50 protein-coding genes and 2 pseudogenes (2 of these 52 running past the window's edge) are annotated in these 57,122 nt (G+C 73.8%); 29 read left to right on the forward strand and 23 right to left on the reverse strand.

What is annotated here, in order from left to right:
- Positions 1-131: the end of an SDR family oxidoreductase gene (locus tag AC6I72_RS06615; RefSeq protein WP_497999929.1), read on the forward strand. Its footprint begins 820 nt before the window's first position; the window shows 131 of its 951 coding nt (coding positions 821-951); its start codon lies beyond the left edge, outside the window; it ends in the stop codon at positions 129-131.
- Positions 132-166: 35 nt separating this feature from the next.
- On the opposite strand, the gene AC6I72_RS06620 is transcribed toward AC6I72_RS06615, so the two are convergent.
- Complete coding sequence (locus AC6I72_RS06620) at positions 167-1,375, reverse strand: YihY/virulence factor BrkB family protein (RefSeq protein WP_497999930.1); 1,209 nt, start codon at positions 1,373-1,375, stop codon at positions 167-169.
- A 232-nt stretch (positions 1,376-1,607) separates the two neighbouring features.
- On the opposite strand from AC6I72_RS06620, the gene AC6I72_RS06625 reads away from it, so the two are divergent.
- The 14 genes and pseudogenes from AC6I72_RS06625 (at position 1,608) to AC6I72_RS06690 (ending at position 16,392) form a co-directional block, all read left to right on the forward strand.
- On the forward strand, positions 1,608-3,248 hold the full coding sequence (locus AC6I72_RS06625) for an acyl-CoA dehydrogenase family protein (protein ID WP_497999931.1): 1,641 nt from the start codon (positions 1,608-1,610) through the stop codon (positions 3,246-3,248).
- Positions 3,249-3,325: 77 nt separating this feature from the next.
- Positions 3,326-4,177: pseudogene (locus AC6I72_RS06630) on the forward strand (transcriptional regulator); the annotation flags it as partial.
- Between the two features lie 204 nt (positions 4,178-4,381).
- Positions 4,382-5,830 (forward strand): hypothetical protein, encoded by a 1,449-nt coding sequence (locus tag AC6I72_RS06635; RefSeq protein ID WP_498004613.1) that lies wholly within the window; start codon positions 4,382-4,384, stop codon positions 5,828-5,830.
- Positions 5,831-6,133: 303 nt separating this feature from the next.
- Positions 6,134-6,706 carry a GNAT family N-acetyltransferase gene (locus AC6I72_RS06640; protein WP_497999932.1) on the forward strand — a complete coding sequence of 191 codons (573 nt, stop codon included), beginning with the start codon at positions 6,134-6,136 and terminating at the stop codon, positions 6,704-6,706.
- 440 nt (positions 6,707-7,146) lie between these two features.
- On the forward strand, positions 7,147-8,841 hold the full coding sequence (locus AC6I72_RS06645) for a nitrite/sulfite reductase (protein ID WP_497999933.1): 1,695 nt from the start codon (positions 7,147-7,149) through the stop codon (positions 8,839-8,841).
- Complete coding sequence (locus AC6I72_RS06650; RefSeq protein WP_497999934.1) at positions 8,838-9,023, forward strand: hypothetical protein; 186 nt, start codon at positions 8,838-8,840, stop codon at positions 9,021-9,023. The genes AC6I72_RS06645 and AC6I72_RS06650 overlap by 4 nt, the downstream gene beginning before the upstream one ends.
- Positions 9,020-9,730, forward strand: a complete 711-nt coding sequence (locus tag AC6I72_RS06655; RefSeq protein WP_497999935.1) for a phosphoadenylyl-sulfate reductase — start codon at positions 9,020-9,022, stop codon at positions 9,728-9,730. The genes AC6I72_RS06650 and AC6I72_RS06655 overlap by 4 nt, the downstream gene beginning before the upstream one ends.
- A gap of 26 nt (positions 9,731-9,756) precedes the next feature.
- The gene (gene cysC, locus AC6I72_RS06660) at positions 9,757-10,293 is read left to right on the forward strand and encodes an adenylyl-sulfate kinase (RefSeq protein ID WP_497999936.1); all 537 of its coding nucleotides are present in this window, start codon (positions 9,757-9,759) and stop codon (positions 10,291-10,293) included.
- Positions 10,290-11,228, forward strand: a complete 939-nt coding sequence (cysD, locus tag AC6I72_RS06665; protein ID WP_497999937.1) for a sulfate adenylyltransferase subunit CysD — start codon at positions 10,290-10,292, stop codon at positions 11,226-11,228. The genes cysC and cysD overlap by 4 nt, the downstream gene beginning before the upstream one ends.
- 2 nt (positions 11,229-11,230) lie before the next feature.
- The gene (locus AC6I72_RS06670; protein ID WP_497999938.1) at positions 11,231-12,586 is read left to right on the forward strand and encodes a sulfate adenylyltransferase subunit 1; all 1,356 of its coding nucleotides are present in this window, start codon (positions 11,231-11,233) and stop codon (positions 12,584-12,586) included.
- 226 nt (positions 12,587-12,812) lie between these two features.
- On the forward strand, positions 12,813-13,925 hold the full coding sequence (locus tag AC6I72_RS06675; RefSeq protein WP_497999939.1) for an aliphatic sulfonate ABC transporter substrate-binding protein: 1,113 nt from the start codon (positions 12,813-12,815) through the stop codon (positions 13,923-13,925).
- A 36-nt stretch (positions 13,926-13,961) separates the two neighbouring features.
- A complete protein-coding gene (locus AC6I72_RS06680; RefSeq protein ID WP_497999940.1) occupies positions 13,962-14,744 on the forward strand; it encodes an ABC transporter ATP-binding protein in 783 nt (260 codons plus the stop codon).
- Entirely contained in the window at positions 14,731-15,645 is a 915-nt protein-coding gene (locus AC6I72_RS06685) for an ABC transporter permease (protein WP_497999941.1), read from the forward strand. Before AC6I72_RS06680 ends, AC6I72_RS06685 begins: the two co-directional genes overlap by 14 nt.
- A 6-nt stretch (positions 15,646-15,651) precedes the next feature.
- Complete coding sequence (locus AC6I72_RS06690; RefSeq protein ID WP_497999942.1) at positions 15,652-16,392, forward strand: sirohydrochlorin chelatase; 741 nt, start codon at positions 15,652-15,654, stop codon at positions 16,390-16,392.
- A 48-nt stretch (positions 16,393-16,440) separates the two neighbouring features.
- Here the strand turns inward: AC6I72_RS06690 and AC6I72_RS06695 are convergent, their stop codons facing one another.
- Positions 16,441-17,079 carry a mycothiol-dependent nitroreductase Rv2466c family protein gene (locus AC6I72_RS06695; RefSeq protein WP_497999943.1) on the reverse strand — a complete coding sequence of 213 codons (639 nt, stop codon included), beginning with the start codon at positions 17,077-17,079 and terminating at the stop codon, positions 16,441-16,443.
- A 267-nt stretch (positions 17,080-17,346) separates the two neighbouring features.
- Between AC6I72_RS06695 and AC6I72_RS06700 the strand changes: the two genes are divergently transcribed.
- Both AC6I72_RS06700 and AC6I72_RS06705 read left to right on the forward strand, forming a co-directional pair.
- The gene (locus tag AC6I72_RS06700) at positions 17,347-18,210 is read left to right on the forward strand and encodes an aldo/keto reductase (protein ID WP_497999944.1); all 864 of its coding nucleotides are present in this window, start codon (positions 17,347-17,349) and stop codon (positions 18,208-18,210) included.
- 34 nt (positions 18,211-18,244) lie between these two features.
- Positions 18,245-19,114: a transglutaminase-like domain-containing protein gene (locus AC6I72_RS06705; protein WP_497999945.1), complete on the forward strand. Its 870-nt coding sequence runs from the start codon at positions 18,245-18,247 to the stop codon at positions 19,112-19,114.
- On the opposite strand, the gene AC6I72_RS06710 is transcribed toward AC6I72_RS06705, so the two are convergent.
- The 5 genes and pseudogenes from AC6I72_RS06710 to AC6I72_RS06730 form a co-directional block, all read right to left on the reverse strand.
- Positions 19,086-19,634, reverse strand: coding sequence for a DUF1697 domain-containing protein (locus AC6I72_RS06710; RefSeq protein WP_497999946.1), 549 nt, complete (start codon positions 19,632-19,634; stop codon positions 19,086-19,088). The two genes, AC6I72_RS06705 and AC6I72_RS06710, sit on opposite strands and share 29 nt — an antisense overlap.
- 139 nt (positions 19,635-19,773) lie before the next feature.
- Positions 19,774-21,025 (reverse strand): annotated as a pseudogene (gene mgt / locus AC6I72_RS06715) (macrolide-inactivating glycosyltransferase).
- Positions 21,026-21,032: 7 nt separating this feature from the next.
- Positions 21,033-22,322: an ABC transporter substrate-binding protein gene (locus AC6I72_RS06720; RefSeq protein WP_497999947.1), complete on the reverse strand. Its 1,290-nt coding sequence runs from the start codon at positions 22,320-22,322 to the stop codon at positions 21,033-21,035.
- Positions 22,322-23,155 carry a carbohydrate ABC transporter permease gene (locus AC6I72_RS06725; protein ID WP_497999948.1) on the reverse strand — a complete coding sequence of 278 codons (834 nt, stop codon included), beginning with the start codon at positions 23,153-23,155 and terminating at the stop codon, positions 22,322-22,324. The genes AC6I72_RS06720 and AC6I72_RS06725 overlap by 1 nt, the downstream gene beginning before the upstream one ends.
- Positions 23,152-24,087 (reverse strand): carbohydrate ABC transporter permease, encoded by a 936-nt coding sequence (locus AC6I72_RS06730; RefSeq protein ID WP_497999949.1) that lies wholly within the window; start codon positions 24,085-24,087, stop codon positions 23,152-23,154. Before AC6I72_RS06730 ends, AC6I72_RS06725 begins: the two co-directional genes overlap by 4 nt.
- 147 nt (positions 24,088-24,234) lie before the next feature.
- Here AC6I72_RS06730 and AC6I72_RS06735 point away from each other — a divergent pair, with 147 nt between their 5' ends.
- Positions 24,235-25,101, forward strand: coding sequence for a phosphotransferase enzyme family protein (locus AC6I72_RS06735; RefSeq protein WP_497999950.1), 867 nt, complete (start codon positions 24,235-24,237; stop codon positions 25,099-25,101).
- 67 nt (positions 25,102-25,168) lie between these two features.
- Here AC6I72_RS06735 and AC6I72_RS06740 read toward each other — a convergent pair whose 3' ends face one another.
- Positions 25,169-25,891 (reverse strand): 3'-5' exonuclease, encoded by a 723-nt coding sequence (locus tag AC6I72_RS06740; RefSeq protein ID WP_497999951.1) that lies wholly within the window; start codon positions 25,889-25,891, stop codon positions 25,169-25,171.
- A 98-nt stretch (positions 25,892-25,989) separates the two neighbouring features.
- Entirely contained in the window at positions 25,990-27,258 is a 1,269-nt protein-coding gene (locus AC6I72_RS06745; RefSeq protein ID WP_497999952.1) for a DUF5919 domain-containing protein, read from the reverse strand.
- Positions 27,259-27,560: 302 nt separating this feature from the next.
- Between AC6I72_RS06745 and glgX the strand changes: the two genes are divergently transcribed.
- Entirely contained in the window at positions 27,561-29,678 is a 2,118-nt protein-coding gene (gene glgX, locus AC6I72_RS06750; protein WP_497999953.1) for a glycogen debranching protein GlgX, read from the forward strand.
- 224 nt (positions 29,679-29,902) lie between these two features.
- Here the strand turns inward: glgX and AC6I72_RS06755 are convergent, their stop codons facing one another.
- Complete coding sequence (locus AC6I72_RS06755; RefSeq protein WP_497999954.1) at positions 29,903-31,279, reverse strand: MFS transporter; 1,377 nt, start codon at positions 31,277-31,279, stop codon at positions 29,903-29,905.
- A gap of 80 nt (positions 31,280-31,359) precedes the next feature.
- On the opposite strand from AC6I72_RS06755, the gene treY reads away from it, so the two are divergent.
- Complete coding sequence (gene treY / locus AC6I72_RS06760; protein ID WP_497999955.1) at positions 31,360-33,726, forward strand: malto-oligosyltrehalose synthase; 2,367 nt, start codon at positions 31,360-31,362, stop codon at positions 33,724-33,726.
- A 279-nt stretch (positions 33,727-34,005) separates the two neighbouring features.
- Entirely contained in the window at positions 34,006-35,247 is a 1,242-nt protein-coding gene (locus tag AC6I72_RS06765; RefSeq protein ID WP_497999956.1) for a M14 family zinc carboxypeptidase, read from the forward strand.
- A 45-nt stretch (positions 35,248-35,292) separates the two neighbouring features.
- On the opposite strand, the gene AC6I72_RS06770 is transcribed toward AC6I72_RS06765, so the two are convergent.
- Both AC6I72_RS06770 and AC6I72_RS06775 read right to left on the reverse strand, forming a co-directional pair.
- On the reverse strand, positions 35,293-35,733 hold the full coding sequence (locus AC6I72_RS06770) for an SSI family serine proteinase inhibitor (protein ID WP_497999957.1): 441 nt from the start codon (positions 35,731-35,733) through the stop codon (positions 35,293-35,295).
- A 106-nt stretch (positions 35,734-35,839) separates the two neighbouring features.
- On the reverse strand, positions 35,840-36,391 hold the full coding sequence (locus AC6I72_RS06775) for an FHA domain-containing protein (RefSeq protein WP_497999958.1): 552 nt from the start codon (positions 36,389-36,391) through the stop codon (positions 35,840-35,842).
- 172 nt (positions 36,392-36,563) lie between these two features.
- Here AC6I72_RS06775 and treZ point away from each other — a divergent pair, with 172 nt between their 5' ends.
- A complete protein-coding gene (treZ, locus tag AC6I72_RS06780) occupies positions 36,564-38,318 on the forward strand; it encodes a malto-oligosyltrehalose trehalohydrolase (protein WP_497999959.1) in 1,755 nt (584 codons plus the stop codon).
- A gap of 160 nt (positions 38,319-38,478) precedes the next feature.
- On the opposite strand, the gene AC6I72_RS06785 is transcribed toward treZ, so the two are convergent.
- Positions 38,479-39,462: a phosphotransferase family protein gene (locus tag AC6I72_RS06785; protein WP_497999960.1), complete on the reverse strand. Its 984-nt coding sequence runs from the start codon at positions 39,460-39,462 to the stop codon at positions 38,479-38,481.
- Between the two features lie 45 nt (positions 39,463-39,507).
- Positions 39,508-40,635 (reverse strand): aminopeptidase P family protein, encoded by a 1,128-nt coding sequence (locus AC6I72_RS06790; RefSeq protein WP_497999961.1) that lies wholly within the window; start codon positions 40,633-40,635, stop codon positions 39,508-39,510.
- A gap of 255 nt (positions 40,636-40,890) precedes the next feature.
- Between AC6I72_RS06790 and AC6I72_RS06795 the strand changes: the two genes are divergently transcribed.
- Positions 40,891-41,646 carry a metallophosphoesterase gene (locus AC6I72_RS06795; RefSeq protein WP_497999962.1) on the forward strand — a complete coding sequence of 252 codons (756 nt, stop codon included), beginning with the start codon at positions 40,891-40,893 and terminating at the stop codon, positions 41,644-41,646.
- 203 nt (positions 41,647-41,849) lie between these two features.
- Here the strand turns inward: AC6I72_RS06795 and AC6I72_RS06800 are convergent, their stop codons facing one another.
- Positions 41,850-42,443: a PDZ domain-containing protein gene (locus tag AC6I72_RS06800; protein ID WP_497999963.1), complete on the reverse strand. Its 594-nt coding sequence runs from the start codon at positions 42,441-42,443 to the stop codon at positions 41,850-41,852.
- Positions 42,444-42,744: 301 nt separating this feature from the next.
- Between AC6I72_RS06800 and AC6I72_RS06805 the strand changes: the two genes are divergently transcribed.
- Positions 42,745-43,692 carry a hypothetical protein gene (locus AC6I72_RS06805; protein WP_497999964.1) on the forward strand — a complete coding sequence of 316 codons (948 nt, stop codon included), beginning with the start codon at positions 42,745-42,747 and terminating at the stop codon, positions 43,690-43,692.
- A 12-nt stretch (positions 43,693-43,704) separates the two neighbouring features.
- On the opposite strand, the gene cyc2 is transcribed toward AC6I72_RS06805, so the two are convergent.
- Together cyc2 and AC6I72_RS06815 are read right to left on the reverse strand one after the other, a co-directional pair.
- Entirely contained in the window at positions 43,705-45,867 is a 2,163-nt protein-coding gene (gene cyc2, locus AC6I72_RS06810; protein WP_497999965.1) for a germacradienol/geosmin synthase Cyc2, read from the reverse strand.
- 479 nt (positions 45,868-46,346) lie between these two features.
- The gene (locus AC6I72_RS06815; RefSeq protein WP_497999966.1) at positions 46,347-47,009 is read right to left on the reverse strand and encodes a ScbR family autoregulator-binding transcription factor; all 663 of its coding nucleotides are present in this window, start codon (positions 47,007-47,009) and stop codon (positions 46,347-46,349) included.
- 332 nt (positions 47,010-47,341) lie between these two features.
- Here AC6I72_RS06815 and AC6I72_RS06820 point away from each other — a divergent pair, with 332 nt between their 5' ends.
- Positions 47,342-47,797 (forward strand): tellurite resistance TerB family protein, encoded by a 456-nt coding sequence (locus tag AC6I72_RS06820; RefSeq protein ID WP_037858579.1) that lies wholly within the window; start codon positions 47,342-47,344, stop codon positions 47,795-47,797.
- Between the two features lie 49 nt (positions 47,798-47,846).
- Here AC6I72_RS06820 and AC6I72_RS06825 read toward each other — a convergent pair whose 3' ends face one another.
- From AC6I72_RS06825 to AC6I72_RS06835, 3 genes are all read right to left on the reverse strand, one after another.
- The gene (locus AC6I72_RS06825; protein WP_497999967.1) at positions 47,847-49,643 is read right to left on the reverse strand and encodes an aromatic amino acid lyase; all 1,797 of its coding nucleotides are present in this window, start codon (positions 49,641-49,643) and stop codon (positions 47,847-47,849) included.
- A 10-nt stretch (positions 49,644-49,653) separates the two neighbouring features.
- On the reverse strand, positions 49,654-50,616 hold the full coding sequence (locus tag AC6I72_RS06830; protein ID WP_497999968.1) for an ABC transporter substrate-binding protein: 963 nt from the start codon (positions 50,614-50,616) through the stop codon (positions 49,654-49,656).
- Between the two features lie 101 nt (positions 50,617-50,717).
- Positions 50,718-50,867: a hypothetical protein gene (locus tag AC6I72_RS06835; RefSeq protein WP_497999969.1), complete on the reverse strand. Its 150-nt coding sequence runs from the start codon at positions 50,865-50,867 to the stop codon at positions 50,718-50,720.
- Positions 50,868-50,954: 87 nt separating this feature from the next.
- Between AC6I72_RS06835 and AC6I72_RS06840 the strand changes: the two genes are divergently transcribed.
- The 4 genes from AC6I72_RS06840 to AC6I72_RS06855 are packed head-to-tail and all read left to right on the forward strand — an operon-like array spanning position 50,955 to position 55,390.
- Positions 50,955-53,870 (forward strand): sensor histidine kinase, encoded by a 2,916-nt coding sequence (locus AC6I72_RS06840; protein WP_497999970.1) that lies wholly within the window; start codon positions 50,955-50,957, stop codon positions 53,868-53,870.
- Positions 53,867-54,343: a roadblock/LC7 domain-containing protein gene (locus AC6I72_RS06845; RefSeq protein WP_497999971.1), complete on the forward strand. Its 477-nt coding sequence runs from the start codon at positions 53,867-53,869 to the stop codon at positions 54,341-54,343. Before AC6I72_RS06840 ends, AC6I72_RS06845 begins: the two co-directional genes overlap by 4 nt.
- A gap of 35 nt (positions 54,344-54,378) precedes the next feature.
- A complete protein-coding gene (locus tag AC6I72_RS06850) occupies positions 54,379-54,795 on the forward strand; it encodes a DUF742 domain-containing protein (RefSeq protein ID WP_037858567.1) in 417 nt (138 codons plus the stop codon).
- Entirely contained in the window at positions 54,782-55,390 is a 609-nt protein-coding gene (locus AC6I72_RS06855; RefSeq protein WP_497999972.1) for a GTP-binding protein, read from the forward strand. Before AC6I72_RS06850 ends, AC6I72_RS06855 begins: the two co-directional genes overlap by 14 nt.
- Before the next feature lie 150 nt (positions 55,391-55,540).
- Here the strand turns inward: AC6I72_RS06855 and AC6I72_RS06860 are convergent, their stop codons facing one another.
- The 3 genes in view from AC6I72_RS06860 to AC6I72_RS06870 are tightly spaced (each overlapping or abutting the next) and all read right to left on the reverse strand, a layout consistent with a single transcriptional unit that may run on beyond the window.
- Complete coding sequence (locus AC6I72_RS06860) at positions 55,541-56,209, reverse strand: ABC transporter permease (protein ID WP_497999973.1); 669 nt, start codon at positions 56,207-56,209, stop codon at positions 55,541-55,543.
- Positions 56,206-56,922, reverse strand: a complete 717-nt coding sequence (locus AC6I72_RS06865) for an ABC transporter permease (protein ID WP_497999974.1) — start codon at positions 56,920-56,922, stop codon at positions 56,206-56,208. The genes AC6I72_RS06860 and AC6I72_RS06865 overlap by 4 nt, the downstream gene beginning before the upstream one ends.
- Positions 56,919-57,122 carry the 3' portion of an ABC transporter ATP-binding protein gene (locus AC6I72_RS06870; RefSeq protein WP_497999975.1) on the reverse strand. The gene runs 969 nt beyond the window's last position, so 204 of the gene's 1,173 nt are visible here — the last part of the coding sequence; its start codon lies beyond the right edge, outside the window — the gene reads right to left on this strand; its stop codon occupies positions 56,919-56,921. Before AC6I72_RS06870 ends, AC6I72_RS06865 begins: the two co-directional genes overlap by 4 nt.

Here is a 57,122-nt window from a genome sequence, read left to right on the forward strand (position 1 = left end):
TCGGGACGCTGCTGGACGGCCGGAACTCCTCCCTGTCGCACGGGGTGCGGCAGGTGCTCGGACGCGAGCCGCGGGACTTCGCCGGCTTCGCGCGGGAGGCGGCGGCGGCCGGGGTGTGGGACCGGCCGTGAGCCGGGCGCGGGCGCCCTGATGCGCCCGGGGCCCTCTACTCGTGCGGCGCCGACCCGTTCCGGTCCTCCTTGTGCGGGCCGCGCGCCTGGGTGCTCTTCGCGTGCGCCCGCAGGCGCGCGGTCACGTCCTCCGGGGGCAGGAAGCGCGACCAGCGTTCGGGGAACTCGGAGGGCATGTCGGCGTCGCCCAGGCCGTCCGCGTCGTCGGTGTCGTCGGTGTCGTCGTCGAAGGCGTCCGGGTCCGCCCCGCGGACGGCGGCGGCCCGGGCGACGTACTCGGCGATCTGCGCCTCGCGCACCCGTTCGTTGGCGGCGCGGGCCGCGGCGGTCGCGGCGGCGGGCCAGACCCGGTCGATGGCGGCGTTGACCGCCGCGCCGACGAGCACGGCGAACGCGGACACGCCGATCCACAGCAGCACGGCGACCGGCGCGGCCAGCGAGCCGTAGATCGTGGGCCCCTCGACGGTGCTGGTCAGGTAGATGCGCAGCACGAAACTGCACACCACCCACATGGCCAGGGCGACCAGCGCGCCGGGCACGTCCTCGATCCACGGGGAGCGCACGGGCACGGACACGTGGTAGAGCGTGGTGAGGAAGGCGATGGACAGGACGATGACCACGGGCCAGTACAGAACCTGCACGACCGTCGTCGACCAGGGCACGACCCGTACCACCGCGTCCGGTCCCGCCACCATCAGCGGCAGCGCGACGGAGCCGATCAGCAGCGCGACCACGAAGAGCAGGAAGGCCATCAGGCGGGTCCTGACGATGCCGCGCACGCCGTCGAGGCCGTACATCACGGTGATGGTGTCGATGAAGACGTTCACCGCGCGGGAGCCCGACCACAGGGCGAACACGAACCCGATGGAGATGATGTCCGGCCGGCCGCCCTGCATCACGTCCCGCAGGATCGGCTGGGTGATCTCCTTGACCCCCTGGTCGGACAGGACCGTGCGGGAGGCGTCCATGATGTTGCGCTCCAGGCTGGCGATGGTGTGCGCGCCGGTCCAGGAGTCGACGTAGAAGAGCAGGGCGATCAGGCTGAGCAGCAGCGGGGGCACGGAGAGCAGGGTGAAGAACGCGGCCTCGGCGGCGAGACCGAGGATGCGGTACTCCATGCACGAGTTGACGGTGTCCTTGAGCAGCAGCCAGGCGGTCCTGCGCTTGGAGACGTTCCGGTAGAGGGCGCGGGCCCGGTGGAAGCGGCCGGTCGGCCTGTCGGGGGTTTCACTGGCTGGCTGCACGAGCCAAAGGTATCCCTGTCCCGCCCCGCCGCCCTCATCCACCGGGCACCGCACGGATCACCGCCACCGGACGGCCACCGCCGCACCCGGCGCGTACCGCCGCCCCGGACGCGGACCGCCACGGCCGCCCCCGCCCCCGCCCACGTCCCCGGCCCCGGCCCCGGCCCCGGCCCCGGACGGAGATCCCCGCCGGTGTGGTGGCCGGGGGCGTGGCGCGGGTAGGTTCCGTGCCATGGCAGCCCGCACTCACTCCGTCACCAACCAGGTGCCCCCGCTGACCGGGTACGACGTCTTCACCGCCGACCGGGCGCTGACCGAGGCGGTCGATCGGCATGTCGGGCCGGGCTCCGGTCTGCTCGACGAGGTCCGCGGCGAGCTGTCCGCGCTCGGCCGGGCCGCCGGCTCCGCCCAGCTCCAGGAGTGGGGGGCGCAGGCGAACGAGAACCCGCCCCGGCTGCGCACCCACGACCGCTACGGCCACCGCGTCGACGAGGTGGACTTCCACCCGGCCTGGCACCGGCTGCTCGGCAAGGGCGTCTCGGCCGGCCTGACCGCCGCCTGGACGCGCCCGGCCGGACATGTGCGGCGGGCGGCGGGCTTCCTGGTGTGGACCCAGGTCGAGGCGGGCAACGGCTGCCCGCTGTCGATGACCCACGCGGCGGTCCCGGCGCTGCGCGCCGACCCGGAGCTGGCGGCCGAGTGGGAGCCGCGCCTGACCTCGACGGTCTACGACCGCGAGCTGCGGCCCGCCCGCCTGAAGGCCGGTGCCCTGTTCGGGATGGGCATGACGGAGAAGCAGGGCGGCAGCGACGTACGGGCGAACACGACGTCGGCGCGTCCGCTGGCCGAGGACGGCACGTACGAGCTGACGGGGCACAAGTGGTTCTGCTCGGCCCCCATGTCGGACGGCTTCCTCGTGCTGGCGCAGGCTCCGCGCGGCCTGACCTGCTTCCTCGTCCCGCGCGTGCTCGCCGACGGCACGCGGAACGTGTTCCTGCTCCAGCGGCTGAAGGACAAGCTGGGCAACCGTTCGAACGCCTCGGCGGAGGTCGAGTTCGACGGGACGTGGGCGCGCCGGGTCGGCGAGGAGGGGCGCGGGGTGCGCACCATCATCGAGATGGTGGCGGCGACCCGGCTGGACTGCGCGGTCGGCTCGGCCGGGCTGATGCGGCAGGCGGTGGCGCAGGCGGTGCACCACTGCACCCACCGGGAGGCGTTCGGCGGGCCGCTGGCCGGCAAGCCGCTGATGCGCAACGTCCTGGCCGACCTGGCGCTGGAGTCGGAGGCGGCGACCGCGCTGGTGCTGCGGCTCGCGGCGGCCTGGGACGACGGCGGCGAGCAGGAGCGGGCGCTGCTGCGGATCGCGGTGCCGGCCGCGAAGTACTGGGTGACCAAGCGGTGCGCGCCCGTCGTGGTGGAGGCCGCGGAGTGCCTGGGCGGCAACGGGTACGTCGAGGAGTCCGGGCTGCCCCGGCTGGTGCGGGAGTCGCCGCTCAACTCCGTCTGGGAGGGCGCGGGCAACGTCCAGGCCCTCGATGTGCTGCGGGCGCTGCGCCGCGAGCCGCAGGCGCTGGACGCCTTCCTGCGGGAGGTGGGGGCGGCGCGCGGCGCCGACCACCGGCTGGACGCCGCGATCAAGTCCCTGCTGACCGAATTCGCCGACCTGGAGGGCATCGAGGCCCGCGCCCGCCGTCTGGTGGAGCGGCTGGCGCTGGTCCTGCAGGGTTCGCTGCTGGTGCGGTACGCGCCGCCCGAGGTCGCCGACGTCTTCTGCGCCTCCCGGCTGGGCGGGGACCACGGCGCCGCCTTCGGCACCCTCCCGCACACCCTGGACCTGGCGTCGCTGGTGGAACGCGCCCGTCCGGTGTCCTGACGCGGCGGACCGTGGCCGGGCGCCGTCGTCCGGGGCGGCCGGCCGCCCGGGCTCCGCGACACCGGGCGATGCTTTTCGGACACCCCGCGGAGGTGGTGCCGCGCCGGCCCGTGCAGGTCTTCGCCTCGGAGCACTTCGTGCGCTCGCACACCACCTGGACGTGCACCGGGGCGCCCGTCACCGATCCGCGGGACGGCCGGCTGATCGGGGTGGTGGACGTCAGCGGTCCGGTCAAGACCGTGCACCCGGCGACGCCGGCCTGGCTGGACTCGGTGGCCAAGCCTGCCGAGGCCCGGCTGCGCGAGCTGCACCTGTCCTCGCTGGAGCATCTGCGCGCGGTGGCCGCTCCGGTGCCGGCCCGGCTGGGCGGCCGGGCGGCGGTGGTGGACCGCGACGGCTGGACGGCGGCGGTGACCGGGATGCCGTACACCGCGCGGATCGCGCTGCCCAAGTCGCCCGGCCCCTGCTCCTGTTGGCTGCCGGCGATCGGACCGTGCCCGCTGGAGCCGCCGGCGGACGGCTGACTGCCGCGGGCCGGCAGGGAAGCGGCCCCGCACGGTGAGGCGCACAGCCTGCTCGACCTGTCCCGTCCGCACCGCTGGACGCCCGCCGTCTCGGGCGACGCCGGCACCTGGACGCGCGAACTGAGCCCGCGCCACGCGGAACTGCCCTGCCTGCCGGCCGCGCACCGGACCGGCCGCGGCGCCGCGGAACTGGCCGGGGAGGTGTTCGCAGATCCGGCCCGCACGGTGACCGTCCGGGCGGAGATGTCCCGGGTACGGCGGTACCTGGGCGCGCTGCTCGAACACCGTCCGTACCGCTTCCGTGAGGACGCCGGGGTCCGGCTGCTGCTCCCGGACGGTCCCCGCGATCCGCTGCCGCACTCGACGGCTCCGCCGGTGCGCCGGGGGCGGGCGGCGTCCACGGCGCCCCGACGGGGCCCGCCGCGCCACCGGCCCCCATCTTGCGCGAGTTTGCCGGGTCTTCGGCGTACGGCGCGCCGGACTGCCGTAGCATCACTGTGGGTCGCCCCATCCGCTCCTTGCTCAACGCTGGGAACCCGCGGCGCAGTTGGCCCGCCCGGCCGGCGGGCGTCCCGGAGGCGAACCGAGCCCTGGAACAAGGGGGGTTGGATGAAGCAACGCGGGCGACACCGCCGGCGCAGACGGGGCAGGGCGCTGCGCGCGGTCCTGGCCGGAGCCGGCCTCGCGCTGACCGCCACCGCCACCTTGATCAGCGCCTCGCAGGCCACGGTCACCGACGACCCGGGCGCTCTGCGACCCCTCACCTCGGCCACCGAACTGGCCGGGCTGCGGCTCACCGAGCAGGCCGTGCCCGCCGCGTCCCTCGACCGGCTCGCCGCGGCGATGGGCCGGCCGGTCGACGCCGGTACGGTGCTCGGCGCCGCCGACCGCACCCTGCGCGACGCCGCCGGCTGCACGGACGAGGAGAAGAAGGCCCTGCCCGTCGAACCGGCGGCCACGCGCGCGTACTGCTGGGACACCGCGGACGCGGCCACCCGCGAGTGGCGGCCGCAGTCCGTGGCCGCCGCGGGGGACGCGTCGGGCACCGGCCGGTGGGGCACCCACCGGGTGATCCTCTCCGGCTGGACCCACCGCGGCGACGACACCGGCCGCGGGCGGCTGGCCCGGGTGGCCTTCGTCGACGCCGACGACCCGGCCCGCCTCACCTACACCTGGGCGCTGCTCGCCGTGCCGGTCGACGGCGGGCGCGACTACCGCGCGCTCGCGTCCCGCGTCTCGGGCATGGTCCGATACCAGGACAAACTGCTGGTCACCACCTCCGGTGCCGAGCGGGACGCGCTGTACGTCTACGACCTGCGCCGCATCCAGCGGGCCACCGTCACCGCCGACGCGGTCGGCCGGGTGCCGGGCGGCTGGTCGGCGCACGGTTACCGCTGGGTCCTCCCGGCGGTCGCCTCCTACCGCCCGGCCGCGGGCGGCTGCGACCGCGCGGCGGCCCCGGACGGCACGGGCGGGGCCAGGAGCGGTCCGGGCACGGCGTCCGCTCCAGCACGTACGTCCGCCTCCGGCGGCGGGTACGGGTCCGGCGCACCGGGCCGGGAGGATTCCGTCCCCCCCTGCCCCACGGGCCTCTCCCTGGACGACAGTTCCACACCGGACAGTCTGGTCGCCAGCCAGACGGCGGCGGCGGACGGCGACCGCCACACCCGTCTGTGGCGCTACCCCTTCAGTACGGACCCGGCCCGCACCGGTCTGCTGGCCGCCGACTCCGCCGGGACGGTGAGCGCGGTTGAGGCCTTCGAGACCGACGCGAACGGCGTGCGGGGCGTGTTCGCGCACCGCACGGGCCCCTCGGGCCACACCGACTGGTACCTGGGCCGCACGGCGGGCAAGCGGGGCGGGCACGGCACGCTGTGGCGGCAGGACGAGGACGGCGCCGAGGCGACGGAGTGCGGGGCGTCGGGCGACACGCACCGCTGCTGGGGCGACGGCGCGGGCTCCCTGTCCTACGAGCCCGGGACCGGCGAGCTGTGGTCCGTCTCCGGCCGCACCCTGTTCGCGGTGCCCCTCTCCGCCGTCGAACACGAACTGCACTAGGCCCTGTCGTCACATTCCCGCCTGCCTCGCGACGCCATGCACGCACTCTCGCCGCACCGGGCCCAGACCCGAGTACGTCCAGTACGAGGGTCAGGGCCCGGCACGCCGAGAGCACGCACCTGACGCCGCGAGGCCCGCCCTCCGGGCGGACGACGGGAATGTGACGACAGAACCTAGGCCTCTCGTCCGGCTCCGGCCCGACCCGGACGAGGGCCGCCGGCCCCGCACCGGGCGCCTCCCCCGGCGCCCGGCCCTGCCGCCCTCGATCGACACGGACCCCGGCCGGATGATTCCCTGGCCGGCATGACGAACATCGCCGTGACCACCTGGTCCCTGGAGCAGACCGCCCCGACCGACCTCCTGCCGGCCACCGCGCCCGAGGGGGACGTCCGGGTCGTCCGTTCCGAGGTGCCCTCGCCCGAGTTCAGCCGGTTTCTGTACGCGTCGGTGGGCGGCGACATCCGCTGGACGGACCGGCTCGGCTGGACGCACGCCCGGTGGCGGGCGTACCTGGAGCGTGCGGGCGTCGAGACCTGGGTGGCGTACGACCGGGGCACGCCGGCGGGCTACGTCGAACTGGAGGCGCAGGACGACGGGGTGGTCGAGATCGTCTACTTCGGGCTGATCCCCGCCTTCCGCGGCCGGCGGATCGGCGGCCACCTGCTGTCCCAGGGCGCCGCCCGCGCCTGGGACCTCGCCGACCGCTGGCCGGGGCTCGCGCCGACGAAGCGGGTGTGGCTGCACACGTGCAGCAAGGACGGCGAGCACGCGATGGACAACTACCAGCGCCGCGGTTTCAAGCTGTTCGACACCAAGGTCGAGGAGGAGGCGGAAGTGGCCACTCCGGGTCCTTGGCCCGGCGCCTTCCCGGCCTGACCCGCCGGCGCTTCCCGGCCTGATCCGCCGGCGCCCTCCCGGCCTGACCCGCCCGACGCCCTCCCGGCCCGATCCGGACGCGGGCAATCGCTTTCCCACATGTGACCGACGACACCCTTGTCCCGCATCTCGGGACAAGGGTGTCCGCAGTCTGGACAAAGGTGGACTGTGTCCAGATCTCCGTGCCACTCTGCGGTCATGCCTGGAACTGGAACCGCCTTGGTGAGCCGACGGCACGTCGACCACGGCCGCATGTCCAGCGCCATCTGTCCGGCGAGCTGACTCGCCCGCGGTGGCCTGAGCGGCCGCCGGCCCAGCACCACCGGATCTTTCGCCTCCCCTTCCCGCGCAACGACGCGCCCGCCTGCCTGTCTGCCCGTGCGCCCGCATCCGCGCAGGTCAGAGCCGCATACCCCGCTGTCCCGAAGGACGTATCGACCATGGCCGCCGCCTCTTCGCAGAACTCCGCCGCGCCCCGCCGCAAGGTGAGCCGTCACCGTGGCGAGGGACAGTGGGCCGTGGGGCACCTGACCCCGCTCAACGGCAACGAGCAGCTCAAGAAGGACGACGACGGTCTCAATGTGCGGACACGCATTGAGACGATCTACTCCAAGCGCGGTTTCCACGCGATCGACCCCAATGACCTGCGGGGACGTTTCCGCTGGTGGGGTCTGTACACCCAGCGCCGCCCCGGGATCGACGGCGGGCGCACCGGCCTGCTGGAGCCCGAGGAGCTGGAGGACGAGTACTTCATGATGCGCGTCCGCATCACGGGCGGACGGCTCACCACCGAGCAACTGCGGGCGATCGGCGAGGTCTCCGAGACGTACGCGCGGGGCACCGCGGACATCACCGACCGGCAGAACATCCAGTTCCACTGGGTGCGCATCGAGGACGTGCCCGCCATCTGGGAGCGCCTGGAGTCGGTCGGCCTGTCCACCACCGAGGCGTGCGGCGACTGCCCGCGCGGCATGCTCGGCTCCCCGGTCGCGGGCGTCGCCGAGGACGAGATCATCGACGGCTCGGCCGCGCTGGACGAGATCGCCCGCCGCTACATCGGCGACCCGCGCTTCTCCAACCTGCCGCGCAAGTTCAAGACGGCCGTCTCCGGCTCGCCGCTCCTGGACGTGGCGCACGAGATCAACGACATCTCCTTCGTCGGCGTGGTCCACCCCGAGCACGGCCCCGGCTTCGACCTGTGGGTCGGCGGCGGTCTGTCCACCAACCCCCGGTTCGGTGTGCGGCTGGGCGCCTGGGTGCCGGAGGCCGAGGTGCCCGACGTCTGGGAGGGCGTCACCTCGATCTTCCGGGACTACGGCTACCGGCGGCTGCGCAACCGGGCCCGGCTGAAGTTCCTGGTCGCCGACTGGGGCGCGGAGAAGTTCCGCCAGGTACTGGAGGACGAGTACCTGGGCCGCAAGCTGATCGACGGTCCCGCGCCCGAGATGCCCGCGCAGGCGTGGCGCGACCACATCGGCGTGCACCGGCAGAAGGACGGCCGGTTCTACGTCGGTTTCGCCCCGCGCGTGGGCCGGATGGACGGCTCGCTGCTCACCAAGGTCGCCGCGCTGGCCGAGGAGCACGGCTCGGGCCGCGTCTCCACCACCGTCGAGCAGAAGATGATCGTCCTGGACGTGCCCGGGGACCGGGTCGACTCGCTGGTCGACGGCCTGGAGGCGCTGGACCTGCGGGTCAGCCCCTCCCCGTTCCGGCGCGGCACGATGGCCTGCACGGGCATCGAGTTCTGCAAGCTCGCCATCGTCGAGACCAAGGACCGCGGCAGCGACCTCATCGACGAACTCGAGCGCCGGCTGCCCGACTTCGAGGAGCCGGTCACCATCAACATCAACGGCTGCCCGAACGCCTGCGCCCGCATCCAGACCGCGGACATCGGTCTCAAGGGCCAGCTGGTCACCGACGCCGACGGCAACCAGGTCGGCGGCTACCAGGTCCACCTGGGCGGCGCCCTCGGCCTGGAGCCGTCCTTCGGCCGCAAGGTCCGCGGCCTGAAGGTGACCTCCGCCGAGCTGCCCGACTACATCGAGCGGCTTCTCAAGCGCTTCCAGGCGGAGCGCGAGGACGGCGAGCGCTTCGCCGCCTGGGCGGCCCGGGCCTCCGAAGAGGCGCTGTCGTGAGCGAGCGCGCGGCGCCCTTCTACTGCCCCTACTGCGGCGAGGAGGACCTGCGCCCGGGCGAGCAGACCCACGGGGCCTGGGAATGCGCGGCGTGCAACCGCGGCTTCCAGCTGAAGTTCCTCGGGCTGCTGGCCCGCGGGATCCGGCGGACCGCCGACGACGGAGGGGACGAGCAGACGTGACGGCTACTCAGCAGGAGCGCTCCGCGGAGGAGTTGAAGGCGCTGGCCGAGCGGGCCGGCCGTGACCTGGAGGAGGCCTCCGCGCTGGAGATCCTCCAGTGGGCGGCCGACACCTTCGGCAAGCGGTTCTGCGTGACCTCGTCGATGGAGGACGCGGTGGTCGCCCACCTCGCCTCCCGGGCGATGCCCGGCGTGGACGTGGTGTTCCTCGACACCGGCTACCACTTCCCGGAGACCATCGGCACCCGCGACGCGGTCGAGGCCGTGATGGACGTCAACGTCATCACCCTGACCCCGAGGCAGACGGTCGCCGAGCAGGACGCCGAGTACGGCCCGAGGCTGCACGACCGCGACCCCGACCTGTGCTGCGCGCTGCGCAAGGTGCGCCCGCTCCAGGAGGGCCTCACCGGCTACCAGGCGTGGGCCACCGGGCTGCGCCGCGACGAGTCACCGACCCGGGCCGGCACCCCGGTGGTCGGCTGGGACGAGAAGCGGCAGAAGGTCAAGATCTCCCCCATCGCCCGCTGGAGCCAGGACGACGTGGACGCCTACGTCAGCGAACACGGCGTCCTGACCAACCCGCTGCTGATGGACGGCTACGGCTCCGTGGGCTGCGCGCCCTGCACCCGGCGCCTGCTGGAGGGCGAGGACGCCCGGGCCGGCCGCTGGGCGGGCCGCGCCAAGACCGAGTGCGGGCTGCACGGCTGACCATGACACACATACAGGAGAACCACGTGACGACCGGAGCCACCGTCTGGCTCACGGGTCTGCCGAGCGCCGGCAAGACCACCATCGCGCACGAGCTGGCGGGCCGGCTCCGCGAGGAGGGCCACCGCGTCGAGGTGCTCGACGGCGACGAGATCCGCGAGTTCATCTCCGCGGGCCTCGGCTTCAGCCGCGAGGACCGGCACACCAACGTGCAGCGGATCGGCTTCGTCGCCGAACTGCTCGCCCGCAACGGCGTCCTCGCGCTGGTCCCGGTGATCGCGCCGTACGCGGACAGCCGGGACGCGGTCCGCAAGCGGCACGAGGAGAACGGCACGGCCTACGTCGAGGTGCACGTCGCCACCCCGGTCGAGGTGTGCTCGGTGCGCGACGTGAAGGGCCTGTACGCCAAGCAGGCCGCGGGCGAGCTGACCGGCCTGACGGGCGTCGACGACCCCTACGAGGAGCCCGAGGCGCCCGACCTGCGGATCGAGTCGCAGCACCAGAGCGTGCAGGAGTCCGCGGCGTCGGTGTACGCCCTGCTCAGCGAAAGGGGACTGGCATGACGACGACCGTCACCGAGGTCGAGGAGGGCACGGCGGGGCCGTACGCGCTCTCCCACCTGGACGCGCTGGAGTCCGAGGCGGTGCACATCTTCCGCGAGGTGGCGGGCGAGTTCGAGAACCCGGTGATCCTCTTCTCCGGGGGCAAGGACTCGATCCTGATGCTCCACCTGGCGCTGAAGGCGTTCGCGCCCGCGCCGGTGCCGTTCGCGCTGCTGCACGTGGACACCGGGCACAACTTCCCCGAGGTGCTGGAGTACCGGGACCGGACGGTGGACGAGCACGGGCTGCGCCTGCACGTCGCCTCCGTGCAGGACTACATCGACCGGGGCGTGCTCAAGGAACGCGCGGACGGCACCCGCAACCCGCTGCAGACGCTGCCGCTCACCGAGAAGATCCAGGCGGAGAGGTTCGACGCGGTCTTCGGCGGCGGCCGCCGCGACGAGGAGAAGGCCCGCGCCAAGGAGCGGGTGTTCTCGCTGCGCGACGAGTTCTCCCAGTGGGACCCCCGCCGCCAGCGCCCCGAGCTGTGGAACCTGTACAACGGCCGGCACGCGCCCGGCGAGCACGTCCGCGTCTTCCCGCTGTCCAACTGGACGGAGCTGGACGTGTGGCAGTACATCGCCCGCGAGGGCATCGAGCTGCCGGCGATCTACTTCGCGCACGAGCGGGAGGTCTTCTCCCGGAGCGGCATGTGGCTGACCGCCGGCGAGTGGGGCGGTCCCAAGGACGGCGAGCGGGTGGAGAAGCGGCAGGTCCGCTACCGCACCGTCGGCGACATGTCCTGCACCGGAGCGGTCGACTCCGACGCCGACACCATCGAGAAGGTGATCACGGAGATCGCCGCCTCCCGGCTCACCGAACGCGGTGCCACCCGCGCCGACGACAAGCTCTCCGAGGCCGCGATGGAAGACCGCAAGCGCGAGGGGTACTTCTAACCATGACCAGCACCACCGAACCCACCGAGCCGCTGTCGGTCGAGCAGCTGTCGGAGACGACGCTGCTGCGGTTCGCCACCGCCGGCTCCGTCGACGACGGCAAGTCCACCCTCGTCGGCCGGCTGCTGCACGACTCCAAGTCGGTCCTCACCGACCAGCTGGAGGCCGTGGAGCGCGCCTCGGCAGGCCGCGGCCAGGACGCCCCCGACCTGGCGCTGCTCACCGACGGCCTGCGGGCCGAGCGCGAGCAGGGCATCACCATCGACGTGGCCTACCGCTACTTCGCCACCGCGCGACGGCGGTTCATCCTGGCCGACACGCCCGGCCACGTGCAGTACACGCGGAACATGGTCACCGGAGCCTCCACCGCCGAGCTGACGGTGATCCTGGTCGACGCCCGCAACGGCGTCGTCGAGCAGACCCGCCGGCACGCCGCCATCGCCGCCCTGCTGCGGGTGCCGCACGTCGTCCTCGCCGTCAACAAGATGGACCTGGTCGAGTACCGGGAGCCGGTGTTCGCGGCGATCGCTGAGGAGTTCACGGCGTACGCGACGGAGCTGGGCGTCCCGGAGGTCACCGCGATCCCCATCTCGGCGCTCGCCGGTGACAACGTGGTGGAACCGTCCTCGGTGATGGACTGGTACGGCGGCCCGACCGTCCTGGAGCACCTGGAGACGGTCCCGGTCAGCCACGACCTGGCGCACTGCCACGCCCGGCTGCCCGTGCAGTACGTGATCCGCCCGCGCACCGCCGAGCACCCGGACTACCGGGGCTACGCCGGTCAGATCGCCGCGGGTTCGTTCCGCGTCGGCGAGGAGGTCACCGTGCTGCCCTCCGGCCGCACCTCGCGGATCTCCGGGATCGACCTGCTCGGCGTGCCGGTCGACGCGGCGTGGACGACGCAGTCGGTGACCGTGCTGCTGGAGGACGACATCGACGTCTCGCGCGGCGACCTGATCGTTCCGAGCAAGGACGCGCCGGCGACCACCCAGGACGTCGAGGCGACCGTCTGCCACGTCGCCGACGCCCCGCTGACCGTCGGCCACCGGGTCCTGCTCAAGCACGGCACCCGCACGGTCAAGGCGATCGTCAAGGACATCCCGTCCCGGCTCACCCTGGACGACCTGTCCCTGCACCCGCACCCCGGGCAGCTCGCCGCCAACGACATCGGCCGGGTGAAGATCCGTACCGCGGAGCCGCTGCCGGTCGACTCCTACGCGGACTCGCGCCGCACCGGCTCCTTCATCCTGATCGACCCCGCCGACGGCACTACGCTGACCGCGGGCATGGTCGGCGAGTCGTTCGCCGCGCCGGACCCGGTCACGGACGCCGCCGACGAGGACGGCTGGGACTTCTGACCATGAACTCCTCCGATTTCTACTCGATGTTCGCCAAGGAGGGCGGCCGGGTCGGCAGCGGCGCCCTCGGCAGCGGACAGGGCGGGGTGGCCCGATGTGTGCGCTGACGTACGCGCACCGCATGCGCGCCCTCACCCCCCGCCTCCGCAGTAGACGAAGACCTGCCGACCTCCCGGCCACGACCTGAGAGACCGTGACCGCCGGGCCAACGAGAGGAACACCTCCCGTGCCTGCCATCCGCTCCACCGCCCTGCGCCGCGGCCTCGCCGTGCTCACCGCGCTGCCGCTGCTCACGCTCGCCGCGTGCGGCTACGGCTCGAACGCCAAGGACGAACCCGCCGGCCAGAAGATCGCCGCCGGCGCCCGGAAGACCGACGGACTGGACTCCGTCAAGATCGGCTACTTCGGCAACATCACCCACGCGACCGCCCTGGTCGGCGTGCAGAAGGGCTTCTTCCAGAAGGGCCTGGGGGCGACCAGGGCCAAGTACCAGGTGTTCAACGCCGGCCCGTCGGAGATCGAGGCCCTGAACTCCGGCTCCATCGACATCGGCTGGATCGGCCCGTCCCCCGCGATCAACGGTTACACCAAGTCGGACGGCAAGAACCTGCGGATCATCGGCGGTTCGGCGTCCGGCGGGGTCAAGCTCGTGGTGAACCCGGCGAAGATCAAGTCCTTGAAGGACGTCAAGGGCAAGAAGATCGCCACCCCGCAGCTGGGCAACACGCAGGACGTGGCGTTCCTCAACTGGATCGCCGAGCAGGGCTGGAAGGTCGACGCCCAGAGCGGCAAGGGCGACGTGTCGGTGGTCCGCACCGACAACAAGGTCACCCCGGACGCCTACAAGTCCGGCTCGATCGACGGCGCCTGGGTGCCGGAGCCGACCGCGTCCAAGCTGGTCGCCGAGGGCGCCAAGGTGCTCCTCGACGAGTCCACGCTGTGGCCGGACCAGAAGTTCGTCATCACGAACGTCATCGTGTCGCAGAAGTTCCTCAAGGCGCACCCCAAGGCGGTCGAGGCCGTCCTGAAGGCGTCCGTCGAGACCAACCAGTGGATCAACGCCCACCCGGACCAGGCGAAGGCGGCCGCCAACGCGCAGCTCGCGGCCGACTCCGGCAAGGCCCTGCCGGCCGGCGTCCTCGACCCGGCGTGGAAGTCCATCCGGATCACCGACGACCCGCTGGCCGCCACCCTGAACACCGAGGCCGCGCACGCCGTCAAGGCCGGTCTGCTCCAGCAGCCCAGGCTGGACGGCATCTACGACCTGTCCCTCCTCAACAAGGTCCTGAAGGCGCAGGGTAAGTCCACTGTCAGCGACGCCGGCCTCGGCGCCCGGTAGAGCCCGTAGCCGAAGAGTTCCCAGGAGGTGACGACCATGGCCACGACCACCCTCGCCAAGGCCCCCGAGGCCGTCGAGCACGCGGCACGCCTCGCGAACGTCTCGAAGTCCTTCGCGGCTCCGGGCGGGCAGCAACTCGTCCTGGACGACATCAGTCTCGATGTCGCACCGGGCGAGTTCGTCACCCTCCTGGGGGCCTCGGGGTGCGGCAAGTCCACGCTGCTGAACCTGGTGGCGGGCCTGGACCGGCCGAGCGCCGGTTCCATCACCACGGACGGCCGCCCCGCGCTCATGTTCCAGGAACACGCCCTGTTCCCCTGGCTGACCGCGGGCAAGAACATCGAACTCGCCCTGCGGCTGCGGGGCGTGGCGAAGCAGGACCGGCGCGGCAGGGCCGAGGAACTGCTCGAACTGGTCCGGCTGAAGGGCGCGTACGGCAAGCGCGTGCACGAGCTGTCGGGCGGTATGCGCCAGCGCGTGGCGATGGCCCGCGCGCTCGCCCAGGAGAGCAACCTGCTGCTGATGGACGAGCCGTTCGCCGCGCTCGACGCCATCACCCGTGACGTCCTGCACGACGAGCTGACCCGCATCTGGCAGGAGACGGGTGTCTCCGTGCTGTTCGTGACGCACAACGTGCGCGAGGCGGTCCGGCTCGCGCAGCGCGTGGTCCTGCTGTCCTCGCGGCCGGGCCGGGTGGCCCGCCAGTGGACGGTGGACATCCCGCAGCCGCGCCGCATCGAGGACGCGCCCGTCGCGGAACTGTCCCTGGAGATCACCGAAGTACTGCGTGGGGAGATCCGCCGCCATGGCCAGCACTGAGACGACGACGTCGGCGCAGGACGCCGAACCGACCGGCCAGGACGCGGGCCTGGGTGGTGTGGAGGCGGGGCTCGACGCGCTGGAGGTCACTCAGAGCGGCCGTACGCCGTTCCGCAAGACCTTCGTCGACAAGATCGTCCCGCCGGTCACGGCCGTCGTGGTGGTCCTGCTGCTGTGGCAGGCGCTGATCACCTTCCACGTGGTCGACGACCCGACGAAGCTGCCCTCACCCGCCGACGTGGGCCGCGAGTTCAAGGACGCCTGGCTGCAGGGCACGCTCCTCGGCTTCATCTGGACGTCCGTCTCGCGCGGTCTGCTGGGCTTCCTGTTCGCGCTGGCCATCGGCACGCCGCTGGGCCTGCTGGTGGCCCGGGTGAAGTTCGTGCGGGCGGCCATCGGCCCGGTGCTGTCGGGGCTCCAGTCGCTGCCGTCGGTGGCGTGGGTGCCGCCCGCGGTGATCTGGCTGGGCCTGGACAACTCGATGATGTACGCGGTGATCCTGCTCGGCGCGGTGCCGTCCATCGCCAACGGCCTGGTCTCCGGCGTCGACCAGGTGCCGCCGCTGTTCCTGCGGGCGGGCCGCACGATGGGCGCGACCGGCCTGCGCGGCGCCTGGCACATCGTGCTGCCGGCCGCGCTGCCCGGCTACCTCGCCGGTCTGAAGCAGGGCTGGGCCTTCTCCTGGCGCTCGCTGATGGCCGCGGAGATCATCGCCTCCTCGCCCGACCTCGGCATCGGCCTCGGCGCGCTGCTGGAGAACGGCCGCAACGCCAGCTCGATGTCCATGGTGTTCCAGGCCATCGTCCTCATCCTGTTCGTCGGCATCGCCATCGACCTGCTGATCTTCAGTCCGCTGGAGCGGTGGGTGCTGCGCAGCCGCGGCCTCTTCGTGAAGAGCTGAGCGCCCGTGTCCCGGCACCCCGTCCTCCTGGTCGTCGCCCACGGCAGCCGCGATCCGCGGCACGCCGCGACCGTGCACGCCCTGGTCCGGCGGGTGCGGGCCGCGCGCCCGCAGCTGCGGGTGGAGACCGGCTTCCTGGACTTCAACGTGCCCTCCGTGCCGGGGGTGCTGGAGTCCCTGGCGGCCGACGGGGTCCGGGACGTGGTGGCACTGCCGCTGCTGCTGACCCGCGCCTTCCACGCGAAGGCGGACATCCCGGCGGTGCTGCGTCAGGCACCGCCGGAACTGCGGATCAGGCAGGCCGATGTGCTGGGGCCCTCGCCGCTGCTGACGGCGGCCCTGGAACGCCGGCTGCACGAGGCGGGCCTCGGGCCCGCCGGCAAGTCCTCGACCGGGGTCGTCCTGGCCTCGGCGGGGTCCTCCGACCCGGAGGCGATCGCAGTGATCGCCGACATCGCGCGGGAGTGGTGGCGTACCGGTTGGTGCGCCGTGCGGCCTGCGTTCGCCTCCGCATCCCTTCCCCGCACCGAGGACGCGGTGCGGGAGCTGCGGGAGCTGGGCTGCGCGCGGGTGGCGGTCGCCCCGTACGTCCTGGCGCCCGGGTTCCTGCCGGACCGTATCGTCCGGGGCGCGGCCGGTGCGGACGTGGTCGCCGACGTGCTCGGCGCGGCGCCGGAGGTGGCGCGGGTGCTGCTGGAGCGCTACGACGCCGCGCGGCTGCCGCGGGTCACGGCCCTCGGCGCCTGACCCGGCCGCTGCGCGGCGGCCGGCCGGGCGGGCCCGGCCGGGGGCCGTTCAGTCGAAGCGCAGGGTTCCGGTGCGGGTGCGCTTGAGTTCGAAGAGGTCGGGGTGTGCGGCCAGTACCCGGAAGCTGTCGAACAGCCGGGCCGCATCGGCGCCCCGCGGGACGGCCCGCAGGACCGGCCCGAACCACACCGTCCCGTCCACGTGCAGGGTCGGCGTCCCCACGTAGCCGCCGGACTCCGGTTCGGCACCGGCGTCGTGGCTGCGGCGCACCGCGTCGTCGTACGCCGGGTCGTGGGCCGCGCCGGCCAGCTCGGCGGCCAGGCCGAGTTCGGCGAGGGCGCCCGCGACGACCGCGTCGAAGTCCGTCTCCTTCCGCTCGTGGATGCGGGTGCCGAAGGCGGTGTACAGGTCGCGCAGCACCTTCTCGCCGTACCGCTCGGCGGCGGCCACTGCGACCCGCACCGGGCCGATCGACCTGTCGACCAGGTCGCGGTACCAGTCGGGCAGTTCGTTGCCGGTGTTGTGCAGGAACAGGCTCATCACGCGGAAGTTCAGGTCGAGCGGGCGCTCCCGCTCGACCTCCAGCAGCCAGCGGGAGGTGATCCAGGCGAAGGGGCAGGCGGGGTCGAAGAAGAAGTCGACCCGGGCGGGGGCCGCCGGGTCCGGATCGGTACGTGTACGGGTCATGCCCCTGACGCTAGTGCCCCATTGGGGCAGGATCACGGCCCAATCGGCGGCTGTTTTCCTGATCCACTTCCGCCCTCCCGCCCCCGGCCGCACCACCGGCCGCACCTGCCCCGATGATGAATGGAGCGCACGGGGGGAAGCCTCCCCGCGCCGGCCACCTCCCGTCGGGCGTCCCCTGCCCCAGAGACCCCGGAAACCCCAGAGCCCCGCAGACCCGCGGTCCCCGAAGCCCGGTGGACCGGGGTCACCGCAGACCCAGGAGCGCCCGTGCAGTACCGGCAGACCTTCACGCTCGGCGGCGGCCTGTCCGTCCGCCGTCTCGGCTACGGCACCGCGCAGCTCACCGGTCCCGGCTACTGGGGCCCGCGCGGTGACCCCCGGGAGGCGGTGGCGGTGCTGCGGCGGGCGGTGGAGCGCGGGGTGACCCTGATCGACACGGCCGACAACTACGGTCCGTCGCTCGCCGAGGAGCTGGTGGCCGAGGCGCTGCACCCCTGCCCGGAGGGGGTGGTCGTCGCCACGAAGGGCGGGGTGGTCCGTACCGGCGACGACGCCTGGCACGTGGACGGGCGGCCGGCCTCGCTGCGGGCGATGTGCGAGGCGAGCCTGCGCCGGCTGCGGCGCGAGCGGATCGACCTGTACCAGTTGCACCGGCTGGACCCGGCCGTGCCGATGGCCGAGCAGCTGGGCGCGCTGGAGGAGTTGCGGGCGGAGGGGAAGATCCGGCACATCGGCCTGGACACCGTCACCGCCGGGCAGCTCACCGCCGCGCTGGAACTGGCGGAGGTGGTCTCCGTGCAGAACCGCTACCACCTGCTGGACCGCGCCTGTGAGCCGCTGCTGCGGCTGTGCGAGGAGCGCGGCATCGCGTTCCTGCCGTGGTTCCCGCTGGGCAACGGCGAGCTGACGGGGCATCCGGTGTGCGCGCGGATCGCCGCCGGGCACGGGGCGACGCCGGCGCAGATCGCCCTGGCGTGGCTGCTGCACCACTCCCCCGTGCTCTGCCCGACCCCGGGCACGGGCACCCTCGCCCACCTGGAGGAGAACCTGGACGCGGCCGGTGTGCGGCTGACGGACGCCGAGCTGGCCCGGCTCGACGCCCTGGCCCGGCCCGGCGACGTCCCTGCTTGACCTTTCCCCTGGGGCAAGGCGGAGGGTCACGGGCATGGACGACTTCCACGGGAAACAGACGCCGTACAGCGATCCGGGGGACCTCGACGTCAGCGGGCTGCCGAACGATCCCGGCCTGCTCGCGGGGATCGTGCGCGACCTGGTCATCCACCGGGCCGAGGGCGGACGCTTCGGGTACGCGATCCCCCGGGACCGGCTGCACCAGGACGCCGAGTCGCGGTACGTCCGCGAGATCCTGCGGCTCCTGCGCGAACGCGCCGGCACCCCGCTGACCGTGCCCCGGCCGCCCGAGGCGCGGTTCGTGGGCACCTGCCGCGACTTCGCCCTGCTGCACTGCTCGCTGCTGCGGGCCACGGGCACGCCCGCCCGCGTCCGCTGCGGCTTCGCGACCTACTTCGAGGAGGGCGCCCACGCCGACCACTGGGTCACCGAGTTCCGTACGCCGGGGGGCGACTGGCGGCTCGTCGACCCTCAGCTCCACCACACGTACGACGGTCTGGACTTCGACCCGATGGACGTGCCCCGCGACCGTTTCGTCGTGGCGGCCGACGCCTGGCGGGCCTGCCGGGCGGGGCGGGCGGACCCGCGGCGGTTCGGTGTGGCCGGCCTGGAGGGGGTCGCGGGGCTGTGGTTCGTCGGCGGCGGCGTGCTGCGCGATCTGGCCGCGCTGAACGGGGTCGAGCTGCTGCCCTGGGACTACTGGGGCGACGAGATCTCCGACGACGCCTCACTCACCGGCGACGACCTCGCCCTCCTCGACGAGGTCGCCGCCGCCCGCACCGAGGCGGAGCTGCGGCGGCTGTACGCCGAGGACCCCCGCCTGACCGTCCCGGACGTGATCACCTCGCACACGACCTACACCGGTGTGCGCAAGGTCAGCCTGCGGTCATCTCCACCAGCTTGACGACCGTGTTCCAGTTCCGGGTCGTGGCGATCAGGCCGCTGGTCACGGGACGCCGGGCCAGTCGCTCGGCGAGCCGGGAGCGGCCGAGCCCGTTGGGCGTGTACAGGTAGAGCGCGCGGTCGCCGAGGCGGAACTCCTCGGGCAGGTGGGCGGTCCGGTCGATGTCCGCGTAACGGGACGGGTCGGCGGGGGCCGAGAGGTAGGTGACGTGCAGCTGGCGCGCTTCCAGGGCGGCGGCCGGGAAGGGGCAGGCGTCGGCGACGGCCCGCAGGTAGACGTGGTCGCGCACGATGACGTCCACCGCGAAGCCGAACCGCGCCTCGATCGCGGCGGCGAGTTCCGCCGCGAGGGACTCCTCGTCACCGTGCCCGCAGGTGAAGACGGCCTGGCCGCTCTGGAGGTGGGTGCGGACGTCGTCGTACCCGGTCTCCCGCATCAGCGCGCGCAGTCCGGCCATGGGGAGCTTCCTGTTGCCGCCCACGTTGATCCCGCGCAACAGCGCCGCGTACGTCGTCGTCATCCGCCCACCCTAGGCCCTGTCATGGCCTTCGCCCTCCGGCCGTCACCGGCCGGCCCTCACGCCGCCCGCCGCCGGCCGGCCGTCACGGGACGGCCACCGCCACCGGTCCGCCTCCACAGCCGGCCGGCCGTCGCCTCCGTCAGGCCGTGCGGGCCGCCCGGGCCGCCGCCAGTTCCGCCTCGATCAGGTCGGCCGCGCGGCGCGTGCCGCCCTCCCGGGCCATCCGCGCCTGGACGTCCGCCAGCCGCCGCGCCACCTCGGGGTCGTCGACCAGGGCGAGGGCGGCGGTGCGCAGCGCCCCGGGGGTGGCCTCCTCGGTGTCCAGGCGCCGGGCCACGCCGAGCGACTGGAGCATGTCCGCGTTGCCGAACTGGTCGACGGCCTGCGGGACGGCGATCATCGGAGTCGCGGTCGCCAGTCCCTCCTGGCTGCCGCCGGCCCCCGCGTGGGTGACGAACAGGTCGGCCTGGCGGAGGACCGCCAACTGCGGCACCCACGAGTGGACTTCCACGTTCGCGGGCAGGTCGCCCAGCTCGGCGGCGTCCACGTGCCGGCCGATCTGGAGCACCAGGTGCCAACCGGGCAGCCCGCCGAACGCCTCCACGCAGGCCCGGTAGAACCCGGGCCGCTTGGTGAACGAGGACCCGAGCGAGACGAGGACCACTTTCTCGGCGCCGGCCGGCCGCCGCCAGTCGCCCTCGGCGCCGCGGTCGCCCTGGCAGGCGCCGACGAAGGTGTAGACCGTCTCGTCCACCCGGTCGGCGTTCGGCTGGAGCGCCTCGGGGATCAGCACCAGGGAGCGGGCCGGGTGGCCGGTGAACACGTCGGGGTGCTCGGTGATCCCGTTCTCCTCCAGCCAGGCGCGGAACCGGGCGTAGTAGGCCTGGCCGCGTCCGGTCTTCAGCGGCTCCTCCCACATCGGCTCGGCGATCTCCTGTTCGTACCCCTTCCAGGCGACCAGGTTCGGTGAGAGCGAGACGACGGGCACGCCCCAGCGGTGGCCGAGGACCCGGGCCGGGTAGGAGGTGATGTCGTGCAGCACCAGGTCGGGCTCGTCGCCCTCGTAGGCCTCGACGAGCTGCGGGAGTGCCTGGATGGCGTCGGCGAGGAACGGCTCGACGTTGTCCAGCAGCGTCGTCCCCCAGGCGTCCGGGTCGGCGTCGGGTCCGGGCAGGGTGCTGTTCCACGGCTTGACCTCGGCGCCGGTCTCGGCGACCTTCTCGGCGAACAGCGGCGGGATCGCGTACGTCACCCGGTGTCCGCGTGCGACGAGTTCGCGGATCACCTCCAGGCTGGGGTTGACGTGGCCGTGCAAGGCGGTGGAGAACATGGCGATGTGGGCGGGAGCGGTCATGCACCCAACCCTAGGCGAGACGAGACGTCTCGTACAACGCATTTTCAGCGCTGGTAGCGGGCCAGGACGAGGTTGCCGTCCTTCTCCAGCCGTTCGCTCAGGCCGTCCAGGCCGATCGCGCCGCTGTAGTACTCCTGGAACGCCGGTGTGGCCACCTTGTCCTTCCACTCGGGGTAGCCCCGCACGGACTGCGCGGGGGCGCCGCGCAGGTGGGCGGCGAGGGCCGTGCCCGTGGCCCAGCCGTAGCGGGACGTGTGCAGGGCGGGGTCCGCCAGGGCCCGGGTGCCGGTGGGCAGCATCCAGTCGCCCAGGGCGAGGCGCACCATGTTGTCCGGCTGGAGCAGGAAGTCGAGGAACGCGGCGGCCTCCTTCTTGTGCGGGCTGTCCTCGGCGATCGACAGGGTCTGCGGGCTGACCCCCTGGGCGAGTCCACCGGCTCCGGCCGGGGCGGGCAGCACCTGCCACCGGAACCCCTTCGGCGCCTGCTGCCGGATCTGCTGCCGGTAGGAGAAGCCGAGCGGCACCATGGCGTACCTGCCGGCGAAAAACCCGGGCAGGGTGTCGGAGCCGCCGCTGCCCAGGGTGGAGGGGGAGGCGCTGCGGTCGGTGCCGACCTGGGCGTGGACGGTGCGCGGCACCACCTGGTCGGCTTCCTCGAACCGGACGGTGACCCGGCCGTCGGGGCCGCGGTGGAACAGGCGTCCGCCGGCGGACAGGGACAGGTTGAGCGTGGCGGAGACGGGTTCCTTCAGCGGCCAGGCCACCCCGTACCTGCCCGGACCGCTCAGCCGCTCGCTCACCTGCCGGAACTCCTCCCAGCTCCAGGGGCGCTCCGGTGTCGGGATCCGCACCCCCGATTCCTCCAGCAGCCGCGTGTTGGCGATCAGCACCCGCGGCTCCTGGAGGAACGGCACGCCGTAGACGCCGTCCCCGAACGTCGTCGTCTCCCAACTGCGCCGCGGGATGCCGGACCTGAGCCGCCCGGACAGCAGAGGGGTGAGGTCGGCGAGGTAGCCGCCGTAGGCGAAGTCGGCGAGGTCGTCGGAGGCGTCGTGGATGACGTCCGGTGCCTCGCCTCCCTCGAAGGAGGTCAGCAGCTGGTCGTGGACGCTGTCCCAGCTGCCCTGGACGTACTCGACCCGTACGCCGGGGTGGGCGGCGTTCCACTCCCGCACCAGTGCCCTGGTGGCGGCCACGGACTCCTGCTGCCACGCCAGGGACTGGAAGCGCAGGGTGATCCGGCCGCCCCCGCCGCCCTCGCCGCTGCCGCCCGAGCAGCCGGCAAGCAGGACGGTGAGGACGAGGGCGAGGACCCGCAGGCTCCGGCCGCGCATCAGCTCTTCACCGCCCCGGCGAGCATGCCGCCCGTGATCCGCCGCTGGATGAGGGCGAAGACCAGCAGCGAGGGCAGCGTGGCCAGGAAGGCCGCCGCCGCGAGCGGGCCGAGGTCGGCGACGCCCTCGGCCCCGATGAAGTGGGTGAGGACGACCGGCAGGGTCTGTCTCCCCGGTGTCTTGAGCAGCACCAGCGCGAAGAAGAACTCGTTCCACGCGGTGACGAACGCGAACAGAGCGGTCGCCACGATCCCCGGTGCGAGCAGCGGTGCCGTCACCGAGACCAGCGTCCGCAGCCGGCCGGCGCCGTCGACGGCCGCCGCCTCCTCCAGTTCGGCCGGCACGGCGCGGACGTAGCCGGTGAGCATCCACAGCGCGAACGGCAGCGACCAGACCACGTAGACCAGCACCAGCCCGGCGAGGGAGTCGATCAGCCGGAGGTTCTTCAGCACCAGGAAGAGCGGGATGATCAGCAGGACGAAGGGGAAGGCCTGGCTGACCACGACCCACCCGGTGGCCGCGCGGGTGAGCCAGGAGCGGCGCCGGGCCATGACGTACGCCATCGGCGTGCCGATCAGCACGGCGATCACCGCCGCCCCGAGCGCGGCCAGCAGGGAGTTGAGGGCCGCGTGCAGCAGCGGCTGCTCGCCGAAGGCCTCCCGGAAGTTGCCGAGGGTGGGGTGGCGAGGGATCCAGGTGGGGTGCAGGTCCGCCAGTTCGCGCGGTGGTTTGAACGCCGTGGACAGCAGCCAGAGCAGCGGGAAGGCCAGGAAGAGGAGGTAGGCGAGCAGGGCTGCGTACTGTCCCACGCGGGCGCGGGTCGACGTCCTCACGCCGGGTCACCTCCCCGGAGCCGGCCGGCGAGGAAGACGGCCAGCAGGACCGAGACGACGGCGACCAGGACGCAGCCCATCGCCGCCGCGTAGCCGAACTGGCCGTAACGGAAGGCCTCCTCGTAGGCGAAGAGCGTGGGCAGCCGGGTCCGGCCGCCGGGGCCGCCGCCCGTCAGCACGTAGACCAGGGCGAAGGAGTTGAAGTTCCAGATCAGGTTGAGCGCGGTGACGGCGAGGGCGACCGGTCTGAGGGCCGGCCAGGTGACCGCGCGGAAGCGGCGCCAGGCCCCGGCGCCGTCGACCGCTGCGGCCTCGTGCAGTTCGCGCGGGGTGTTCTGGAGCCCGGCGAGCAGGGCGACCGTGGTCTGCGGCATCCCCGCCCACACGCCGACGACCACCACGGCGGGCAGGGCGGTGGCCAGGGAGCTGAGCCAGTCGTGGCCGTCCCCGAGGCCGAGGTCGCGCAGGGTCTCGTTGAGGATGCCGGCGTCCGGGTTGTAGACCAGCCGCCACATGATGCCGACGACGACCTCGGGCATCGCCCAGGGGATGATGGCCAGCGCCCGGGCCAGCCGGCGCAGCCGCAGGTTCTGATCGAGCAGCAGGGCGAGCCCGAGCGCGAGCAGGAACTGCGGCACGGTCACCGCGACGGCCCACACCAGGCCGATCCGGAACGACTGCCAGAACAGCGTGTCGTGCGCGAGGTCCTGGAAGTTGAGGACGCCGGTCCACCGCGTGGGGTCCGTCCGCCCTGACTGCGCGTCGGTGAACGCGAGCAGGACGCCGTACAGGAGCGGGCCGACACTGAGGAGCAGGATGGGCACGAGCGCGGGCAGCACCAGGAACCAGGCGCCGGGGTCGTGGCCGCGCCGGGGCAGGCCCGGGCCGGGCGCGCGGTGCGCCGGTCTCCTCACCTCGGTCAGCGATGTCACGCGTTCCACCCTCTGCACGGCTCGGACGGGCCTGGTCATGGTCGTGAAGGCGCCGCGGTCCGTCAAGACACCGCGCACGCGCCCCACCTGTGCGAATGCGAGACTGGCCGACGCAAGGCGGGAACCCGGCGGACAGGGAGGCGGACGATGGACGAGGCACGGGCGCGCGAGGTGCTGGCGGCGGTGCGGGCGGTGCCGGGCCCGGCGGTGCGCGAGGCACGGCTGCTGGCGCTGGGCGAGAACGCCGTGTTCGCCGCCGGTGACCTGGTGGTCAAGGTGGGCCGCGACGCCGAACTCCTCGACCGCGCGCGCCGGGAGCTGGACATCGCGGGCTGGCTGGCGGGGGCGGGTGTGCCCGCGGTGCGGGCGGCCGCGCCCGAGGCGCTGCTCGTCGAGGGCCACCCGGTGACCGTGTGGCACCGGCTGCCCGACGCGGTCCGCCCGGCCGAACCGCGCGACCTCGCGGAACTGCTCCGTCTCGTCCATGCGCTGCCCTCCCCCTCCTTCCCCCTGCCGCCCCGCGAGCTGCTGGGCGGCGTGGAACGCTGGCTGCGGCTGGCCGGCGACGCGATCGACCCGGCCGACGCGGCCTATCTGCGCGAGCGCCGCGACGGCTTCGCGGCGGCCGCCGCCGCCCTCACCCCGCACCTGCCGCCGGGCCCGATCCACGGGGACGCGCTGCCCCGCAACGTGCACATCGGTCCGGACGGGCCGGTCCTGGTGGACCTGGAGACCTTCTCCGCCGACCTGCGCGAGCACGACCTGGTGGTGATGGCCCTGTCCCGGGACCGCTACGGCCTGCCCGCCGAGGCCTACGACGCCTTCACCTCGGTCTACGGCTGGGACGTACGGGAGTGGGCGGGCTGCTCGGTGCTGCGCGGCGCCCGGGAGACGGCCAGTTGCGCCTGGGTCGCCCAGCACGCCCCGAGCAACCCGAAGGCGCTGGCCGAGTTCGGACGCCGGGTGGCGTCCCTGCGGGACGGCGACGAGACGGTGCGCTGGTACCCCTTCTGAGCGGCTCCGCTCCCGCTCCCCGTCCCGCTCCCCCGTTCTCCCCCCTCGCCGCCCGGGCGGCCGGCCCTCAGACCGTCTCGCCCGCCTGCTCCCGCAGCGGCCAGGTGCCCTCGACCACGGCGGCCGGGTCGCCCTTGCGGCGCAGGAAGTCCTGGAAGTCCGCCGCCCAGGCGGCGTACCACTCGATCTGGCGGCGGTGCAGCTCCGCCGGGCCGAGGGCCGCGACCTTGGGGTGGCGGTCGGCTATCGCGGCGGCCAGCCGGGCCGCCGCCAGCGCGTCGGCCGCCGCGTCGTGGGCGGAGTCCAGGACGATGCCGTACTCCGTGCACACCGCCTGGAGGGTGCGCTTGCCGCGCCGGTAGCGCTCGACGAAGCGGTCGATGGTGTACGGGTCGACGACGGGGCCCGGCTCGGCGCCGCCCAGGCGGTCGCTCAGCGACGGCAGCCCGTGTCTGCGCAGTTCGGCGGCGAGCAGGGTGAGGTCGAAGGCCGCGTTGTACGCGACCACGGGCACACCCGTCTTCCAGTAGCCGGTGAGCACGTCCGCCAGCGCGTCCGCCACCCGGTCGGCGGGGCGGCCCTCGGCGGCGGCCCGCTCGTTGCTGATCCCGTGCACGGCGACGGCGTCCTCGGGGATCGGGACGCCGGGGTCGGCCAGCCACTCCCGGCGGCCCAGCGGCTCGCCCGCCCTGACCTCGATCACGGCGCCCGTGACGATGCGCGCCTCGTGCGGGTCCGTCCCGGTCGTCTCCAGGTCGAACCCGATCAGCAGCTCCCGGTGCCAGCCCATGGCGGCCCCCCCCTTCTCGGTGGTGCTTCCCCCAGTGGCTCCCACCTTCGCATGCGCCACTGACAATCCGAGGACCGCGTTCCGCTTCCGACGGCATTTCAGGACACGGGGCGCGAATCAGCCCACATCAGCTCGAACTCCTCGCGGTAGGCGGCGAAGAGTCCGCCTTCGTCCTCCTCGCCGGACTTGACCACCTTGTTCCCGTTGCGCAGCACGAACACCGGCGCCTCCATGCCCCGGCTGCGCCGCAGGTGGGACTGGACGACCGCGATGCCGTCGGAGCCGTCGCCGTCGACCAGGTAGGCGGTCAGGCGCGGCGTCTCGTCGTAGACCTGGATCTCGAAGGCGTCCGGGTCACGCAGCCGGGAGCGGACGCGGCGCATGTGCAGGATGCTCATCTCCACCGTCCGGCTCAGCTCGCCGCGCTTGAGTCCCAGCTCCCGCTCGCGCCGCTTCACCGCGCTGGAGGCGGGGTTCAGGAACAGCAGCCGCACCCGGCAGCCCGACTCGGCCAGGCGCACCAGGCGGCGGCCGGAGAAGTTCTGCACCAGCAGGTTCAGGCCGATGCCGATGGCGTCCAGACGGCGCGCGCCGCCGAAGATGTCCTCGGCCGGGAACTGGCGCAGCAGTCTGACCCGGTCCGGGTGCACGGCGACCACGTCCGCGTACCGGTCACCGACCAGGTCCTCGACCGCGTCGACCGGCAGCCGCCGGGCGGAGGGCACGTCGCCGCCGGCGCCGAGGATCTCCAGCAGGCGCGCGGAGGCGCGCTCGGCCTGGTTGAGGACGGCCTCGGACAGGGCCCGGTTGCGCGAGACGACGTTGCGGGTGACCTCCAGCTCGTCGAGGGCGAGTTCGACGTCGCGGCGTTCGTCGAGGTAGGGCTCGAAGCAGGGCCAGTGCTGCACCATCAGCTCGCGCAGCTGGGGCAGGGTGAGGAAGCTGATGACGTTGTCGTCGGCCGGGTCGAGCAGATAGCCCTTGCGGCGGCTGACCTCGCGGACGGCGACGGCGCGCTGCACCCACTCCTGTCCGGCCGGTCCGGCGGCGGCGACCACCCAGTCGTCGCCGTGCACGGGTTCGTAGACGGGGCGCAGCACGGCGGAGACGACGGCGCGCAGCCGCTGTTCGACGAGGTTCAGCCAGATGTAGGCCCGGCCGGCTCGCTGGGCACGGGTGCGCACCTCGTGCCAGGCGTCGGCGTCCCAGTCCAGCTCCGGGCCGATGGCACCCGCGTCCATCGGCCGGGCCAGGGACACCGCGCCGGGCGGGACGTCTGCGGAGTTCCCCTCGTGACCCTCGTCACCAGGGGGAAGCTCCAGGCCTCCCGAGCCCACCCGTGCACCGCCTTCCGCTCCCCCGAGCATCCCCGTCCCAACGATCAAGGAAGGGTACTCCGGGAGCGGTGCGCGGTGCAGCCGGATGGACAGCTCCTTTCCCAACTTCCCCCGGTCGCATACCTGTTCCGGCACGACCCGTCGGCACAGTGAGCGAAATCATGCCGTTGACGCCGCATCAGGCCCGGCGCCCCGGGTAATTCGAACATCTTCGGACGGGACCGGCGGGACGACGCACCCGCCGCGAAGTCATAGGTGGCGGCTCCACTTTCGGGGACACTCGGGACCAGGGGCGCCACCCGCGGCGCCGTACACCTGAGAGAGTCGTGTCCATGCAGGTCTGGCCTGGAGAGGCGTATCCGCTCGGCGCCACGTACGACGGCGCCGGCACCAACTTCGCGGTCTTCACGGAGGCCGCGGACCGAGTAGAGCTGTGTCTGCTGCACGACGACGGCTCGGAGACGGCGGTGGAACTGCGGGAGAGCGACGCGTTCGTGCGGCACGCGTATGTGCCGGGCGTCATGCCGGGGCAGCGGTACGGGTTCCGTGCGCACGGCCCGTACGCCCCGGAGCGCGGGCTGCGCTGCAATTCCGCGAAGCTGCTCCTGGATCCGTACGCACGTGCGATCAGCGGCTCCGTCCGGTGGGGCGAGGAGGTCTACGGCTACCACTTCGACGACCCCGGGCGGCGCAACGACCTGGACTCCGCCCCGCACACCATGACCTCGGTCGTGGTGAACCCGTACTTCGACTGGGGCGACGACCGGCCGCCCAGGCGCGGCTACCACGAGACGGTGATCTACGAGGCGCACGTCAAGGGCCTCACCATGCGCCACCCCGGGCTTCCGGAGGAACTGCGCGGCACCTACGCGGCGCTGGCCCACCCGGCGGTCATCGAGCACCTGACCGAACTGGGCGTGACGGCGCTGGAACTCATGCCCGTACACCAGTTCGTGAACGACCACCGTCTGGTGGACATGGGCCTGAACAACTACTGGGGCTACAACACGATCGGCTTCTTCGCCCCGCACAACGCGTACACCTCCTGGGGCGACCGCGGCCAGCAGGTCCTGGAGTTCAAGTCGGCGGTCAGGGCGCTGCACGAGGCCGGCATCGAGGTCATCCTCGACGTGGTCTACAACCACACCGCCGAGGGCAACCACCTGGGTCCGACGCTGTCCTTCAAGGGCCTGGACAACCCGCAGTACTACCGGCTCACGGACGACCCGCGCTACTACATGGACACCACGGGGACCGGGAACTCCCTGCTGATGCGGTCCCCGCACGTGCTCCAGCTGATCATGGACTCGCTGCGCTACTGGGTCACGGACATGCACGTGGACGGCTTCCGCTTCGACCTGGCGGCCACCCTGGCACGGCAGTTCCACGAGGTGGACCGGCTGTCGTCGTTCTTCGACCTGGTGCAGCAGGACCCGGTGGTCTCCCAGGTGAAGCTGATCGCCGAGCCGTGGGACGTCGGCGAGGGCGGCTACCAGGTGGGGAACTTCCCGCCGCTGTGGACGGAGTGGAACGGCAAGTACCGCGACACCGTGCGGGACCTGTGGCGGGGCGAGCCGCGCGCGCTCGCGGAGTTCGCCTCCCGGCTGACCGGCTCCTCCGACCTCTACCAGGACGACGGCCGCCGTCCGCTGGCCTCGATCAACTTCGTGACCTGCCACGACGGCTTCACGCTGCACGACCTGGTGGCGTACAACGACAAGCACAACGAGGCCAACGGCGAGGACAACCGGGACGGCGAGAGCCACAACCGCTCCTGGAACTGCGGGGCGGAGGGCGCGACGGACGATCCGGAGGTGCTGGAGCTGCGGGCGCGCCAGATGCGCAACTTCCTCTCCACGCTGATGCTCTCCCAGGGCGTGCCGATGATCAGCCACGGCGACGAGTTCGCCCGCACCCAGGGGGGCAACAACAACGCCTACTGCCAGGACAACGAGCTGGCCTGGGTGCGCTGGCCGGAGCCCGGCGAGCAGGGCAGCGACCTGCTGGAGTTCGTGCGGGCGATGGCCCGGCTGCGCAAGGAGCACCCGGTCTTCCGGCGGCGCCGCTTCTTCCACGGGCGGCCGGTGCAAGGCACCCACGACGAGTTGTCCGACATCGCCTGGTTCACTCCCGAGGGCAAGGAGATGACCCAGCAGGACTGGGGCTCGGCGCGCGCCTCCGCGCTGACCGTGTTCCTCAACGGCAACGCGATCTCCGAGCCGGGCCCGCGCGGGGAGCGGATCAGCGACGACTCGTTCCTGCTCCTGTTCAACGCCGCGCCGAAGTCCCTCGACTTCGTCGTCCCGGTCGATCACGGACGCCAGTGGCAGGTGGTCGTGGACACCGCCCGCACCACGCCGGTCCCGCCCGGTACCGGCCGCAGGGCCCAGGCCGGCGACCGGCTCACCCTCAAGGACCGCAGCATGGTCGTGCTCCAGCGCCCGGCCTAGGTCCTGTCGTCACATTCCCGTCGTCCGCCCGGAGGGCGGGCCTCGCGGCGTCAGGTGCGTGCTCTCGGCGTGCCGGGCCCTGACCCTCGTACTGGACGTACTCGGGTCTGGGCCCGGTGCGGCGAGAGTGCGTGCATGGCGTCGCGAGGCAGCCGGGAATGTGACGACAGGGCCCAGGTCCCAGGGTCTTCCTCCGGGCCGGGGCCGGATCACGGAGCGGGGTCTCAGCGGGCCGTGCCGGCGCGGTCGTCGGCGGGTACGCGCGCGCGGGCGGTGCCCGCGCGGTCCTCGTCGCGGACCTCCGGGCGCGCCGTCAGGGCGAGCACGGCGGCCAGCCCGGCCGCGGAGCTCGCCACGGCGAAGGCCGCACCGGGTCCGCGGGCGTCGGCGAGACGGCCGCAGACGGCGACGGCGAGCGCCTGTCCGGCGACGATCGCGCTCGTGGCGTAGGCCATCGCCTCGGCGAGCCGGGCCGGCGGCACCACCCGCTCGGTGAGTCCGAACACGGTGACCAGGTGCGGGGCGTACGCCACTCCGAGCACGGTCACCACGACGTACAGGCCGGTCAGTGTGTGCGTGCCGAGCAGCGGGAGGGAGAGCACGAACGCCGCCGCCGTGGCCGTGCGCCGGCGTGCCCGCAGCCCGAAGCGGGCGGGAAGGGCCGCCATGGACAGCCCGGCGACCGCGCTCATCACCCCCATGGCGGCGTACACGAGCCCGGCCTGGTCCTCCTGCCCCAGCCGCCCGGTCAGCGCCGTGATCCCCGCCTGGCAGGCGCCGAACATCGCCCCCTGGAGGGCCAGCGCGGCCCGCAGCGCGTGCACGGAGCGGGGCATGGGCGGACGGCCGGAGCCCGCCCGGCGGCCACCACCCGCGCGCGTGAGCAACCGGCGTACGCCGACGGCCGCCCGACGCCCGGCCACCGACCGGTCTGCGCCAACCACCCCGCCTCCCTCCGCCGGACGGCCCGCCGGACGCGTCACCGCGGCCGTCGGGTGGAGGGCGAAGCCCGTGCCGCACACGGCCACCAGCAGCGCCGCCGCGCCCAGGGCGTACGCCGGGTGCGCGAGGACCGACGCCAGGCCGACGAGGGCGGGACCGAGAACAAAGGAGATCTCGTCGAGCGTGCTTTCGAAGGACAGGGCCGCCCCGACCGTGGACTCGGGGGCCGCGGCCCGGCGGGCGAGGGCGACGAGACGGGCGCGGGCCAGCGGGCCGATCAGCGGTACGGTCGCCCCGGCGCCCGCGCCCAGCAGCGCGAGCGCCGGCGTGCCGAGCCCGGCGAGCGCCCCGGCGACCAGTGCGGTGACGGCGACGGCGTTGGCCCAGGCGAACAGGAGGACGACGGTCCGCTGGCCGTGCCGGTCCGTCAGACGCCCCACGAGCGGCCCGCAGGAGACCTGGCCGAGGGCGAGTGCCCCGCCGGTCGCCCCGGCCGCGGTCAGCGAGTCACTCGTCCGGGCGACGAGCAGCACGCTGCCGAACTGGATGGTGGCCGTGGGCAGCCGCCCCAGGAACGACACCACCGGGAGCAGCGGCCCGGTCAGGCCTATCACGTCGCCGTAGGTCTCCCGTGTGCTGCGCGGCCGCGGTGTGGTCATCGTCCGAAGCTAGCCACGCGCGCGGGAGACGTGGACGGACGGATGACACGAAACCCGGCCGGGCGGGTACGTAGCATCGCATGACACCCGAGCACCCCGTACCCGTCGTGCCCACGGCCACCTACCGGCTCCAGCTCCAGCCCGCGTTCCCGTTCACGGCCGCCGCGGCGGCCGTGCCGTACCTGGCGTCGCTCGGCGTCTCGCACCTGCACCTGTCCCCCGTCCTGGAGGCCGTGCCGGGTTCGCCGCACGGCTACGACGTCGTGGACCACACGCGCGTGCGCGGCGAACTCGGCGGCGAGGAGGGCCTGCGCGCGCTGGCGCGCACCGCGCACGAGCACGGCCTCCGTCTGATCGTGGACATCGTGCCCAACCACATGGCGATGGTCCCGCGGCACAACCCCGCCCTGTGGGAGGTGCTGCGCGAGGGGCCGGCGTCCCCGTACGCGCGCTGGTTCGACATCGACTGGAAGGCGCAGGGCGGCAAGGTGCTGCTGCCGGTGCTCGGCGGTCCGCTCGGCGAGGAGATCGGCCACCTGAAGGCGGACGGCGACGTCCTGCGCTACCACGACCACGCCTTCCCGCTGCGGGCGGGCACCGAGGGGCTGCCGCCGGCCGAGCTGCTGGACGCGCAGTGGTACCGCCCGGTGTGGTGGCGGCTGGCGCGCACGGAACTGAACTACCGGCGTTTCTTCAGCATCTCGCAGCTGATCGGTCTGCGCGTGGAGGACCCGGAGGTGTTCGCGGCCACCCACGCCAAGATCCTCCAGCTGCTCGGCGAGGGCGTGATCGACGGGCTGCGGATCGACCACCCCGACGGCCTCGCCGACCCCGACGACTACCTCCGACGGCTGCACGAGGCGAGTGGCGGGTGCTGGACGGTCGTGGAGAAGATCCTCTCCGACGGCGAGCCCCTGCCGCCCTCCTGGCCGGTCGCCGGCACCACCGGCTACGACGCCCTGCGGCACGTCGACGGCCTGTTCGTCGACCCGTCCGGCGCGGGCGAACTGCTGGAGCACTACCGGCGCTTCGCCGCCCCGCAGACCGACCGCGGCGGCGACTGGGCGGCCACGGTGCGGCGGGCCGCCTACAAGGTGATCACGCACGAGCTGGCCGCCGAGACCGAGCGGCTGACCCGGGTGGCGGACCGGGCGTGCTCGTCCGCGCCGGACCCGGCGCTGCGCGACCGCGCGCCCTGGGCGCTGCGCACCGCGCTCCAGGAGCTGCTGGTCCGCCTGGAGGTGTACCGGCCCTACGCCTCCGTGGACGCCGCCTCGGTGGTCACCGAGGAGGCCGCAGCGGCCGCCCGGCGCGCCTTCACCGTGCCCGAGGAGGGCGGGGCCGTGGACGTCGTACGGGATCTGCTGCTCGGGCGGGCCGGTGCGGGGCCGCAGGCGGTGGAGCTGCGGACCCGGTTCGCGCAGGCCGCCTCCGCACTGCGCGCCAAGTCCGTGGAGGACACGGCCTACTACCGGTACGTGCCGCTGCTGTCGGCCAACGAGGTCGGCGGCGATCCGGGCCGTCCGGCCGTGTCGCCGCGGGACTTCCACGCGTACTGCGCGCGCGTGCAGCGCGACTGGCCCGTCACCGGGACGGTGGTCTCCACGCACGACACCAAGCGCAGCGCGGACGTGCGGGCGGCGCTGGCCGTGCTGACCGAGTGCCCGGGGCGGTGGGCGGAGCTGCTGGCCGGGCCGCTCGGTGACGAGGAGGGCGCGCCCGACGCGCAACTGGCGTGGGCGGCCTGGCAGACGGTGTTCGGCCTCGGGGAGGCGGACGCGGAGCGGGTGGGGCCGGCGCTGCTGAAGCACGTGCGCGAGGCGGGCCTGTACACGAGCTGGACGGAGCAGGAGGCGCCGTACGAGGAGGCGGTGGAGCGGTTCGTCGCCGAGGGGCCGTGCGGGCCGCCCGGCGCGCGTGTGGCGGCCTTCCGCGCCGCGCTGGAGCCGCACGTCCGGGCGAACGTGCTGGGCACCGCCCTGGTGCACCTGACGATGCCGGGCGTGCCCGACCTCTATCAGGGCACCGAGGCCGAGTACCGGGCCCTGGTGGACCCGGACAACCGGCGGCCCGTGGAGCTGCCGCCCGCGGACGCCGGCGCCAAGGGCGCGGTGACGGCGGCGGCGCTGCGGCTGCGCGCGCGCCGCCCGGACGTCTTCGGCGCCGCCGCGACGTACACCCCGCTGCCGGCCGAGGGCGCGGCGGCGGACCACTGCACGGCGTTCGCACGCTCGGGTGAGGTCGTCACGGCCGTGACCCGGCTGTCCCTGCGCCTGGCCGAGGCCGGCGGCTGGCGCGGCACCCGGCTGCCCCTGCCGCCGGGGCGCTGGACGGACGTCCTCGCCCCGGGACGGCACTTCGAGGGCCACGCGCGCGCGGAGGACCTGTTCGCGGCCCTGCCGGTGGCCCTGCTGGAACGGACCGACGGGCCCCGCGGGCAGGGCTGAGACGGGCCGGGCCGGGCGTCCGGGGCGGCTGGGGGTGAGCGGCCACTTGACAGCCGTCACCGGCCGTGGGGTACTGCGGATGCGAAGCCGGGCGGGACAGGGTCTTCCGTTCGGATCAGGCCGGATCAGGCAGCGGGGTCCGGGGCCGTGCGTCGCAAGGCGGAGGAGGGCGTCATGGCGGAGCCATGGCAACCGACGACAACGCCGCGAGGTGCGGTGCCAGACCCCTCGAGCCCGGCATGATCCCGAACGAGAGGCCCGCGTACGGGGGGTGAGTCCATGCCGGAGCCGCGCTATCCCAGTGTTCCCGAACTCGTGGCCTCGGCCCGGTCGCTGGCCGCGCGCCGGCCGGGCCTGTGCACCCTGGACCAGGTCGGCGTCTCCCGCGCGGGCAGACCGCTGCACCTGCTGTCCGTCGGCCGTGCCCGGCGGGCCGTCCTGGTGGTCGCGGGCGCCCACGCCAACGAGCCCACGGGCGGCTCGACCCTCCTCGCGCTGGCCCACCGGGTGCTGACCGAGAGGGAGTTGCGTGCCGGGACCTCCTGGCACTTCCTGCTCTGCGCGGACCCGGACGGGGCGAGCCTGCACGTGACGCCGGCCCCGCGCAGCCTGCTCGACTACCACCACGGCTTCTTCCGCCCGGCCGGGGCGGAGCAGCCGGAGTGGTCCCCGTCCGTGCTGCCGCCCGACCGGCTGCCGCCCGAGACCCGTGCGCTGACCGGTGTCATCGACGCGCTGCGGCCCTACCTCCAGGTGACCCTGCACGGTACGGAGCTGGGCGGCAGCTGGGTGCAGCTCACCCGTGACGTGCCGGGGCTGGCGGAACCTTTCGCCAAGTCGGCGGCGGAGCTGCACATCCCGGTGGAGACGGGCGCCTGCGACGCGGCAGGCTGGCCCGTCTCCGGGCCCGGCGTGCGGGTGATGCCGGCGCCCGGCTCGGCGCCGGCGTACCCGAGCCTGCCCGACGACGCGCGGCTGAGCACGTGGTACCACGCCCACCGCCACGGCGGCCTGACGGCGGTCGTGGAGGTCCCGATGTGGGCGAGCGACCTGGTCGACGACCCGGCCCCGCACCCCGCCCCGCAGGCGGCGATACGGCGGCTGGCGGCCCGGCTGCTGCGGGACGCGCGGGAGGTGGAGCTGGTGCTCGCCGACGCGCTGCCCCGGCTGCGGGGCGCCGACGGGCCGCTGCTGCGCGCGGCGCGGTGGGGGCTGGGCCTGGTGCCGGGGCTCGCGGCGGACTGGGTGCACACCCCGCCCGCCGACACGACGATGGCCTACGTCGGCAGCGTCGACGCGTTCGGCCGCCGGGTGCCGCTGCGGGCGGCCGCGATGCTGCTGCGGGTGCTGCGCGAGGCCGACGACCGGGCCGCGCCGGGCCTCGAACGGCTCGTCGCGGCCTGGAGCACGGCCTTCGCGGACCGCTTCCGGGCCCGCTGGGTGCCGCTGGAGCACCAGGTCGAGCACCAGTCCCGCACGGTGGTGGAGACGGCCCGCCACGCCCGGGACGTGGGCGCGTGAGACGGGGACGCGGACGGGTGCCCGCGCCCCCGCCGGTGCGGGTCCTCACCCGTCCAGTGTGAACACGTTCCCCGTCCGGGCGTTCATCTCGCACGCGTTGGCGAAGGTCTCCGTGTAGTCGACCGCGCGTCCCTGCCACTCGCCGCGCGCCTGGACGGTCACGGGGGCGTAGATCATCGAGCAGAAGACGTCCTTGCGGGGGATGCCGCGGATGTCGCCGCGCGCCGACCGCAGCTCGGCGCAGGCCTGGGCCGCGTGGGAGTGCCCGTGGGGCGGGTCGCACAGCAGCAGGGTGCCTCGGGTGTCACCGCCCGAACGGGTGTCGCCGTGGGTGACGGTGACGTAGAGCCAGTCGCCGCGGTCCGCCTGCCGCGGGGAGGTCCGGGCCGCCTGGGCCGGGACGGCGGCCGCGAGGAGGAGGGCCGCGGTGGCCGGCAGACCGCGGCGCAGCCACCGGGTCGCCGCCTTGGTGATGGAGTGGGTCATGGCCGGTGTATCGGCACGCCGCCGCGCGGGCCGCAGTGCCGCTCACCCGAACGGGAGCACCGCCGGGCCTCCCGCTGGCCCGTCCGGGGGCGGCGGTCCGGGCCGCTCAGTCCACCGAGAGCCGGTACGTCACCTGCCCGAAGCCCACCTGGTCACCCTCGCGGACGACGGCCGCGCCGGTCACCCGCCGGCCGTTGACGGTGGTGCCGTTGGTCGAACCCAGGTCGCGCAGGATCCACAGACCGCCCTGGTGGCGCAGTTCGGCGTGGGCCCGCGAGACGGTCTCGTGGTTCAGTCTCAGGCCGCTCGCCGGGTCGCGGCCTATGCGCAGCGGATGGCCGCCCGCCGGGTGCGGCAGCAGCAGCTTGGGCAGCCGCTCGGCCTGCCAGGCCCTGCGCAGCCGTACGGTGAAGCCGGAGACGGCCTCCACGGTGCCGAACACCATGCGGGAGAGCCTGCCCTCGGTGGACAGGTCCGAGGTGAGCACGGCGAGTTCGTCGGGGCGACGGGCGGCCAGCGCGAGTTCCATGCGCCGCACGAACGTGTCGTGCGACAGCCGGCCCGCCGCGACGCCGTCGCGCAGCACCTTCAGCGCCCGGTCGCGCTCCGCGTCGGACAACCGCGCGGGGTACGGATGGATCTCGAAGGACGACGTCACGTTCGTGATTGTCGGCCAACGGCCGCGGGGTGTCCAGAAAACGCGAAGAGGGCCACGCGGCGCGCCGACCTGACGACACCTCGCGCGAATGGGTGGATTCAAAAGCGCATCGATCTCCTTTGGAGGACGATGGAGGACTCCGTCACGGTGAACAGACGAAGGGGAACCGTCCGTGCAGTTCGAGGTGTGGGCACCGCAGGCCGGCCGTGTGACGCTCCAGTGCGACGGCGCCACGCGCGCGCTGGAGCGCGATCCTGAGCGGCCGGGATGGTGGAGCGGGCAGGCCGCCGCGCGGGACGGCTCCCGCTACGGCTTCGCCCTGGACGACGGCCCCGTGCTGCCCGATCCGCGGTCGCGGCGGCAGCCGGACGGCCCGGACGGGCTGAGCGCGGTGGTCGACCACGGCCGCCACGCCTGGCGCACCCCCGACTGGCCGGGGCACCCGCTGCCCGGCGCGGTCCTCTACGAGCTGCACGTGGGCACGTACACGCGCGAGGGCACGTTCGACGCGGCGGCGGCACGCCTGGAGCACCTGACCGGACTCGGCGTGACGCACGTGGAGCTGATGCCGGTGTGCCCGTTCCCCGGCCGGCACGGCTGGGGCTACGACGGGGTGTCGCTGTGGGCGGTGCACGAGCCCTACGGCGGACCGGAGGGGCTCAAGCGCTTCGTCGACCGGGCGCACGAGCTGGGCCTGGGCGTGGTCCTGGACGTGGTGCACAACCACCTGGGCCCCTCGGGGAACCACCTTCCGCGCTTCGGCCCGTACTTCACGGACACCCACCACACCCCGTGGGGCTCCGCCGTCAACCTGGATGCGCCCGGCTCCGACGAGGTGCGGGACTTCCTGGTCGGCAGCGCGCTGGCCTGGCTGCGCGACTACCGGCTCGACGGGCTGCGCCTGGACGCGGTGCACGCGCTGGTGGACACCCGCGCGCGCCACTTCCTGGAGGAGCTGTCCACGGCCGTGGACGCGCTCTCTGCGGACCTCGGCCGCCCGCTGTTCCTGATCGCGGAGTCGGACCTGAACGACCCGCGGCTCATCACCCCGCGCGCGGAGCACGGCCTCGGGCTGCACGCCCAGTGGAGCGACGACTTCCACCACGCGCTGCACACGGCCGTGACGGGCGAGTCCCAGGGCTACTACGCCGACTTCGCGCGGGCCCCGCTCGCCGCGGTCGCCAAGACGCTCACCGGCGGCTACTTCCACGACGGGACGTACTCCAGCTTCCGGGGCCGCCGCCACGGCCGTCCCCTGGACCGCACCCGCGTGGCCGGCCACCGGCTGCTCGGTTACGCCCAGACCCACGACCAGGTCGGCAACCGGGCCCAGGGCGACCGGCTGTCCGGCCTGCTGGCGGACGCGCCGGGGCTGCTGGCGTGCGCGGCCACGCTGACGCTGACCGCGCCGTTCACGCCGATGCTCTTCATGGGTGAGGAGTGGGCGGCGGGCACCCCGTGGCAGTTCTTCACCGACCACACCGACCCGGACCTGGCCGAGGCCGTGCGACGGGGCAGGCGGCGGGAGTTCAGGGCGCACGGGTGGGCGGAGGAGGACGTTCCCGATCCGCAGGACGAGGCGACGCGGGACCGCTCCTGCCTGGACTGGTCCGAGCCGGAACGCGAGCCGCACGCGCGCGTGCTGGCCTGGTACCGGCGGCTGATCGCGCTCCGGCGCCGGCTGCCGGACCTCACCGACCCCGACCTCGCCGCGACCCGGGTCGCCTACGACGAGGAGGCGCGCTGGCTGGCCTTCCGGCGCGGGGACGTACGGGTGGCCGTCAACCTCGGCACCGGTGCGGCGGCGATCCCGCTGGGCACCCGGCCCGCCCGGGTGCTCGCCGCCTGGGAGCCGGTCGAGGCGCCCGACGAGGACGGTCTGCTGCGCCTGCCCGGCCGGTCGTGCGTGGTGCTGGCGCAGAGCTGAGCCCGCACCGCCCTCGCCCGGCTGCGGGACCGCCGGGGTCACCGTCCTCACCCCGGCCCTCGCCCGGCTGCGGGACCGCCGCGGCCCGCGTTCTCGTCCCGGTGCGGCGTCCCGCCGCCGTACCCGTCACGGTGCGGGGCTCTCGGCGTCGCCGGCGTCGTCAGCGTGCGGCGTCCCCGGTGTCCCCGCCCTCGTCCGTGCCCGTGTCCGTCTCCGCGTCCTCGCGGAATTCCGTGACCCGCTCCAGGAGGATCGCCTCCCAGGCGTGCCGCAGCTGGACCCGCAGCAGCGGCAGCGGGCTGTCCTCGCGGCCCTCCAGGCGGGCGGCGAGGCGGATCACGGTGTCGCAGCGGGCCAGCCACAGGCCGCGCAGGCAGGGCCGGGCGCCGTACCCGGCGAGGGTGGCGGCGCGCACGGCGGCGGGTGACCCGACGGCGAGGGCGAGGCCCGCGATGTCCTCGGCGGGGTCGCCGACGGCCGCGTCGGTCCAGTCCAGGACGCCGCGGACCCGGCCGTCGGCGGCGACCACCAGGTGTTCGGCCAGCAGGTCGTGGTGGACGAGGACCGCGGTGCCCGGCTGGGCGGCGAGCTGGGCCGCGGCGGGCGGGGCGAGCTGGTGCATCCGCGCGGGCTCGAACTCGTCGGCCCTTCCGAGGAGTTCCACGGCGTGCACGGCCATCCGGCGCAGCGCCTCCAGGGAGCGGGGCGCGGCGCGCGGCACGCCCAGCGTCTCGGCCTGCCGGACGGGCACCGCGCGCAGCCCGGTGAGCAGCCCGGCCAGGTCGTCCTCGCCGAGGGCGGAGACCTCGTGCTCGCCGGCCGTGCCGCCGGGGATCCTGGTGTCCAGGGTGTACGCCAGTCCGGGCGCCCAGTCGCCGTGCGCCACGCTCGCGGGGACGGCCACCGGCAGGTGCGGGCGGGCCAGGTCGCGCAGGCGCAGTTCGCGGCGCTGGCGCGCGGAGGCGGCACGGTCGGGGGCGAGGCGCAGCACGTGGCGGGCGCCCACCCACCAGGTGGAGTGCTCGCCGCTCTCGGTGACGGGCCGGACGTCGGGTCCGCCGGCCCGGCTCTCCGGGCCGTCGGGGAGCAGGGAGCGGACCAGCCGGCGGACCGTGTCCGCGGTGGGTGTCGGTGCCTGGGTCATCGTCGCGCCGTGTCGTTCGGGTCGGGGATGGGGGCTGCCGGCGGGTCAGTCCACTATGACCATCTCCCGGGTGGTGTCGTTGAGGCGGCGGCCCCCGTCCTCGGTGACCGTCACGATGTCCTCGATCCGCACGCCGAAGCGGCCGGGCAGGTAGATGCCGGGTTCCACGGAGAAGCACATGCCGGGCACGAGGGGCTGCTCCTCCCCTTCGATCATGTACGGCGGCTCGTGCGTGGTGACGCCGATGCCGTGGCCGGTGCGGTGGATGAAGTACTCGCCGTACCCGGCGTCCGCGACGACCGCGCGGGCGGCCCGGTCGACGTCCTGGCAGGCGGCGCCCGGACGCACGGCGCGGAAGCCCGCCTCCTGGGCCTCACGGACGACGTCGTGCACCCGGCGTTCCTCGTCCGTGGGTTCGCCGACGTGGACGGTGCGGGTGGTGTCGGAGCCGTAGCCGTCCTTGAGGCCGCCGAAGTCGAGGACGACCATGTCGCCGCGCTCGATGACCCGGTCGCCCATCTCGTGGTGCGGGTTGGCGCCGTTGGGGCCGGAACCGACGATGGTGAAGTCCACCTGGGAGTGGCCGAAGCGCCGCAGCAGGGCGGCGAGGTCGGCGCCGACCTCGAACTCGCGGCGCCCGGTGAAGCGGACCGTGCGGATCTCCTCGAAGGCCTGGTCGGCGGCGGCCGCGGCGGCGGCCAGGAGTTCGAGTTCGGCGGCGTCCTTGACGGCCCGGAGCATCGGCAGGGCCTCGGTGAGGGAGGCGTAGGAGGTGCCGGGCAGGGTCCGCTGGAGGCCCAGCAGGTGCATGGCCCACGCGTTGTCGCTGATGCCGAAGCGGCCGCGGCCGTCGAGGAGGGCGGCGGTGACGGCGTAGGGGTCCTTGCCGTCGGTCCAGTCGCGCAGGGTCATCGCGGGCGCGCCGGTGGCCCGGGCGGCGTCCGGGGCCTCCAGGGCCGGGACGACGAGGACGGGATCCTGCCCGGGGGCCAGGACGAGCAGGGTGAGCCGTTCGGTGTCGGCGGGCGGGGCGTAGCCGGTGAGCCACACGAGGTCGGGGCCGGGAGCCACGAGGAGTCCGGCGAGCCCGGCGTCGGCCGCCGCCCGCGCGGCGCGTGCCATCCGGGCCCGGTAGTCGTCGGCGGTGAAGGGCGCGGGCGCGGTGCCGGTCATCCGGTCCTCCGTGTGCGGCTGGGCGGTGAGGGGCGAGCAGTGACCACGGGCAGCATCCTGCCCGCGCGCGAGGGGCCGCGCGAGCCGGTCGGCGGGCCCGACGGGTCACGCCCCCATCCTCGCCGGTGGGACGGCCCGAGGACCACCGCTTTGCCGGATCAATGTTAACGGTCAGCGCTTGCCCAACCATTAATCGTCGTGGTGGGATCGCCTCACTGCCAAGAGCCGGGGGACCGGCGACAGGAGGGGGACGCCGTGCTCGTCATCGCGCACATCAGCGATCTGCATCTGGACGGCACCGCACGGGCGACGGAACGCGCCGTGCGGGTGCGTGACACGCTCTGGGAGCTGCCGGGCCGGGTGGACGCGCTGCTGGTCACCGGGGACATCGCCGACCACGGCGCGGAGGCCGAGTACGAGGAGGCCGCGGCGCTGCTGGGACTGGCCGGCGGGGCCGCGCCGTTCCCGGTGCTCACCTGCCCCGGCAACCACGACGACCGCGCCGCCTACCGCAAGGCGCTGCTGGGCCGGGCGGCGGCCCGCGGACCGGTCAACTCCGTGCACGTCCTCGACGGCGCGGCGGTGCTGATGTGCGACTCCAGCATCCCGGGCAGCGACGAGGGAGCCCTCGACGAGGAGACGTACGGCTGGATCGAGGAGACGCTCGACGGCCTCGGCGACGGCGTACCGGCGCTGCTGGCCCTCCACCATCCGCCGGTCGCCCTGCACCACCCCCTGCCCGACCGTTACCGGCTGCGCGAGCCGCACCGGCTGGCCGCCCTGCTGCGGCGGCGGCCCGCGATCGCCGGGGTGATCACCGGGCACGCCCACACGCCCGCCGCCACGACGTTCGCCGGGCGGCCGCTCGTCGTCGGCCCCGGGGTCACCTGGACACTGCGGCTGCCCTGGGAGGGCGAGGGCGCGGCGGACCGGGACGCTCCGCCCGGGCTCGCCTACCACGTCCTGGACGACGAGGGGCGCCTGACGAGCCACTTCCGGGTCGCCGGGTGATCCGTGGCCCGGTCCCTGGCATCAGGTGGCCCCTGGCCTGACCTCGGGCGTCAGGCGGCCCTTGACCGGACCCCGGGCGTCAGGGGGCCCTTGGCCCGATCCGTGGCGTCAGGTGGCCCGTGGTTTGACAGGTGCGCCGGGCGCGGCCCGGGGCGTCAGGTGGCCGGTGGCCTGACAGATGGCGCCGGGTGTGTTCCGTGACGTCAGGTGAGGACGCCCGGCGTGACGTGGAGCTGCTGGTAGCCGCCGCCGGGGTGCCGCACGGTCAGGACCACCCGGCGGCCCGGACCGGCCCCGGCCACCGCGCGCGCGAGGTCCGCCGCCGAGTCGATCCGCGACCTGTCGAACACGAGCAGGACGTCCCCCCGGACCAGCCCGGCCGAGTACGCGGGCCCCGGCACGTGCACACCGACCACCCGGGCGCCGGGCCGGTCGTCGTCCACCGCCTCCAGCCCGAGGGTCGGGCCCGCCGGCGCGGGCGCGGGACTCGTGGCCGGTGTCCGGTCCCCCGGCCCGGACCGCGCCGGCGGCGCCTGCCCCGCGGCGCCCGCCGCAGCCGCCGCCCCCGCCAGGCGCTGCACCTCGGCCAGTCTGCTCATGCCGATGACCGTGGCGCCCACCGCACCCAGGCCGACGCCGGCCAGCAGCAGGACCAGGCCCGCGACCAGGCCGCACACCGCCGCGGTGAACCGGCGGCCGCGCCGGTTCACGGGCTGCGGGCGCACGCGCTCGCGCGCGGCGCCCGCACCGGGCTCGCCGCCGGGCATCGGCTTGGGTCGCAACGCAGTCTGTTCCATCGTTCTCCTCCGGCCTCCGGCTGGTGCCTACCCGGCGCCCGGGCCCGCCACGAGCCACGAACGAGTGAGACTGAAGGCGACGGGAGGGAAAGCGGCGGGACGGAGCGGCCGCCGAGGGCGAGCGTCTGTGCCGGTGACGGCTGACGTCGGTGGTCACCGTTGTCGGTGACGACTGTTGTCGGTGAAGTCTGTTGTCGGGAACGGCTGTTGTCGGTGGTGGTCGTCGGCGGGGACGGCCGATGTCGGGGACGGGCGCCCGCGGCGAGGACCGTTGTCGGTGGCGGCTGTTACGTTCGGCGGCATGAGCGACCACCTCCTGCGGAAGCTGCGGAGCAGCCCGCGCCTGGCCGAACTGGCGGCCTTCCCCTTCGAGTTCGACCTGGGGAGCGCCCGCCACGTCGAGCCGGTCCGGCTCGCCTCCGGCGGGCCCCTGGAGCCGATCGCGGGCGACGCGTCGGGCGGCACGTACTTCGTGTGCGGCGACGGCTCCGTGCTCTACGCCGACTCCGAGGGCTCGGCCGGGATCATCGGCTCCGACGTGGACACGGCGCTGGAGGTGCTCATCGGCCTGCCCGGATGGCAGGACTGCCTGGACCTGTCACCGGCCGACGGCGCGGAGGAGATCCTCGCCATGGTCGCCGCGTCCGAGGCGGAGATACGCGAGGACTACGGCATCGACGAGGAGCGGGCCGAACTGCGTGCCGCCCTCGGCCTGCCCGAGCGCTCGCCCGTGGAACTCGTCGCGCTGCTGCACGCGGCGCTGCTGCGCACCGAGCCCGGCTTCCTGCTGCTCAACGCCGAGGAGGGGTGTGCCTACGGCCTGCTGGACTCCCACCCCCGGCCGACCCTGCGCGAGACGGTGCTCGCCCACGCCCCGGACGCGCTCCCCCGGCCCGCGACCGGCCCCGACGGACCGCCCGGCGCCGGTGAACCGCTGCTCACCTGGGCCGGGCGGGCCCTGGGCCTGGGCCTGACGGAGCACGCGCGGGCGGCCCTGATCCGCGGACTGGACGAGATCGTCATGAACCAGAGCACGCTGCGCCGGCCCGGCGCCCCGCGGGAGCTGGACATCTCGCCCCTGCTCCGGTTCGCCGAGACGTTCGAACGCATCGGTGACCGGGCGCAGGCACAGCGCGCCCGGCACCTGCACGCGGCGCTGGCCCGCACCGGGACCGACCGCCACACCCCCCGCACCGCCTCCGCCTCCGCCTCCAGCACCGGCACCGGCACCGGCACCGGGCGGAGCTGAACCCGACCCCGTTCAGCCGACGGGCAGCACGGGGGCCGGCGGGTGGTCCGGGAGGAAGGCGTGGGCGCGGCGGGCGAGCCACTCGGCCTTGTAGCGGTTCACGTTCCGGTGCCAGTTCAGAATGCCGGCCAGCCAGTTCTCCAGGTCCGCGACATAGCGCCCCATGGCCGCGCGGGCCTCCGTCGACAGCTGGAAGTCGTCGTACACCACGGGCAGTTCGTGCGCGACGACGTGTTCGAACTGGCGCATGCGCTGGGTCATCAGGTCGTGCACGACGGCGAGCGCCGCGGGGTAGCCGATCCCGAAGAAGTGCTGCACGACGAGGATCGCATTGTGGATCTCGCCCTCGTACTGGATCTCCTTCTGGTAGGAGAAGACGTCGTTGAGCAGGCAGGCGTAGTCCATGGCCGCGTTCTCCAGGGAACGGACCGGGCCGCTGCGGTAGACCTCGGGCGGGATCGCCGGGCCGTGACCCATCCGGCACAGACTGAGGGTGAGGTCGGAGCCGAAGGTGGCGCGCCGCATCTCCAGGTAGTCGACGGGGTCGGGCACGCGGTTCTGCATCTGGTTGGACAGCTCCCACACCCAGCTCTCGGTCATCGAGTCGACCGCGCGTTTGAAGGTGCGCCGCTGGTCCGGGGTCATCGCGGCGGTGGTCCGCGTCCACAGGTCGGCCAGCGCGCGCTCCATGGCGTTGAGGGGGACGGGGGCCTCCTCGCCGTCGACCGGCATGCACGCCGACAGACGGGCCGTGGTCAGCCGCGCGGCGGCGAGGTCACGGCGGTGGCCGTAGACCAGGGGGTAGTAGTCGTCGCCGTAGGTGCCCCAGGCGAGCCACTGCGCGCTCAGGTCGAGTTCCCCGGGTGCCGCGTCCGGGTCCAGCCCCGCCGAGCACAGGGCCAGGTCGTAGGCGGCGAGCTTGTCCTCGTCCCAGACGCCTTCCGTGAGGATGCCCATCCGGTGGCACCAGTCGGCGAGCCGGGACCGTGAACGCTCCAGGTGCGGGCTCAGCTCCAGCGGGAAGGGCATGTACAGGTCGGGGATGCGCGAGGGGCCGACCTTCTCGTACGGGACGTGGGTGTAGGCGCGCAGGCGTTCGGCGCCGGCCGCGGCGAGCAGCGCGCCCATGTCGACGGCCGAGGTGCCGGGTCCGGACGGCGGCTGCCAGGGGTCGACCGGGCGTGCCCGGGCGTTCATGTACCGGCTGGAGCGCATGTGCCATTCGTGGCCGCCGGACTGCCAGTCCTGCAGGCCCTTGGTGTACGCCGCCACCGCCGCGACCTCGCCGGGGGTGAGGGCGTGCTCCGCGGCCACGGCGGGCACCTCGGTGAGCGCGGTGTGCTCGAACTGGTGCAGGCGCGAGGTGAGGACGTCGTTGACGGTGTCCGCGGCCTCCTGGGTGGTGCAGCCGAAGAAGGTCTCCAGGACCAGTACGCCGTTGCTCAGCTCGCCCTCGTCCTCCACCTCCCGCTGGTAGGAGAACAGGTCGTTGCGCAGGTGCACGGCGTCGGAGAAGGTCTCCATCAGGACCCTGAGCGGCCTGGACTGCGCGACGGAGGCGGGCACTTCGGCGGTGGCGTACTCCACGAGCCCCGCCGACCAGGGGGCGCCGCCGACCTTGCGGCGCATCTCGATGTACTCGACGGGGTTGGCGATCCGCCCCTCGTTGATGTTGGACAGCTCCCACAGGGACTCGTTCAGCAGGTGCTCGGTGGCCACCGCGAACCGGCGCCGCCAGCCGGCCGACATCGACGGGACCGTACGCGCCCACAGGTCGGCCAGGCCCGCCTCCACCGGATTCTGCGGCTCGGGGACGCCGGCGCCGTCGTCGAGGGGCATGAACAGGGGCAGCCGGTCCAGGTAGGCCTTGCCGCCGGCCCGGTCCTGGCTGCGCTTGAACGTCTCCAGGAAGTGGTCGTCGAAGAAGAAGACCCACACGTACCAGTCGGTGATCAGGGAGAGGGCGGGGCCGTCGCAGTCGGGGTGGGTGTAGGCGCACAGCAGTCCGTAGTCGTGCGCGTCGAGATCGGACTGGTCCCAGATCCCGGAGCCTTCCAGCATGCCCATGTCCCGCGCCCACCGCGTGGAGTGGGCGCGCGCCTCGTCGAGGTGCGGGTTCAGCCGCGCGGGGTACGGCATGTAGAAGTGCGGTAGTTCGAAGGGCTGCTGCGTCATGGCCGGGCCCTACCCGGGGTGCTCGGCAGCCATCCTCCGGCGCGCATCCGATCACACCATCGCGTGAATCACCGCCGAACGCGCCCCGGGCGCGCGCCCGGTGACGTCGGACGCCGTCGCTCGCGGCGGCCGCCCCGTGACGAACGTCAGGGGTCCGGTGTGGTCGCTCGGCCCGGGTCTGCGGCTGTTCCGGTCCCTACGGTCGCGTCTCATGGAACGAGAACCGGGGAAGACGGTCCGGGCCGCCCGTCTGCCCGGCGTGCCGGCCGTCCTGACCGTGGGTGCGGGAGCCGTCATCCGGCTCTCCCCCGGCGGGCTGGGCGAGGCAGGGGCCGTCGAGGTCGCGGGCGGCGCTTCGGCGTCCCTGCACCGAAGGGTCGCGCAGTACTCGCACGTCGTGCCGTGCCGTCTCCCGTCGGCCCGGCACGGCCGGCACCGCACGGGCCGCGCTCTCGCGCGGCTCGGCAGCCGGGGTCCGGTCAGCGGGTCAGCGGATCGGCGGGGGCGGTCTCCCGCTCCAGCTGGGCGGCGAGGCCCAGGTAGCGCGGTCGCCGGGGGACGGGCACCAGGCCGCGGATCAGCAGGTGCCACATCTCGGTCGTCCTGCGCGGCAGCCGGGCCACCGGTTCCAGGGGCCGGCCCGCGACCCGGGTGCCGACGAAGAAGGAGACCAGGGAGCGCGCGGCGGCATGGACGTCGACGTCGGGGTGGACGTCGGCCTCCCGCACGGCGGCGAGGAGCCGGTTCGTGGCGATCTCCAGCCACTCCGTGAAGGGGTGGCGCAGCGGTGGCCGCACGTCGACGCCGCCGGTGGCGAGCCGGAAGCCCGCGCGGACGACCGGACCTTCGACGGACAGCCGGGTGAACGCGAAGGTGATGCGCATCAGCGCTTCCAGGGACGGGCAGCCCCGCTCCTCCACCTCGCCCGTCACCTGGCGCACGGCCCGGGACTGCAGCTCCATGATGGCGTGGGCCAGGTCCTCCTTGGCCGCGAAGTGGAAGTACAGGGCGCCCTTGGTGACCCGGGCGTGCTCGACGATGTCGCTCAGGCTGGTGCGCTCGTAGCCGTGCCGGTCGAACAGGTCGGCAGCCGCCGTGATGATCGTCGAGCGTGTCTGCTCGGCGCGTAACTGCCTCGCCATGGCCAGAAGACTCCTGCTCTAACGAACGGGGCGTGCTGTTTGTTTCCTGCTCGCTCCACGATAGCCCACCCGCCAACCCCGTCACCAGACAGAGGAGTTGGTTCGTTCACGCTGTCCTATCAGCCTAATCATGACCAAATACCGACAAACAGAGGGATGTTCAAAACCAGCAGGACGGTTTCTTCTGCGCCGCCCAGCGGAGTCGTACGAATGTGGATCCGGCGCCCCGCCGAAGGAGTCCCGTACTCGTCGGCGCCGCGCGGAACTTATCCGGGCCGCCGCTAGTTTCTACGGTGCTGTAGAACTGAACGATCCGACATTTGGAGAGCACCATGGCCCTGTGGGACCGCATCAAGGATTCCGCGACGCAGATGCAGACCCAGCTGGTGGCGAAGAAGAACGACCTGAAGAGCGGCGCCTTCCGCGACGCGAGCATGGCGATGTGCGCGCTCGTGGCCGCCGCCGACGGCACCGTGGACCCCTCGGAGCGCCGGCGCGTCGCCCAGCTGATCGCCGGCAACGAGGTCCTGCAGAACTTCCCCGCGGACGACCTGCGCCGCCGCTTCGAGGAGAACCTGGACAAGCTGACCGCCGACTTCGACTTCGGCAAGGTGAGCGTGCTCCAGGAGATCGCCAAGGCGAAGAAGAAGCCCGCCGAGGCGCGGGCCGTCGTCCAGATCGGCATCGTGATCGGCGGCGCGGACGGCGACTTCGACAAGACCGAGCGGGCCGTGGTCCGTGAGGCCTGCTACGCCCTGGACCTGCCGCCGCACGAGTTCGACCTCTGAGAAGCGCCGCCGGCACCGCCGTGCCGCCCGCAGCCGCCCGCCCGCGCGATCACAATCCGGCCAGGACCGGCAGGATCCCGGCCGCGGTGGTGACGTCCGCCGTCAGCGGGCGGTCCTCGGTGCCGGCGGGCAGCGCGGCGGCGGCCACGGCGAAGGCCGCGGTGCGCGGCGGCCGCGCACGCCGGCGCAACGCCCTGACGGCGACCACCAGTTCGCACGCCAGGACGGTCGCGTAGGCGTCCACCGCGCGCAGGGCCTGCCGGGCCGCCTGGGAGGCGAAGCTGGCGGCCTCCTCCAGGCCGTGGGAGAGCACCGCATGGCCGGCCGAGGCGGGCGCGGCGCAGGCGCGCAGCTCGGCGAGGGCGGAGTTCGCGGTGTACTCCAGGATCATCGTGCCGGAGCTGCCCGGCGGGCCCTCGGCCAGGAAGGCGGGCAGACCGGTGAGGTCCGGGCGGCCCAGCGCGGCGAGGCGGGCGGCCGACAGCTGGGCGGTCTGCAGCACGGCGAGGCCGAGGGCGTCCAGGGCGAGGCCGAGCGGGGCCGCGTAGAAGCCGCCGTGGTGGTAGGCCCTCGTGCCGTCGGCGCTGATGAGCGGGTTCTCCGAGGGGCAGTTGACCTCCACCTCGACGATGTGCCGCAGCGCGTCCGCCGCTTGAAGCGCGGGCCCGTGGGCCTGCGGGAAGGCCCGGAAACCGAACGGGTCCTGGATCCGGTGGTCACCGGTGCCGGGCGGCGGGCCGGGCGGCCCGGACAGCCGCCGCACCTCCGCGGCGGCGCGGGCGGCTCCCGGGTAGGGGCGCAGCGCGTGGACCTGGCCGGCGTACGCCTCCAGGGAGCCGGAGACGGCGGCGAGCGACAGGGCGGCCACGGCGTGCGTGGCCCGCAGCAGCACGTCGAGGTCGTGGCAGGCGAGCGCGGCCTGACCGAGGGTGAGCGCGTTGCTGCTGAGCAGTGCGAGCGCGTCGCCGGGCTGCGGCACGACGGGGGCGGGCAGCTCGGGAACGGCGGTGCCGGTCCCCGCGAGGGGCGCCTCCTGCGCCGCGCCGCCTGGATGCGGCTCCGCCCGCGCCGCACGGCCCGGAGGCGGTGGCATCCGCGCCGCGGGGCCCGGACGGTGCTCCGGCTCCGCGCCGCGGCCCGGACCGGGCGAGGTCTGCGCCGCGCGGTACCCGCGCGCGGGCGGAACGCCGTCGGCCGGGGTGTTCTCCAGGAGGGCGCCCGGCCTCAGGTGTCCGCCGGGTCCCTCGCCCCGGTCGAGGCGGCCGGGCACGCCCTGCCGCGGTGCGGTCGCGCGGGACCGGCCCGCGCCGGCCGGGGTGCCGTTCAGCCAGGGGCGTTCGCCGATGAGGGTCAGGCCCGTCTGCGCGAGGGCCGTCAGGTCCCCGGTGCCCAGGCCGCCGTACTCGTTGACCGCCGGGTGCACGCCGAGCCGCAGGGCCTCGGTGAGGGCGGTGACGAAAGCGGGCTGGATGCCGGAGCCGCCGGCGAGGAGCTGGTTGGCGCGGACGGCCAGCATCGCCCGGATCTGCCGGGCCGGGAGCACCGCGCCGGCCCCGCCCGCATGACTGCGCAGCAGCCGCAGGCCGTGCTCCGCCTCGTCCCGGCTGTCCACCGGCACCGAGCGGTGCGCGCCGACGCCGGTGCCGCGGCCGTAGAGCCTGCCGCCCGCGGCCAGGCGCCCGGCGGCCCGCCAGGAGCGGTGGGCCCGTGCCAGCGCCTCGCGCGGTACGACGGGTTCGGCCGCGGCGTCGGCGAGGCGGACCACGCCGGCCAGCGGGAGGTGGCGGCCGTCCAGCGCGACACGGGTCTCCTCCGCGTCCCGGGGCGCCCGCGTCGCGCTGTCCACCGCCGGACCGTCAGGCGAGACCGGCCGACTTCAGCCAGGCCTTGGCCACGTCCAGCGGGTCCTTGTTCTGTGACTGCACCTGCGTGTCGAGGTCCAGCAGGGTGGCCGTGTCCAGCTTGGCGGAGAGCGCATTGAGCGCTTCGACGCCCTTCTGGTCGAGTCCGCTCTTGTAGACGAGCGGCTGGACGTTCTCGAACCCGAAGAGGTTCTTCGGGTCCTGCAGGACGACGAACTTCTCCTTGGCGATGGCCGGGTCGGTGGTGAAGACGTCCGCGGCCTGCACGGTGTCCTTCTTCAGCGCCGCCTGGGTCAGCGGGCCGCCCGCGTCCAGCGCCTTGAAGGACTTGAACTCCAGCCCGTACAGCGACTTCAGGCCGAGCAGGCCCTGCCGGCGCGTCTGGAACTCGGGCGAGCCGCCGATGACGATGTCCTTCGCGGCGTCCTTGAGGTCCGCGACGGAGGACTTGTCGGTCAGCTGGTACTTCTTCGCCGTCGCGGCGTTGACCGTGACCGAGTCCTTGTTCTGCGCGGGCGACGGCTCCAGCAGCGTCAGCTTGGGGTCGAGCTTGGTGTTGATCGCGGCCGTCGTGGCGGCGACCGTCTTCGGGGCGGCGTTCTTGTCCAGATAGGCCAGCAGCGCGCCGTTGTACTCGGGCAGGACGGTCACGGAGCCGTTCTTGAGCAGGCCGTAGGTGGTCTCGCGGCTGCCGATGTTGTGCTTGTAGGTGACCTTGACACCCTTGGCCTTCAGGGCCTCGCCGTAGATGTCGGCCAGCAGGATGCTCTCGGCGAAGTTGTTGGAGCCGACGACCACGCTGTCACCGCTCGCCTTGCCGCCCGCGAGCGGGTCGCTGCCGGACTTGTCGCCGGAGGACGAACACCCGGCGAGGAGTGCGACGGTGGCGGCGAGGGCGACGGTGGCCGCGCCGGCGCGCCTCGTGCTGGACCTGGTGCTCTTCGCGTAAGAAGTCACGATTCTCGTTCCGGGTTGGGAAGTCGTGGGGCAGGGCGGGGACAAAGGAGTACGTCATGCGGAACACCGCACTTTACTGATCCAATCCAGCCGCTTCTCGATCAGTCAAGAGCAGCCAGGTCACCGATCGGCTTCGTTTCCCTGATACTTGTGAAGCGCAAGCGATTGCTTTGTAACGCATTCTTGACATGGGACGAGCCGGGCGCGGCTTCGAAGAAGCGGTAGATTTCACGGCGGTTGACGTCGGTCACAGCGGTGTACACGGGCCGCACCGGTGTCGTCGCGCTTCGTCGTCGTCACGTACGTCCTGGGTGGAGACACCCTTCGAAGGAGGCCCGGTGTCCACGAACGAGGTGGACGCGCCCACCCGGCAGGCCGCACCGCCCCGGACCGGTGGCACCGGGGGATTCGCCGACCGCTGGCCCTTCCGGCGCAAACTCAACGTCCTGGTCGGCGTCCCGCTCACCGTGGTCGGCCTGCTGCTCGCCTACCTCATCGCCGATCAGGTCGGCCAGGCCAGGGACGCGGCCGCCGCGGCCCGGCTGGTACGGGACAGCACCCAGGTCGCGGTGCTCGTCGACCGGGTGGAGGCCGAGCACCAGCAGGCCGTCCTGCTCTCGGTGCGCTACGAGGCCCAGGGCATCGGCGCCCGGCCCTCCTCCGCCGCCTACCGCACGGCGCAGGCGGCGGTCGACGCCCAGGTGGCCGTGGTGCGGCACGCGTTCGGCGGCCGGCTGCCCGGCACCGAGGCGCAGGCGCTGCGGGAGATCGAAGGCCTGAGCAGCCTGCGCGACACCGTGGAAGAGGGCTACCTGCCCGCCGACAACATCGACCCGGCCTACACGGGCGCCGCGAAGAACCTGATCGACGGTCTCGGCCTCGACCGGAACGCGGCCCTGGCGGCCACCTTCACCGGCAACCTGCTGGACTCCCTGCTGCGCGCCGACGCCGCGCACAGCTCCTTCGAGACCAGTGTGTTCTCCGCGACGACCGGCGACACCAACGCGCTCATCGAGTTCACCGGCGCGGTCGGCTCCTACGAGCTGTACGCCTACCAGGCCGACCGCTTCGCCCGGTTCGCCACCGCCGCGCAGGCCGACCGGCTCGCGGAGATGGAGCACACCCCCGCGCAGCGCCGGATCGCCGAGGCGTACGCCGAACTCCAGATCGACCCGAGCAGTCTGCAGGCGAACACCCCGGACCAGATCCGGCGCGCCTTCCAGGACGCGCTGGGCGACTACCCCTCCTATCCCGAACAGGCCGCCGCCCGGCTGAAGATCGCCTCCTCGCTCATCGACGAGATCGCCGGCTCGGCCGACGACGCCTCGACCGACGCGTGGTGGCGGGCCGCCGGGCTGCTGGCCGCCGCCCTGTTCGGCTTCCTCCTCTGGCTCGGTTTCTCGGTGGCCGTGCGCCGCTCGGTGGTCCGGCCGGTGCAGGCGCTCACCGGGGCCGCGCAGGAGGTGTCCGCCGCCACCGGACGGGAACTCGCCCGGGTCGCCGACGACGACTCCGACGACGCCGGGCCGCCGCGCCTCAAGGACGTGCCCGTCACCGCGCGCGACGAGATCGGCGACCTGGCGGCGGCGTTCAACCAGGTGCAGACCACTGCCGCGGCGCTGCTGGAGCGCCAGGTGCTCAGCCGCCGCAACGTCGCCGAGATGTTCGGCAACGTCGGCCGCAGGGTCAGCAACCTCACCACCCGTCAGCTCGCGCTGATCGACGCGGTCGAGCGCGGTGAGACGGATCCTGCCCTGCTCGAACGCCTCTACTCCATCGACCACATCGCCGTACGTCTGCGCCGCAACGCCGACAGCCTGATGCTGCTGGCCGGCATCCGCGAGGCCGTCCTGGACTCCGGCCCCACCGCGCTGACCAACGTGGTGCGCGCCGCGCTCGGCCAGATCGAGGACTACCAGCGGGTCCGGCTGTACGCCGGGACCGAGGTCATGGTCGCGCCGGACGTCATCGGCGACCTCACGCTGATGGTGGCCGAACTCCTGGAGAACGCGGTGGCGTTCTCCCCTGCGGGCAGTCCCGTCGAGGTGACGGTGCGCTCGGGGACGGAGGGCGCCTCGATCGCGGTCACCGACCACGGCCTCGGCATGAGCGCCGAACGCCTCGCCGAGGAGAACGCCCGGCTGGTCCGCCGCGAACGCCTCGACGTGGTGCCGACGAAGGTGCTCGGCCTGTTCGTGGTGGGCACGCTGGCCCGCCGCTGGGAGGTCGGGGTCACCCTCACCCGCACGGCGGGCGGCGGTGTCACGGCCGAGGTCACGATCCCCTCCGCCCTGCTGCTGACCCCGGATGCGGTGGCCTCCGGCGGCGACGCCGATGCCGGTTCCCCTGGCGCCACCGCGACCGGCGACGCCAGGGAGACCACCGGGCCGAGGCCGTCGGCCGCCGTGGCGCCGGAGCCCGCCTCGGACACCGGCGACGAACCCGGCGCACTCCCCCGCCGCCTCCCCCGGCGCGAGACGTCCCCCGGCAGGTCCGGCACGGAGACGGCCGCGGGGCGGGAACCGGCCGGATCCCCGGAGCCGGCCACGACCCCGGGAACAGCCGCAGTCCGGGAACAGACGGCAGAACAGGAACCGGACGAACGCCCGGAACGGACCACACGCCCGGAACCGGCCGCACGCCGGGAACAGGCCGCAGACCCGGAACCGGAACCGGACGAACGCCGAGACCGGACCGCTCACCCTGCGTCGGCATCAACGACATCGGCATCGGCATCCGCCCCAGGCTCGCAACCCGCCGTCGGCCGGCCCGCGGCGCAGACCCCGTTCATCCCCCGGGCCCGCAAGGAGACCGACCCGGCGGAAGCGGCGTCCGGCCGGACGGTGCCGGGTCAGGCCGGGCCCGGCCAGGCGCCGTCCTCCCGTCCGCTGCGCCGGCGTGTGCGCGGCGCGACCCTGCGCGCCGCCGGCGGCCCCTCCCCGAGCGCCCGCGAGAGCGCACGGCCCGCCGACGCCGACGCCGTGCGGTCCGCGCTGGAGGAGTTCGAGGCCGCCGTGGAGCGCGCCCACCGCGACACCGGCACCCGCTCCGCCGACGCCCCCGGCGGAGCGCCCGCGGACCCCCAGTCCGCCACCGGCCCGAACGGCCCCGCCGACCCCGCCCCGCACAGCCGTACCGACCCCCGCGCGGACGCCCGCACCACCCCGGCCACCACCGCGGAACCGACCGCCCCGCACCCCACCGCCCCCGACTCGCAGCACCAGAACGACCTCCCGGAAGGAGCCGAGCAGTGAGCACGTCGACAGGTGACACTCCGTCGGGAGGCACCACGCCGACCGACCTGCAGGCCGCCGCAGCCGACTTCACCTGGCTGCTGAACCGCTTCGCGACCGAGACCGCCGGCGTCGTCGACGCCATCGCCGTCTCCTCCGACGGACTGCTCATCGCCGTCTCGCAGTTGCGCGAGCACGCCGACTCCGAGCGGCTGGCCGCCATCGTCTCCGGCATCACCAGTCTGGCCGCCGGCGCCTCCGGCAACTACCGCCTCGGCGCGCTCAACAAGGTCATCATCGACCTGGAGGGCGGTCACGTCCTGGTGTCCGCGATCGGCAGCGGCGCGGTGCTCGGCGTGGTCACCGACAAGGAGGCCAAGCTCGGCAACATCGCCTACGAGATGACGCTGTTCGCCAACCGCGCCGGTGCCGCGCTCAGCCCGCAGCTCGTCCTCGAACTGAAGAACAACGTCGGCGCCGCCTCGGCGCGCTGACCGGTCACCGCCGGTCGAGGAAGGAAGAAGAACCCATGGCGGACGGCTCCCCGCCCCCGGGAGGAGACCCGGTGGGCCCCGCCCCCGCCGTGCGGCCGTTCCTGGTCACGGCCGGCCGGGTGGCGCCCACCGCCTCCGGCCGGCCGGTGCCCGTGGAGACCCAGGTGGTGGCCACCGCCGCCGGTCTCGCGGCGCTGGGCGGCCTGTCCTTCGAGCAGCACGACATCATCGCCGCCTGCCGCCTGCCGCTGTCCGTCGCGGAACTCGCGGCCCGGCTGCGGCTGCACCTCAACGTGGTGCGGGTCCTCACCGAGGACCTGCGCGCCGCGGGGCAGCTGACGGTGCACGTGCCCGACTCCGGCGTGATCCACGACGCCTCCGTCCTGCGCAGGGTTATCGATGGCCTGCGGGCCATCCCCGACTCCCGGGGAGTACTCCGTGACACCGACTGAACAACTCGCCCGCGGCACCGCCGCGGCGGCCGGCCAGAGCGCCGTACGGCCGCCGCTGCCGGTCAAGATGGTGATCGCGGGCGGCTTCGGCGTGGGGAAGACCACCGCGGTCGGCTCCATCTCCGAGATCGAGCCGCTGACCACCGAGGCGGCCATCACCGAGGTCGCCGCGGGCGTCGACGACCTCACCCACACCCCGCGCAAGACGACCACCACGGTCGCCATGGACTTCGGGTGCATCACCATCGACCCGACGCTGAAGCTGTACCTGTTCGGCACACCCGGCCAGGAACGGTTCGGCTTCATGTGGGACGACATCGTGGAGGGCGCGGTCGGCGGACTCGTCATCGTCGACACCCGCCGCCTGGACGACTGCTACGCGGCCGTCGACTACTTCGAGCACCGGCGGATCCCGTTCGCGGTGGCGCTCAACGCCTTCGACGGGCGGGTGGACCACTCCCTGGAGGAGGTCCGCTGGGCGCTCGACGTCTCCGAGCACGTCCCGGTGGTCGTCTTCGACGCACGGGAACGCGGCTCGGTGCGCGACGCGCTGCTGGTCGTCCTGGAGCTGGCGCTGGCGCGGACCGAGGCGTGAGCCCCTGACACCGGAGCGAACGGCCGGCCCCTGTCCCCGGGGCGACCGGCCGGCCGACTGCCCCTGGCCCCGAGGCGACCGCCGGACGGGCCGGCACGCTGACGCGAGGGGACCGGGCGGTTCGTGGCGCGGCCCGCCCGGTCGGCTCCGTCAGGTACCGCGCCGCACGCCCCGGGACACCGTGAGCCGGGCCGCGGCCCAGAACAGCAGGAGCGTGGCGAGCGCCAGCGCCGCGACCAGGCTGGCGCCGCCCACCACTTTCTCGTAGTTGCGCTGGTAGAGACCGTCGATGACGTAGCGGCCGAGGCCGCCGATGCCGACGTAGGCGGCGATGGTCGCCGTGGAGACGATCTGGATGGCGCCCGAGCGCAGGCCGCTGAGGATCAGCGGGAGCGCGACCGGCAGTTCGACGCGGAAGAGGATCCGCGACTCCTGCATGCCCATCCCCCGTGCCGCGTCCACCGGCGACGGGTCGACCGAGCGCATCGACTCGTAGGTGGTCACCAGGATCGGCGGGACGGCGAGGACGACCAGCGGGACCATGACGGGGACCAGGCCGAAGCCGACCAGCGTGGTCATCAGCACCAGCAGGCCGAAACTGGGCAGCGCCCGCCCGGCGGTGGCCAGGAACGCGAGGACGTTGCCGCCGCGCCCGTAGTGCCCGGTGACCAGGCCGACCGGCAGCCCGATGGCGGCGGCGATGCCGAGCGCGATCAGGCAGTAGCGCAGGTGCTCGGCCAGACGCGTGGGGATGCCGTCGTAGCCGTGCCAGTGGGCGCTGTCGCTGAAGAAGGCGTTGACGAAGTGCAGTACGTTCACCGGGCGGGGTCCTCCCGTACGGACACGGCCGGCTCCGGCCGCTCCTCGGCGGTCCGGGGCCCGCGGCGGCCGGTGCCGCGCGGCATCCACGGGGTCAGCAGGAACCGTACGCCGACCAGCACGGCGTCGACGAGGATGGCCAGGACGGCGGTGGTGACCACGGAGTTCACCGCCAGCTCGGGCCGGTGGTAGATGTTCGCGTCGTTGAGCAGGTTGCCGAGCGCGCCCTGGTTGCCGATGAGCATGCCGACGCTGACCAGGGAGATGCTGGACACGGTGGCCACGCGCAGCCCGGCGAAGATGGCGGGCACCGCGATCGGCAGCTGCACCTGGAAGTAACGCCGTACGGGACCCAGTCCCAGGGCGGTGGCGGCGGCCAGCGTCTCCTGCGGCACCGCGCGGACGCCGTCGACGATGGCCGGGACGAGCACGACCAGGCTGTAGACGGCCAGCGGGATCATGACGGTCAGCTCGGTCTGGCCGGTGTAGTCGATGAGGAAGACGATGAAGGCCAGGGACGGGACGGCGTACAGCACCGTCGTCAGGCCGAGCACCGGCGGGTAGAGCCAGCGGAAGCGCACACACAGCTGGGCGATCGGCAGGGAGGCGACGAGGCCCGCGAGGACGGGCAGCAGCGCCTCGCGCAGGTGCAGTCCGATCAGGCCGAACCAGCTGTGCTGGAGGTCGCTCGGGAGGTCGAAGAAGCGGTTCATCGGGCGGCCTTGGCGTCCGCGCCGGCGTGCTCGCCGGCCTCCGTTCGCCCTTCCGCGTCCGTACGGCCCCCGGCGTGCGCGGCGCGGATGGCCGCGCCGATGGTCTGCTGCGAGACCACGCCGACCGCGCGGCCGGTGTCGTCCACGCCGACCGCCCAGCCGGTCGGCGAGAGCACGGCGCAGTCCAGGGCGGCGCGCAG

The sequence above is a fragment of the Streptomyces sp. Xyl84 genome (assembly GCF_059731885.1).

Bases quoted from the DNA above. Each gene is read 5' to 3' on its own strand.
- AC6I72_RS06625 (WP_497999931.1), top strand. From the start codon at position 1,608: ATGGCAGCCCGCACTCACTCCGTCACCAACCAGGTGCCCCCGCTGACC.
- AC6I72_RS06635 (WP_498004613.1), top strand. From the start codon at position 4,382: ATGAAGCAACGCGGGCGACACCGCCGGCGCAGACGGGGCAGGGCGCTG.
- AC6I72_RS06640 (WP_497999932.1), top strand. From the start codon at position 6,134: ATGACGAACATCGCCGTGACCACCTGGTCCCTGGAGCAGACCGCCCCG.
- AC6I72_RS06645 (WP_497999933.1), top strand. From the start codon at position 7,147: ATGGCCGCCGCCTCTTCGCAGAACTCCGCCGCGCCCCGCCGCAAGGTG.
- cysD (WP_497999937.1), top strand. From the start codon at position 10,290: ATGACGACGACCGTCACCGAGGTCGAGGAGGGCACGGCGGGGCCGTAC.
- AC6I72_RS06670 (WP_497999938.1), top strand. From the start codon at position 11,231: ATGACCAGCACCACCGAACCCACCGAGCCGCTGTCGGTCGAGCAGCTG.
- AC6I72_RS06680 (WP_497999940.1), top strand. From the start codon at position 13,962: ATGGCCACGACCACCCTCGCCAAGGCCCCCGAGGCCGTCGAGCACGCG.
- AC6I72_RS06685 (WP_497999941.1), top strand. From the start codon at position 14,731: ATGGCCAGCACTGAGACGACGACGTCGGCGCAGGACGCCGAACCGACC.
- AC6I72_RS06695 (WP_497999943.1), bottom strand. From the start codon at position 17,079: ATGACCCGTACACGTACCGATCCGGACCCGGCGGCCCCCGCCCGGGTC.
- AC6I72_RS06705 (WP_497999945.1), top strand. From the start codon at position 18,245: ATGGACGACTTCCACGGGAAACAGACGCCGTACAGCGATCCGGGGGAC.
- AC6I72_RS06710 (WP_497999946.1), bottom strand. From the start codon at position 19,634: ATGACGACGACGTACGCGGCGCTGTTGCGCGGGATCAACGTGGGCGGC.
- AC6I72_RS06720 (WP_497999947.1), bottom strand. From the start codon at position 22,322: ATGCGCGGCCGGAGCCTGCGGGTCCTCGCCCTCGTCCTCACCGTCCTG.
- AC6I72_RS06735 (WP_497999950.1), top strand. From the start codon at position 24,235: ATGGACGAGGCACGGGCGCGCGAGGTGCTGGCGGCGGTGCGGGCGGTG.
- AC6I72_RS06740 (WP_497999951.1), bottom strand. From the start codon at position 25,891: ATGGGCTGGCACCGGGAGCTGCTGATCGGGTTCGACCTGGAGACGACC.
- AC6I72_RS06745 (WP_497999952.1), bottom strand. From the start codon at position 27,258: ATGCTCGGGGGAGCGGAAGGCGGTGCACGGGTGGGCTCGGGAGGCCTG.
- glgX (WP_497999953.1), top strand. From the start codon at position 27,561: ATGCAGGTCTGGCCTGGAGAGGCGTATCCGCTCGGCGCCACGTACGAC.
- AC6I72_RS06755 (WP_497999954.1), bottom strand. From the start codon at position 31,279: ATGACCACACCGCGGCCGCGCAGCACACGGGAGACCTACGGCGACGTG.
- treY (WP_497999955.1), top strand. From the start codon at position 31,360: ATGACACCCGAGCACCCCGTACCCGTCGTGCCCACGGCCACCTACCGG.
- AC6I72_RS06765 (WP_497999956.1), top strand. From the start codon at position 34,006: ATGCCGGAGCCGCGCTATCCCAGTGTTCCCGAACTCGTGGCCTCGGCC.
- AC6I72_RS06770 (WP_497999957.1), bottom strand. From the start codon at position 35,733: ATGACCCACTCCATCACCAAGGCGGCGACCCGGTGGCTGCGCCGCGGT.
- AC6I72_RS06785 (WP_497999960.1), bottom strand. From the start codon at position 39,462: ATGACCCAGGCACCGACACCCACCGCGGACACGGTCCGCCGGCTGGTC.
- AC6I72_RS06790 (WP_497999961.1), bottom strand. From the start codon at position 40,635: ATGACCGGCACCGCGCCCGCGCCCTTCACCGCCGACGACTACCGGGCC.
- AC6I72_RS06800 (WP_497999963.1), bottom strand. From the start codon at position 42,443: ATGGAACAGACTGCGTTGCGACCCAAGCCGATGCCCGGCGGCGAGCCC.
- AC6I72_RS06805 (WP_497999964.1), top strand. From the start codon at position 42,745: ATGAGCGACCACCTCCTGCGGAAGCTGCGGAGCAGCCCGCGCCTGGCC.
- cyc2 (WP_497999965.1), bottom strand. From the start codon at position 45,867: ATGACGCAGCAGCCCTTCGAACTACCGCACTTCTACATGCCGTACCCC.
- AC6I72_RS06815 (WP_497999966.1), bottom strand. From the start codon at position 47,009: ATGGCGAGGCAGTTACGCGCCGAGCAGACACGCTCGACGATCATCACG.
- AC6I72_RS06820 (WP_037858579.1), top strand. From the start codon at position 47,342: ATGGCCCTGTGGGACCGCATCAAGGATTCCGCGACGCAGATGCAGACC.
- AC6I72_RS06850 (WP_037858567.1), top strand. From the start codon at position 54,379: ATGGCGGACGGCTCCCCGCCCCCGGGAGGAGACCCGGTGGGCCCCGCC.
- AC6I72_RS06865 (WP_497999974.1), bottom strand. From the start codon at position 56,922: ATGAACCGCTTCTTCGACCTCCCGAGCGACCTCCAGCACAGCTGGTTC.